This is a genomic window from Pseudoxanthomonas winnipegensis (genome assembly GCF_004283755.1).
Taxonomy (GTDB): Bacteria; Pseudomonadota; Gammaproteobacteria; order Xanthomonadales; family Xanthomonadaceae; genus Pseudoxanthomonas_A; species Pseudoxanthomonas_A winnipegensis.
The window spans coordinates 1-57671 of sequence record NZ_SHMH01000004.1 but is presented as its reverse complement, the minus strand read 5'-3'; the positions used below and the strand labels follow the sequence as shown (position 1 = coordinate 57671).

General features: G+C 70.8%; 44 protein-coding genes and 1 pseudogene (1 of these 45 running past the window's edge). 26 read left to right on the top strand and 19 right to left on the bottom strand.

Annotated features, from left to right (window positions below; genetic code table 11):
• A protein-coding gene (locus EAT51_RS08800) for a SirB1 family protein (RefSeq protein WP_130517055.1) crosses the window boundary here: on the top strand, positions 1–556 show its 3' portion. The gene continues 290 nt to the left of window position 1, outside the view; 556 of the gene's 846 nt are visible here — the last part of the coding sequence; its start codon lies off the left edge, out of view; its stop codon occupies positions 554–556.
• 380 nt (positions 557–936) lie between these two features.
• Here the strand turns inward: EAT51_RS08800 and waaA are convergent, their stop codons facing one another.
• The gene (waaA, locus tag EAT51_RS08795) at positions 937–2229 is read right to left on the bottom strand and encodes a lipid IV(A) 3-deoxy-D-manno-octulosonic acid transferase (protein ID WP_130517053.1); all 1293 of its coding nucleotides are present in this window, start codon (positions 2227–2229) and stop codon (positions 937–939) included.
• Positions 2230–2296: 67 nt separating this feature from the next.
• On the opposite strand from waaA, the gene lpxL reads away from it, so the two are divergent.
• Positions 2297–3247 (top strand): LpxL/LpxP family Kdo(2)-lipid IV(A) lauroyl/palmitoleoyl acyltransferase, encoded by a 951-nt coding sequence (gene lpxL / locus EAT51_RS08790; RefSeq protein ID WP_130517051.1) that lies wholly within the window; start codon positions 2297–2299, stop codon positions 3245–3247.
• Between the two features lie 77 nt (positions 3248–3324).
• Here lpxL and EAT51_RS08785 read toward each other — a convergent pair whose 3' ends face one another.
• The 9 genes from EAT51_RS08785 to EAT51_RS08745 all read right to left on the bottom strand — a co-directional run bounded on the left by EAT51_RS08785 (position 3325) and on the right by EAT51_RS08745 (position 14825).
• Positions 3325–5451 carry an MGH1-like glycoside hydrolase domain-containing protein gene (locus EAT51_RS08785; RefSeq protein WP_130517049.1) on the bottom strand — a complete coding sequence of 709 codons (2127 nt, stop codon included), beginning with the start codon at positions 5449–5451 and terminating at the stop codon, positions 3325–3327.
• A gap of 251 nt (positions 5452–5702) precedes the next feature.
• A complete protein-coding gene (locus tag EAT51_RS08780) occupies positions 5703–6599 on the bottom strand; it encodes a lysophospholipid acyltransferase family protein (protein ID WP_130517047.1) in 897 nt (298 codons plus the stop codon).
• Complete coding sequence (locus EAT51_RS08775; RefSeq protein ID WP_130561524.1) at positions 6583–7905, bottom strand: O-antigen ligase family protein; 1323 nt, start codon at positions 7903–7905, stop codon at positions 6583–6585. The genes EAT51_RS08780 and EAT51_RS08775 overlap by 17 nt, the downstream gene beginning before the upstream one ends.
• A complete protein-coding gene (locus EAT51_RS08770; RefSeq protein ID WP_130517043.1) occupies positions 7902–9035 on the bottom strand; it encodes a glycosyltransferase family 4 protein in 1134 nt (377 codons plus the stop codon). The genes EAT51_RS08775 and EAT51_RS08770 overlap by 4 nt, the downstream gene beginning before the upstream one ends.
• On the bottom strand, positions 9025–9222 hold the full coding sequence (locus tag EAT51_RS08765; RefSeq protein WP_130517041.1) for a zinc-finger domain-containing protein: 198 nt from the start codon (positions 9220–9222) through the stop codon (positions 9025–9027). The genes EAT51_RS08770 and EAT51_RS08765 overlap by 11 nt, the downstream gene beginning before the upstream one ends.
• A 280-nt stretch (positions 9223–9502) precedes the next feature.
• Entirely contained in the window at positions 9503–10729 is a 1227-nt protein-coding gene (locus tag EAT51_RS08760) for an acetylornithine transaminase (protein ID WP_130517039.1), read from the bottom strand.
• A 287-nt stretch (positions 10730–11016) separates the two neighbouring features.
• Positions 11017–12891 (bottom strand): glycosyltransferase family 39 protein, encoded by a 1875-nt coding sequence (locus EAT51_RS08755; protein ID WP_130517037.1) that lies wholly within the window; start codon positions 12889–12891, stop codon positions 11017–11019.
• 626 nt (positions 12892–13517) lie between these two features.
• The gene (locus EAT51_RS08750) at positions 13518–13952 is read right to left on the bottom strand and encodes a VOC family protein (protein WP_130517035.1); all 435 of its coding nucleotides are present in this window, start codon (positions 13950–13952) and stop codon (positions 13518–13520) included.
• Between the two features lie 54 nt (positions 13953–14006).
• Positions 14007–14825: an SDR family oxidoreductase gene (locus EAT51_RS08745; RefSeq protein WP_130517033.1), complete on the bottom strand. Its 819-nt coding sequence runs from the start codon at positions 14823–14825 to the stop codon at positions 14007–14009.
• A 160-nt stretch (positions 14826–14985) separates the two neighbouring features.
• Here EAT51_RS08745 and EAT51_RS08740 point away from each other — a divergent pair, with 160 nt between their 5' ends.
• Positions 14986–17025, top strand: coding sequence for a bifunctional DedA family/phosphatase PAP2 family protein (locus EAT51_RS08740; RefSeq protein ID WP_130561523.1), 2040 nt, complete (start codon positions 14986–14988; stop codon positions 17023–17025).
• A gap of 230 nt (positions 17026–17255) precedes the next feature.
• Here the strand turns inward: EAT51_RS08740 and EAT51_RS08735 are convergent, their stop codons facing one another.
• From EAT51_RS08735 to EAT51_RS08725, 3 genes are all read right to left on the bottom strand, one after another.
• On the bottom strand, positions 17256–17852 hold the full coding sequence (locus EAT51_RS08735; protein WP_379655694.1) for an LON peptidase substrate-binding domain-containing protein: 597 nt from the start codon (positions 17850–17852) through the stop codon (positions 17256–17258).
• A 68-nt stretch (positions 17853–17920) separates the two neighbouring features.
• Complete coding sequence (gene mpl, locus EAT51_RS08730; protein ID WP_130517027.1) at positions 17921–19348, bottom strand: UDP-N-acetylmuramate:L-alanyl-gamma-D-glutamyl-meso-diaminopimelate ligase; 1428 nt, start codon at positions 19346–19348, stop codon at positions 17921–17923.
• Between the two features lie 127 nt (positions 19349–19475).
• On the bottom strand, positions 19476–20042 hold the full coding sequence (locus tag EAT51_RS08725; RefSeq protein WP_130517025.1) for an adenylate kinase: 567 nt from the start codon (positions 20040–20042) through the stop codon (positions 19476–19478).
• Positions 20043–20173: 131 nt separating this feature from the next.
• Here EAT51_RS08725 and EAT51_RS08720 point away from each other — a divergent pair, with 131 nt between their 5' ends.
• The gene (locus EAT51_RS08720) at positions 20174–21430 is read left to right on the top strand and encodes a 6-phosphofructokinase (RefSeq protein ID WP_130561522.1); all 1257 of its coding nucleotides are present in this window, start codon (positions 20174–20176) and stop codon (positions 21428–21430) included.
• Positions 21431–21467: 37 nt separating this feature from the next.
• Here the strand turns inward: EAT51_RS08720 and EAT51_RS08715 are convergent, their stop codons facing one another.
• Complete coding sequence (locus EAT51_RS08715) at positions 21468–21980, bottom strand: hypothetical protein (protein ID WP_130517021.1); 513 nt, start codon at positions 21978–21980, stop codon at positions 21468–21470.
• Between the two features lie 252 nt (positions 21981–22232).
• Here EAT51_RS08715 and EAT51_RS08710 point away from each other — a divergent pair, with 252 nt between their 5' ends.
• The 3 genes from EAT51_RS08710 (at position 22233) to ppa (ending at position 26239) form a co-directional block, all read left to right on the top strand.
• Positions 22233–23390, top strand: a complete 1158-nt coding sequence (locus tag EAT51_RS08710) for a GumK N-terminal domain-containing glycosyltransferase (protein ID WP_130517019.1) — start codon at positions 22233–22235, stop codon at positions 23388–23390.
• A gap of 154 nt (positions 23391–23544) precedes the next feature.
• On the top strand, positions 23545–25578 hold the full coding sequence (locus EAT51_RS08705; RefSeq protein ID WP_130517017.1) for a sodium-translocating pyrophosphatase: 2034 nt from the start codon (positions 23545–23547) through the stop codon (positions 25576–25578).
• Positions 25579–25699: 121 nt separating this feature from the next.
• Complete coding sequence (gene ppa, locus EAT51_RS08700) at positions 25700–26239, top strand: inorganic diphosphatase (RefSeq protein WP_130517015.1); 540 nt, start codon at positions 25700–25702, stop codon at positions 26237–26239.
• A gap of 472 nt (positions 26240–26711) precedes the next feature.
• On the opposite strand, the gene EAT51_RS20770 is transcribed toward ppa, so the two are convergent.
• Together EAT51_RS20770 and EAT51_RS08690 are read right to left on the bottom strand one after the other, a co-directional pair.
• Positions 26712–28559 (bottom strand): sulfotransferase, encoded by a 1848-nt coding sequence (locus tag EAT51_RS20770; RefSeq protein WP_165421942.1) that lies wholly within the window; start codon positions 28557–28559, stop codon positions 26712–26714.
• 49 nt (positions 28560–28608) lie between these two features.
• A complete protein-coding gene (locus EAT51_RS08690; protein WP_130517010.1) occupies positions 28609–29295 on the bottom strand; it encodes an ion channel in 687 nt (228 codons plus the stop codon).
• Between the two features lie 348 nt (positions 29296–29643).
• Here EAT51_RS08690 and EAT51_RS08685 point away from each other — a divergent pair, with 348 nt between their 5' ends.
• The 15 genes and pseudogenes from EAT51_RS08685 (at position 29644) to EAT51_RS08615 (ending at position 49374) form a co-directional block, all read left to right on the top strand.
• Complete coding sequence (locus tag EAT51_RS08685) at positions 29644–32691, top strand: TonB-dependent receptor (RefSeq protein WP_130517008.1); 3048 nt, start codon at positions 29644–29646, stop codon at positions 32689–32691.
• Positions 32692–33217: 526 nt separating this feature from the next.
• Positions 33218–35161 (top strand): alpha/beta hydrolase family protein, encoded by a 1944-nt coding sequence (locus EAT51_RS08680; RefSeq protein WP_130517006.1) that lies wholly within the window; start codon positions 33218–33220, stop codon positions 35159–35161.
• A gap of 579 nt (positions 35162–35740) precedes the next feature.
• Positions 35741–37272, top strand: a pseudogene (locus EAT51_RS20865) (BCCT family transporter).
• 314 nt (positions 37273–37586) lie between these two features.
• Complete coding sequence (gene ilvC, locus EAT51_RS08670; protein ID WP_130554008.1) at positions 37587–38600, top strand: ketol-acid reductoisomerase; 1014 nt, start codon at positions 37587–37589, stop codon at positions 38598–38600.
• Positions 38597–40321 (top strand): acetolactate synthase 2 catalytic subunit, encoded by a 1725-nt coding sequence (gene ilvG / locus EAT51_RS08665; protein ID WP_130554007.1) that lies wholly within the window; start codon positions 38597–38599, stop codon positions 40319–40321. Before ilvC ends, ilvG begins: the two co-directional genes overlap by 4 nt.
• On the top strand, positions 40305–40568 hold the full coding sequence (locus EAT51_RS08660; RefSeq protein WP_130516998.1) for an ACT domain-containing protein: 264 nt from the start codon (positions 40305–40307) through the stop codon (positions 40566–40568). Before ilvG ends, EAT51_RS08660 begins: the two co-directional genes overlap by 17 nt.
• Before the next feature lie 130 nt (positions 40569–40698).
• Positions 40699–42261 (top strand): 2-isopropylmalate synthase, encoded by a 1563-nt coding sequence (locus EAT51_RS08655; protein WP_130554006.1) that lies wholly within the window; start codon positions 40699–40701, stop codon positions 42259–42261.
• The gene (locus EAT51_RS08650) at positions 42258–43067 is read left to right on the top strand and encodes a class I SAM-dependent methyltransferase (protein ID WP_130554005.1); all 810 of its coding nucleotides are present in this window, start codon (positions 42258–42260) and stop codon (positions 43065–43067) included. The genes EAT51_RS08655 and EAT51_RS08650 overlap by 4 nt, the downstream gene beginning before the upstream one ends.
• Complete coding sequence (leuC, locus tag EAT51_RS08645; protein ID WP_130561521.1) at positions 43064–44494, top strand: 3-isopropylmalate dehydratase large subunit; 1431 nt, start codon at positions 43064–43066, stop codon at positions 44492–44494. Before EAT51_RS08650 ends, leuC begins: the two co-directional genes overlap by 4 nt.
• Positions 44494–44688 (top strand): hypothetical protein, encoded by a 195-nt coding sequence (locus EAT51_RS08640; protein WP_130528374.1) that lies wholly within the window; start codon positions 44494–44496, stop codon positions 44686–44688. Before leuC ends, EAT51_RS08640 begins: the two co-directional genes overlap by 1 nt.
• Entirely contained in the window at positions 44688–45266 is a 579-nt protein-coding gene (gene leuD / locus EAT51_RS08635; RefSeq protein ID WP_130554003.1) for a 3-isopropylmalate dehydratase small subunit, read from the top strand. The genes EAT51_RS08640 and leuD overlap by 1 nt, the downstream gene beginning before the upstream one ends.
• Positions 45256–46338 carry a 3-isopropylmalate dehydrogenase gene (gene leuB, locus EAT51_RS08630; protein WP_130554002.1) on the top strand — a complete coding sequence of 361 codons (1083 nt, stop codon included), beginning with the start codon at positions 45256–45258 and terminating at the stop codon, positions 46336–46338. The genes leuD and leuB overlap by 11 nt, the downstream gene beginning before the upstream one ends.
• 128 nt (positions 46339–46466) lie before the next feature.
• Entirely contained in the window at positions 46467–47138 is a 672-nt protein-coding gene (locus tag EAT51_RS08625) for a TetR/AcrR family transcriptional regulator (RefSeq protein ID WP_130561520.1), read from the top strand.
• 154 nt (positions 47139–47292) lie between these two features.
• Positions 47293–47952, top strand: coding sequence for a protein-L-isoaspartate O-methyltransferase family protein (locus EAT51_RS08620; RefSeq protein ID WP_130554000.1), 660 nt, complete (start codon positions 47293–47295; stop codon positions 47950–47952).
• Positions 47953–47985: 33 nt separating this feature from the next.
• The gene (locus tag EAT51_RS08615; RefSeq protein WP_130516981.1) at positions 47986–49374 is read left to right on the top strand and encodes a TolC family outer membrane protein; all 1389 of its coding nucleotides are present in this window, start codon (positions 47986–47988) and stop codon (positions 49372–49374) included.
• Between the two features lie 64 nt (positions 49375–49438).
• Here EAT51_RS08615 and EAT51_RS08610 read toward each other — a convergent pair whose 3' ends face one another.
• Positions 49439–50797, bottom strand: coding sequence for a PAS domain-containing sensor histidine kinase (locus EAT51_RS08610; RefSeq protein ID WP_130516979.1), 1359 nt, complete (start codon positions 50795–50797; stop codon positions 49439–49441).
• Positions 50798–50927: 130 nt separating this feature from the next.
• Here EAT51_RS08610 and EAT51_RS08605 point away from each other — a divergent pair, with 130 nt between their 5' ends.
• The 4 genes from EAT51_RS08605 (at position 50928) to EAT51_RS08590 (ending at position 54855) form a co-directional block, all read left to right on the top strand.
• Complete coding sequence (locus tag EAT51_RS08605; RefSeq protein ID WP_130561519.1) at positions 50928–51293, top strand: response regulator; 366 nt, start codon at positions 50928–50930, stop codon at positions 51291–51293.
• Between the two features lie 134 nt (positions 51294–51427).
• Positions 51428–52912 carry a GGDEF domain-containing protein gene (locus tag EAT51_RS08600; protein WP_165394634.1) on the top strand — a complete coding sequence of 495 codons (1485 nt, stop codon included), beginning with the start codon at positions 51428–51430 and terminating at the stop codon, positions 52910–52912.
• A gap of 79 nt (positions 52913–52991) precedes the next feature.
• Positions 52992–53612, top strand: a complete 621-nt coding sequence (locus EAT51_RS08595) for an NTP transferase domain-containing protein (RefSeq protein ID WP_130516973.1) — start codon at positions 52992–52994, stop codon at positions 53610–53612.
• A complete protein-coding gene (locus EAT51_RS08590; protein ID WP_228257863.1) occupies positions 53605–54855 on the top strand; it encodes a molybdopterin molybdotransferase MoeA in 1251 nt (416 codons plus the stop codon). The genes EAT51_RS08595 and EAT51_RS08590 overlap by 8 nt, the downstream gene beginning before the upstream one ends.
• 31 nt (positions 54856–54886) lie before the next feature.
• Here EAT51_RS08590 and EAT51_RS08585 read toward each other — a convergent pair whose 3' ends face one another.
• Together EAT51_RS08585 and EAT51_RS08580 are read right to left on the bottom strand one after the other, a co-directional pair.
• Positions 54887–57184, bottom strand: coding sequence for an FdhF/YdeP family oxidoreductase (locus EAT51_RS08585; RefSeq protein ID WP_130516971.1), 2298 nt, complete (start codon positions 57182–57184; stop codon positions 54887–54889).
• A gap of 80 nt (positions 57185–57264) precedes the next feature.
• Positions 57265–57671 (bottom strand): tryptophan 7-halogenase (locus tag EAT51_RS08580; RefSeq protein ID WP_205965167.1); only part of this gene is annotated, 407 nt, incomplete at its 5' end.

Sequence of the window (57671 nt, the reverse complement as noted above, 5' to 3'; positions counted from 1 at the left end):
CGAGGTGTTCGAGCGGCGCCTGGGCAATCCGATCTCGCTGGCGGTGGTGCAGATCGAGGTGGCGCGCCGGCTGGGCGTGCCGCTGGACGGGGTGTCCTTCCCCGGGCATTTCCTGGTGCGCCTGCCGGTGGACGACGGCATCCTGGTGATGGACCCGTTCAACGGCGGCCGGCCGCTGGGCGCCGACGAGCTGCGCGAGCGCGCCAAGCCGCACCTGGGCGGCGATGTGCCCGACGACAATGCGCTGCTGCAGATCCTGGACCCGGCCTCGCACCGGGCGATCCTGGTACGTGTGCTGCGCAACCTGCACGGGGTCTACGCCGAGCGCGACGAATGGGACCGCGCCGCGCGCAGCGCCGACCGCGTGCTCAAGCTGGTGCCCGACCAGCCCGACGCCCTGCGCGATCGCGGCCTGGCCTATCTCAAGCTCGACTACGCCCGCGGCGCGCAGGCAGACCTGTCGCGCTATCTGCAGGTGGCTCCGAAGGCCCAGGATGCCGATGCGATCCGCGAGCGGCTGATCGAGCTCAATGCCGGGCGTTCGCGGACGCATTGAGGCTTGGGGCTGCCGGTTCGAGGCGAGCCGGATCTGGCCTCGCCCCGAGCGCCGGCAGCCATGGGATGGCGCTGCCGGAGTCGCGGTCTCCTCCGCTCACGCCGCGCCCTCCTTGTAGAGCGGAGCTTGCTCCGCTGCGCTTGGCCGGATCATTGGCAAGCCCCGTAGAGCGGAGCTTGCTCCGCTGCGCTTGGCCGGATCATTGGCAAGCCCCGTAGAGCGGAGCTTGCTCCGCTGCGCTTGGTCGGATCATTGGCAAGCCACCCCGTAGAGCGGAGCTTGCTCCGCTGCGCTTCGGTTGGTTCGTGGGTAAGGCCCCAGCGGAGCAAGCTCCGCTCTACAGGGAGGCCGCCGAAGGCGGCTGATGTCTTCTGGCGCGGCTAGCGCGGGCGCAGGTCCGGGGCGACCATCGCCATGGTGCGGGCCAGGGCGCCGCGGCCGCGTTCGACCAGCAGGCGGCCGGCCTGGGCCATCTGCGCGCGCCGCGGCGCGTCGGCCAGCAGGGCCTCCAGCAGCGTGCCGACCTCCTCGGCATTGCGGCCGATTTCCAGCGCACCGGCCTCCTGCAGGCGGCGCGAGATCTCCACGAAGTTGTGCAGATGCGGGCCAGTGACCATCGCGGTGCCGACCGCGGCCGGCTCGAGCAGGTTGTGGCCGCCGATGGCCTGCAGGCTGCCGCCGACGAAGGCCACCTGCGCGCAGGCGTAGAAGCCCATCAGCTCGCCCAGCGTGTCGAGCACGAACACCGCATCGCCCGCACGCGGCCAGCCGGCGGCGCTGCGCCGGCCGACCCGCCAGCCGGCGGCCTGGGCCAGCTCGGCCACGCGCCCGAAGCGTTCGGGATGGCGCGGCGCCCACAGCAGCAGCAGCTCGGGGAAGCGCGCCAGCAGCCGGCGGTGGATGGCCACCACCTGGGCCTCCTCGTCCGGATGGGTGCTGGCGGCGATCCACACCGGCCGCGCGCCGACCTGGCGGCCGAACTGCGTCACCAGCGCGTCCAGGCCCTGCGGCACGGCGATATCGAACTTGAGGTTGCCGGTGTCGACGATGGCCTCGGGCGAGGCGCCCAGGCGCACGAAGCGCTTGCCGTCGGCGACGGACTGGGCGCCGATGCGGTGCACGCTGGCCACCACGCGGCGGATCAGCGGCGCCAGCACGCGGTAGCCGCGCAGCGAGCGCGCCGACAGCCGCGCGTTGAGGATGTAGCTGCGGATGCCGCGGTCGCGGCAGCCCAGCAGCAGGTTGGGCCACAGTTCGGTTTCCATCACCAGGGCCACGCCGGGCTGGAAGTGCGCCAGGAAGCGGCCGACCGCGCCGGGCAGGTCGTAGGGCGCGTAGACGTGCAGCACCGCATCGCCCCACAGCGCGCGCACGCGGTCCGAGCCGGTCGGGGTGATGGTGGTGATCAGCAGCTTCAGGTGCGGATGGTCGCGGCGCAGGGCATCGACCACCGGCGCGGCGGCGTTGACCTCGCCCACCGAGACCGCGTGCACCCACACGTCCACGTCGTGCGGCGCCCCGCTCCAGGCGGCATAGCGTTCGCCCCAGCGCTGGAAATAGCCCGGAACGCGGAACCCGCGCCAGATCAGGTGGTAGACCGTGGCCGGCGTCAGCACGTAGAGCACGGCCGAATACAGGGCACGCAACCATGTTTCGGTCAGGTCACGACGCATCGGGCGCAAGGATACGAGAAAGGACGCGGCACAGGGATCCAGCGCCGCCCGGCCTACAATGGCGGCCATGACCGACCGTTCCGCGCAGGCCGCACCGCGCCAGGCCACGCCCTTCGATCCCGGCCCGGCGCCGCTGGCGCCCTCCACCTGGCCCACCTGGCTGGGGATCGGCCTGGCCGCGCTCGCCGCGCGCCTGCCCTGGGGCCTGCAGCGCAGGCTGGGCAAGCCGCTGGGGCGGCTGCTCAAAGTCGTCCTGGGCGCGCGCCGCAAGGTCGCCGCGCGCAACCTGGAGCTGTGCTTCCCCGAGCTGGACGCGGCCGCGCGCGCGCGGCTGCTGGACGAGGTGTTCACCGCGCTGGGCGTGGGGCTGTTCGAGTTCGCGCGCGCCTGGTGGGGCGATGTGGCGCCGATGCGCCGCGACCTGCGCGTGGAAGGCCTGGAGCATCTGCAGGCCGCGCAGGCCGGCGGGCGCGGGGTGATCGTGATCTCCGGCCACTTCACCACGCTGGAGCTCTCCGCGCGGCTGATGTGCGACTACGCGCCGCTGGCCGGCATGTACCGTCCGCACGCCACCGGGGCGATGGAATGGGCGGTCAAGCGCGGCCGGCTGCGCTATGCCACGGCGATGTTCGGCCGCGAGGAGCTGCGCCCGGCGCTCAAGCACCTCAAGCAGGGCGGGCTGCTGTGGTTCGCACCGGACCAGGACACGCGCCGGGGCGAGAGCGTGTTCGTGCCGTTCTTCGGCCGGCCGGCCTACAGCCTGACCTCGACGCATCAGCTGGCGCGGCTGTCGGGCGCGGCGGTGATCGCCTTCGCCCATGAGCGCCGGCCCGATGGCGGCTATACGCTGCGGCTGTCGCCGGCGTTCGAGGACTTCCCGTCCAAGGACGCCACCGCCGACACGGCGCGGGTGATGGCGGCGATCGAGGCGATGATCCGCGTGGTGCCGGCGCAGTACCTGTGGATCCACCGGCGCTTCAAGCGCCAGCCTGAGGGGCGCGGCGCGCTGTATCGGTGAGGCGGGAGTGAGTGGAGAGGCGTGAGACATGAGCGAAAGCCGCTCTTGCTCACGCCTCATGCCTCACGCCTCTGCGCTCACTCCTCGCTCCAAGGCAGGACCAGGCGCGTGCGCCCGGGGCCGATGCGGCGTTCGAGCGTGGGCGGCGCGGCATTGCCGCCCAACTGGCGCCAGGTCAGGTCGAAGGCCTGGCCATGGTTGTCCAGCTCCAGCACGGCCCGGTGCGCTTCGCGCCGCCAGGCCAGGTCGACCGTGCCGCCGTCGGCGCCCACGCGCACGCCCTGCACGCGCAGCCAGTCCCATTCGGCCGGCGGCTGCGGCGCGAAGGCGAGCCGCCGCCGCGCGCCGTCCACTTCCAGTCCGAGTAATCCGCCGATGGCGGCCGACAGGAAGGAGGCCGAGGACCAGGTCTGCTCGGGTACGGACTCGCGCTGCGGCACGAAGGCCGCGCCCGACTGCACCTCGTGCATGTGCCCGGGCGCGTCCTGCGCGGCCCAGGGCACCAGCCGCTGCCACAGGTCCGCCGCCTGCGCGCCGCGGCCGGCGCGCCACATCGCCTCGGCCGCGCCCGCGCTGCCCAGGCCCCAGACGCTGCCGCGCGAATAGGCTTGCGGCTCGTAATCCGGCGCACTCGCCGGCTTGCTGCGCAGGCCCCAGTCGGTGAGCACGTCCGGCGAGGCCAGCTGCGCGAAGATGGCCGCGGCCTCCTGTGGGGTGGCCGCGCCGCTGCCGATGGCGGCCAGGTCCGCGCCGCTGAAGCGCTCGCCCGGGCGCCCGTCGCGGTGGAAGCCGCTGATCCACTGCCCCGCCGGATCGCGATAGCGCGCGCGGATGGCGGCGCGGGCGCGCACGGCGTCGGCGCGCGCCTGCGCGGCCAGGGCCGCATCGCCCTGCGTGTCGGCCATCGCCGCCATCGCCTGCGCCGCGTCGACCCAGGCCGCCGACAGGGTCAGCTCGTCGGTCAGCGCGTCCTGCTCGTTGCCGCTCATCTTGCCCGCCGGCACACGCGGCAGGCCGTCGCCGGCGTCGATCAGCCCCCGGCAGTAGCGCCAGGCCGCCAGCAGCTGCGGCCAGTGCGCGCGCAGGAAGGCGTCATCGCCGCTGGCCCGCGCGTACTCGGCGGTGACGCTCAGGAAATCGAAGGCGATGTCCACGTGCGCGTACATGTGCGGGTAGTCGCGCACCCACTGCAGGAAGCCGGCGCTCTGCGACAGCTCGTGCCACAGCATGCCGTTGTCCGGATGCTGGTAGCGCAGCTCGAACGCCAGCTGCGCCGCCGCGCGCTCGAACTGCCCGCTGGCGATCAGGGCGCGCGTGGTCACCAGCCCGTCGCCGCCGAAGTACCAGGCGTACTGCGGCCGCCGCGCGCCGTGCGAGGGCCCGTAGCCGGCGACCAGGCCGCAGCCCAGCCGCGGGTTGCACGACCAGGCCTGTTCCAGCGCCACCTGCGCCCAGCGCAGCGCGCGGTCGGCCTGGGCATCGGGCGTGGCGATGCGCAGGCGCGTGGCCTGCGCGTAGCGCGCCGCATCCGCCGCGGCCGGCGCCTCGGGCGCCTCGAGCAGCGCGGCCACCGTGTCGTGCACGTCTTCGTCGCGCTCGCTCTGCGCGGCGAACGCCAGCGTGGCGCAGCGGTCGCGACCGCAGGCGGTCGGCCCCAGGTCCAGGAACAGCGGTTGGCCGAAGGCGCTGCCGCGGCGGTCGTTGTTGGGCACGCTGTGCGCGCCGGCCTGCGGCGAGGCCACCAGGGCGCGGAAGGCGCCGCTGGGCTCCTGCAGGAGCAGCCCCTTGGCGGCATCGTCCCAGCCGAATTCCTGCCCGCCGATGCCCGCCGGCCACATCAGGTTGAGCGAGGGCACCAGGTGCACGCGGATGCGCAGCGTGGGTGGCGCCTGCTCCACCCGCAGCCGCACGCGCACGCCGGGCAGCGTGTCGCGCGCCTCGATCCGCTCGGACACGCGCAGCCCCGGCGCCGCGTAGACGCGGGTCAGGCCGAAGGGATCGACCGTGGCCGCGGCCGGCGCGTCGGCCGCCTCCCAGCGCGTGCCATCGCCGCGCAGGAATTCCAGCCGATAGCCCGATGCGATCTGCACCGGGAAGCTCCACACCTCCAGCCCATCGCTGCCGTAGCCGCCGGCGAAGCCGCGCAGGCCGTGCGCGGCCAGGTAGCGCTCCTGCACGGGCGCCGTGACGGTCCAGGACGGCACGCCTGCGTCGTCGCGCGGTGCCGCGGCGTCTGCCTGCGTCGCCGCCCTGCTCCCCTCTGCCAGCAGGCAGACCGTCGCGGCCATGCTCAACACAACCGCGGACACGCTGCGCAGCGCCATGCTCGAACCCCGGGAGCGACGCGCGATTGTGGCCCGCCCGCCAGGTGTGACGCCCGCCGCGCCGCATCATTGGGCAGGAGCGAGCGCAGAGGAGTGAGGAGTGAGTAAAGGCGGCGCTCGCTCACTCCTCGTCAGTAAGGCGAAGCCTCCCCCGCCGGGCGCGTCTTGAAGCGCCGGTGCCACCACAGATACTGCGCCGGATGCGCGCGGATCACCGCTTCCAGCTCGCGCATGTAGCGCGCGGCGAAGGCGCTCGGGTCGGATGCGTCGGCCTGCGGCCAGGGCGCGTCCACGCGCACGCGGTAGCGGCCATCAGCCAGGCGCTGGCACCAGTACGGCACGATCGCCACACCGGCGCGGCGCGCCAGCTCGGGCGTGGTGGTCAGCGTGGCGGCCTGCACGCCGAAGAACGGCACGAAGGCGCTGTTGTAGGTGAAGTTCTGGTCGGCCAGGTAGACCATGCGCGCGCCGCCGGACAGCGCACGCAGCAGACCGCGCACGTCCTTCTTGCCGACCACATGGGCGAACACCCGCCGGCGCCCGTCCTGCATCAGCCGCTCGCCGCAGGAGCCGCCGGTGCGCCGGACCATGCACGACATCGGCGCGCCCAGCGCCTCGCCCAGCAGGCGCGCGCCCAGGTCGACATTGGGGAAGTGCGCGGTCAGCAGCAGCACGCCGCGGCCCTGCGCCTGCGCGGCGCGCAGGTGCTCCAGGCCCTCGACCTCGAACAGCCCGGCCAAGGCGCTGGAGGGCGCGTACCAGGCGCGGATCATCTCCAGCAGGCCGATCACGCTGTCGCGCGTATTGGTGCGCACCAGCGCCTCGCGCGCGTCCGCGTCCAGCTGCGGGAAACACAGCGCCAGATTGATCCGCGCGATGCGCCGGCGCGAGGCCAGCAGCGGCGTCAGCAGCCAGGCCAGCGCGCGGCCCAGCGCCAGCACGCGCCGCTGCGGCCAGGCCGCCACGCCCCGGCACAGCCAGCGCAGCGGACCCAGGCCGGCGCAGCGCGGCTCAGGCCGCGGCGGCATCGTGGCGCGCCAGCAGGCTGCCGGCGTACAGCGCGGCCAGCAGCAGCGTCAGCCCGCCCCAGAAGGTCGAGTAGAAGGCCAGGTGCGTGTTCAACGGGAACACCGTCACCGCCAGCGCCAGCATCGCCGGCCGCGCGCGATCGCGCGCTTCCGGCGTGGCGAAGCGCCAGGCGCGCCAGGCCAGCGCCGCGCCGGACAGCCACAGCAGCAGGCCGATCACGCCGGTCTCGGCCAGGATCTCCAGCACGATCTGGTGCGCGTGCAGTGCCGGGCCGTGGCCCCAGGCCGGCGCCACGCTCGGCGTGGGATCGCAGGCCGGGAAGACATCGCGGAAGTTGCGCACGCCCACGCCATTGATCGGGTGCTCGCCGATCATGCAGCCGGCGGCCTGCCAGATGCGCCCGCGCCCGGACAGCGCGGTGTCCACGCCGGCCTCGTCGCCGGCGAAAGCCGCGGTGGTCAGCTGCACGCGCTTGGCCAGCTTGGGCGAGGCCACCGCCATCACCGCCAGCAGCACCGCGGCGGTGGCGAACACGCCCAGCAGCGGCTTCCAGCCCAGCAGCCGCCAGCCGGAGAACACCAGCACCAGCGCATAGGTGATCCAGGCCGCGCGCGCGCCGGCCAGCAGGACCACCACGCCGATCGCCGCCGCGGCCAGCAGCCAGCCGCCCATGCCGAAGCGGCGCCCGGCCGCGAACAGGCCGAACGGCGACAGGCTGGCCAGCACCAGGCCGAGCTTGAGGTTGCACGGCCCCAGGAACCCGCTGAGCCGGTCCACCGCCTCGACCTCGGCCGCCGAACACATCGGATGTCCGCTGAAGGCCTGCTTGAGCGCGTCGATGCCGAAGAACAGCGGGCTGGTGCCCACCGCCACCTGGACCAGCGCATCCAGCGTCCAGATCGCCACGATGATGGCCAGCCCGCCGAAGGTGATGCGCCGGCCGCGCTCGTTGGCCACCGCCGAGGCCACCAGCCACAGGAAGGGCAGATAGCGCAGGTCGGTGGCGGCCTCGCCCCAGGCGCGGCCATGGTCGACCGCGTCGAAGGCGGAGATGAATTCCGGCACCCAGTAGGCGCAGAACATCACGCTGGTCAGCGCCCAGGCCTCGTTGCTGAGCAGGCGATCGCCGCCGCGGAAGCGGTGCAGGGCCAGCTGCACCAGTGCGGCCAGCGCGCCCAGCGCCAGCACCGCTTCGGCATAGCCCGGCGCCGGCCACAGCGCGACGAACAGCAGGATCCAGGCCGGCGCCCAGCGCCAGCCGTCCGCGCGCGGAGCAAGTCGGAGCGTCGAAGCGGGCGTGGTCATGGGGCGGTGAGTTCCTGGTAGAGCGCCAGCGTGGCGCGCTGCATCGCGGCCAGCGTGTAGGGCATGGTAGCCGTCGGCGCCGGCGGTGCGGCCAGCAGCGCGCGCGCGGCGGCGGCCAGCGCCTGCGCATCGAACGGCGCCACGGCGCCGGAGGGCTGCAGTTCGCCCAGCAGTTCGCCCACCCCGCCGTGCGCCCAGCCCAGCACCGGGCGCCCGACCGAGAGGGCCTCGATCACGGTGCGGCCGAACGACTCGGGCTTGCGCGAGAGCTGCAGCACCAGGTCGCTGGCGGCATAGGCGTCGGCGATGCGCGCGGTGACCTCGGTGAAGGCGACCGCCTGGGCGATGCCCAGCTGCGCCGCCAGGGCTTCCAGCTCGGCCACATAGTCCTCGCGGCCGGGCTCGCGCGCGCCGGGCAGCCACAGGCGCGCGTCCAGGCCATCGGCGCGCAGCGCGGCCAGCAGCTGCAGGCCGTCGCCATGGCCCTTGAGCCGCGTGCCGCGCCCGGGCAGCAGCAGCAGCGGGCCGTCGCCGGCCAGCTGCGGGAATTGCTCGGCGGCCCAGGCGCGCATCGGCGCATCAGGCCACGGCGCGCGTGGGAATTGCGTCGGATCCAGGCCGCGCGGGATCACCCGCAGGCGCGCCGGATCGGTCCTGGGGTAGTGCTGCAGGACGTAGCGGCGCACGGTGTCGGACACGCAGATCACGCGCTCGCCGCGGGTCATGATGGCGCTGTAGGCGCCGGGCGAATTGAGCCCGTGCACCGTGGTGACCAGGTGCGGGCGTGCGGCGCGCGGCATGCCGCGCAGCGCGCCCCAGCCGATCCAGGCCGGCAGACGCGAGCGCGCGTGGACGATGTCGGGACGCTCGCGCTCGAACAGCGCGCGCAGCGTGCGCACATGGCGCAGCGTGCCCAGCGCCTTGCGGCCGATGTCGAGCGTGAGATGGGTGGCGCCGCTGGCTTCCAGCGCCGGCACCAGGCGCCCGCCGGCGGAGACCACGAGGGCGCGATGGCCGGCCGCGACCAGCGCGGCGGCGATTTCCAGGGTGGAGCGCTCGACGCCGCCGGCGTGCAGTGCCGGCAGCAGCTGCACCACCGTCAGCCGGCGCGTGCCCGGCTCAGTCGGCAAGGACGAAGTGCGAACCGCAGTACGGGCAGTCGGCCTCGCGGTTGGGCGCGTCCTCGATGGGCAGGTAGACGCGCGGATGCGAGTTCCACAGCGCCATCGACGGCAGCGGGCAGCTCAGCGGCAGGTCGGCGCGGGTGACGGTGTAGCGCTTTTCGGCATTGGCCGGCGCGGTGGCGGGTTGGCTCATGGCGGGGTACTCGAACGCAGACCGTGAAGGGCGAGGATTCTAGCAGGGGGCTTGCCCCGTCTTTGTGGGAGCTGCCTAGGCGGCGATGGGTTTCGCTTGCACACCTTCGCCGCCGTAGGCCAAAAAGGCCACAGGGCCCGCTCCCCCCTGTAGAGCGGAGCTTGCTCCGCTGGGGCTTTCCCTATGATCCGGCCGAAATGCAGCGGAGCAAGCTCCGCTCTACAGGGCGGTGGCGACTTGATCGGAAAAGCGCGTTGTTCCCACAGGCTTGGCCGGCCTCTCAGCGCGCGGCCAGCCAATCGCGCAGGGCGGCTTCCAGGCGGGTGAGGCCTTCGGCCAGTTCCTCGTCGGTGAGGTTGAGCGCCGGCACGAAGCGCAGCACGTCCGAGCCGGCCTGCAGCAGCAGCAGGCCGTGCGCGGCGCAGGCGTCGAGGATGGCCGCGGCCTGGCCGGCGTACTGCGGGCGCAGCACCGCGCCCAGCATCAGCCCGCGGCCGCGCACCTCGGCGAACAGCTGCAGCTCGCCGTCCAGGCGGGCCAGCGCCGCCTGCAGCGCCTGCGACTGGCGCACTACATTGGCCGCGATCTGCGGCGAGCCCAGCTTGGCCAACGCCACGCGCGCCACCGCCGCGCCCAGCGGATTGCCGCCGAAGGTGGTGCCGTGCGCGCCGAACTGCATCACCTCGGCCACCTTCGGCCCCACCAGCATCGCGCCGATCGGGAAGCCGCCGCCCAGGGCCTTGGCCAGGGTCACGATGTCCGGCGTCACCCCGTCCTGCCAGTGCGCGAACAACTCACCGGTGCGGCCCATGCCGCACTGGATCTCGTCCAGCACCAGCAGGGCGTCGTGCTGGCGGCACAGCGCCTCGACGCCCTTCAGATAGCCCGGCGCGGCCGGCAGCACGCCGCCCTCGCCCTGTACCGGCTCGAGCATCACCGCGGCCACGTCGCCGCCGGCCATCGCCGCTTCCAGCTGGGCCAGGTCGTTGAAGTCCACGTAGCGGAAGCCGCCGGGTAGCGGCTCGTAGCCTTCCTGGTACTTGGGCTGGGCGGTGGCGGTGACCGTGGCCAGCGTGCGGCCGTGGAAGCTGCCGCGGAAGGTGACGATCACGCGCCGCTCGGGCGCGCGCCCCTGCCCGGCCGCCCACTTGCGCACCAGCTTGATCGCCGCCTCGTTGGCCTCGGCGCCGGAGTTGCACAGGAAGGCCCGGGTGGCGAAGCGCGAGGCCTCCACCAGCTCCTGCGCCAGGCGCAGCGGCGGCTCGCTGTAGAAGATGTTGCTGGTGTGCCAGAGCTTGCCGGCCTGTTCGATCAGCGCGGCGGTGAGGTCCGGGTCGTGGTGGCCCAGGCCGCACACGGCGATGCCGGCCGACAGGTCGATGTACTCGCGGCCTTCGGTGTCCCACACGTGGGCGCCCTGGCCTCGCTCCAGCACCAGTTCGCGCTGGCGGTACACGCTGAGCGTGTACTGCTTGGCGGAGGCGATGAGGTCGGAAGCGGCGGTCATGGCGATCGGTCCTGCGTGCGGAGGGGATAAGCGGGGCATTGTCGCCCATCGCCTGGTGGTGTGTGTGGGGTCACTGCGATGACTGGCGTTGCATCGGTAAAGCCCATCGCCGCCATTGGCCGAAAAGGCCCCAGGGGCGCACTGTAGAGCGGAGCTTGTGGCAATCCCCTTTTGGGGACTCCGCTGCCTTTCGTTCGGTTCGTCGGGACGGCCCCAGCGGAGCAAGCTCCGCTCTACAGGTGAGGAGCCGCCCTTGTGGCCTTTTCGGCCAATGGCGGCGAGCGGTTTTACCGGGAAGCGCCCACCGGCGCCGCACAGCCAGGCCGCTTGGCATTGGGCCGGATCTCGCTGTCCGCGCGCATCGGCGGATCGCAGAACAGCTGCGGCGTGCTGACCGTGTCCTGGCGCTGCAGCGTCCCGTCGCGCCAGTCCTGGACGCCGAAGCGGTCCACCGTGCCCTGCCCAGGCGCGGGCGGCAGCAGCGTCACCACCTCGCGCTTGCCCAGCGTGCCCGCGGGCATCGCCACCAGCGGCCCGGGGTCGGCCGGCGCGGCGCCGGGCGCGGCCGCCGGCACCACGTAGAAGACGAAGCCATCCTCCACCGGCGCCCAGCCGGTCGAGCGACGCCGCGCGCGCTCGAAGGTCTGCATCACCACCCGCGCCGGCGCGATGCCTGGCGCACGCGCCAGGTCCTGCGCCAGCAGCGGTGCGGACTTCTTGTCCAGGTCGTGCACTGCCCAGGCCAGCAGCGGGCAGGCGCCGCTGCCGGCCTGCTGCGCGCGCACCGCCAGCAACGCCGTCAGCTCCGGCACGCGGTGGCGGCCGACCAGCTCGTTGGGCATCCACGCGCGCAGCTGCATCCCGGCCGGTGCGTAGTGGCCGAAGAACTGGCGCTCGGCGAAGGCCCGGTACTGTGGCGTGGGCGGACCGAACTTGTAGGGATGCATCACCGGGATCTGCTGCCCCGCGCAGCCGGGCATGCGCGCGACGAACTGCGCGCCGCTGCGCCAGGGCTCGTTGCGTTCGACGAAGCGCCCGCTGCACATCCACAGCCCGCTGGCCACGGCCACCACCAGCAGCGCCGCGGCGAACTGGCCGCCGCGCCCGGACAGACGCGGGCCGGCCGCCTCGTACAGCCAGGCCAGCAGCGCGCACAGGAACGGCAGGGTGATCAGCACATTGCGCGCCGAGTACGACGGGGCGACCAGACAGCTGACCAGCACGCCGCTGGCGATCACGCCGAGCAGCACGAACAGCGCCAGCCGCGCCGCGTGGCGGCCTCCTTCCGGCACGCGCGCGCCCAGGCTGCCGCGGCCGCCGCGCCAGCGCCGCCACAGCGCGGCCACGATCAGCGCGGTCAGCGCCCAGCTCGCGCCGGCCGCGGCCAGGTGCTTGCGCGCGGTGCGCGTCTGCGACCAGAAGAAGTGCACGTCGGCGCGGTACCAGGTCTTGTCCACGTCCTGCTGCGTGGCATGCAGCAGCAGCCAGGTGTAGCCGCCGACCACGGCCAGGATCAGCAGCCCGGCCAGGATCACCGGCAGGCGCAGGCGCGGCACCGGCAGCAGCCAGGCCAGCACCATGCCGGTGAGCAGCAGCAGGTAGAAGTGCATCAGGCTGCCGGCCAGCCCCAGCGCGAACAGCGCGGCGAACGCGCCCCACGGGAAGGCCCCGGTCGCCGGCGTGCGTTCGCGCAGGCGCAGCGTCAGGCCCATCAGCGCCGCGGCGATCAGGATCGCCGCGCCATAGCTGCGTGCGTTCTGCGACTGTTCGAACCAGAACGTGGACACCGCCACCAGCGCCAGGGCGAAACCCAGCGCCGCCGGGCTGAAGCGCCGCCACAGCACGCGCGCGGTCAGCGCCAGCGCCAGCACCGCGCACACCGCGCTGGACAGGCGCAGCCAGACCTCCGACAGCCCGCCCAGCCGGCTCCAGCCATACAGCAGCATGTAGTACAGCGGCGGATGCACGTCGGTCAGCGCGCGCCGCCAGACGCCGGCCAGGCCGTCGCCTCCGCCGATCACGTAGACGGTGAACAGCTCATCGGCCCAGTAGTTGCTGCGGGCCAGCCCGACGAAGGCGAACGCGCAGGCCACCAGCGCGATGGCGGCATAGGCCGGTGCCGGCCAGCGCAGGCGGCGCTGCGCCACGGAAGAAGACATCATTCGACAATACCGGCAAAGGACGAAAGACACGGCCCGCCCGCGCCCTCGACCCGGGCCAGCGCGCGTCGGCCGGCGGCGATGATACGGCCAGCCCGGCGCGGCGCCGAGCCCCGCGCGGCACGGCGCGCGGAACAGCCCGGCGACCTCCACAAGGACACGCCAAGGCACCAGGTTCCCGCTTTCGCGGGGCCTTTGAAAAACATTGCTGATTGCCGCGTTGGACTGATAAGGGCGCCTTGGAGGTCACGACGATTGCGCCTTGGTGGCTGCCAGTTGATCGGGAAAGCCCCGACCCCTCCCCAGCCCTCCCCTGCGCTGCGCGCAAGGGAGGGGGCAGTAGGTTGCTTGCTGTGCCACCGCCTACTGGTCTTGGCCCCCTCCCTTTCGCCGAAGGCGAAGGGGAGGGTTGGGGTGGGGTGCTTTTGCTTTTGGCTTTGCCCTAGATCGGTGCGTTCAGCCGATGAAAGCAACTCGAACGCAGTCGAGGGGAGTTCTGCAAAGGTCCCCTTTCGCGGCAACGGCGGATCTGTGCCTCCAACTGGACGGCGCGCGTCCTGCCAGCGCACACCGGCGCAGGCAGTGCGGGCCGAAGCCGCGACGCCATCCGGCGCCGCGGGGAAGGCGGCTTACCAGGTGCCGGTATTGGCCATCGAGGCCCAGGGCTCGGCCGGGGCCAGCGGCTTGCCCTTCTGCAGCAGCTCGATGGAGATCAGGTCCGGGCTGCGCACGAAGGCCATGTAGCCATCGCGCGGCGGGCGGTTGATGGTGACGCCCAGTGACTGCAGGTGGGCGCAGGCGGCGTAGATGTCGTCCACCTCGAAGGCCAGGTGGCCGAAATTGCGGGCGCTGCCGTAGTCCTCGACGCTGCCATCCTCGGCCGGCCAGTTGTAGGTCAGCTCGACCTCGGCCTCGGGGTTCTCCGGGGCGCCGAAGTAGACCAGCGTGTAGCGGCCTTCGGGGCTGTCCTTGCGGCGGGTCTCGCGCAGGCCCAGCCCTTCGGTGAAAAACTTGGCGGTGGCGTCCAGGTCGCGGACGCGGAGCATGGCGTGCAGGTATTTCATGGTGTTGAACAACTCGAGAGGGGGGAAAGAGGCGCCAGCGGGCCTGAGGGCCGGTCAGTCCAGGAACAGGTCCGGCAGCAACGGCTGGGTGGGGTCGATGGCGTAGCCGGACAAGTCGTGGACGCCGGCCTGGGCCAGCACCTGATCGTCGATCAGGAACTGGCCGGTGCAATCCGTCGCACGGCGGGTCAGCACGGCATGGGCGGCGTCGCCCATGATCGCAGGCGAGCGCCCGTTGGCCAGCGACACGCCGGGGATCATGTTCAGCGCGTCGGTGGCGATCAGCGTGCGCGGCCACAGGCCGTTGACCGCCACGCCCTGCGGGCCGAACTCGGCCGCCAGGCCCAGCGTGACCAGGCTCATGCCCATCTTGGCCAGCGTGTAGCCGGTGTGCGGACCCCACCACTTGGGATCCAGCGACGGCGGCGGGCACAAGGTCAGGATGTGCGGATTGGGCGCCTGCAGTAGGTGCGGCAGGCAGGCCTGCGCGCACAGGAAGCTGCCGCGCGCGTTGACCTGCTGCATCAGGTCGAAACGCTTCATCGGCGTGTCCAGCGTGCCGCGCAGCCAGATCGCGCTGGCGTTGTTGATGAGGATGTCGATGCCGCCGAAGGTGTCGACCGTGGCCGCCACCGCCGCGCGCACCTGATCCTCATCGCGGATGTCGCACTGCAGGGCCAGGCCGCTGCCGCCGGCCTCGTTCACCGCCTGGGCCGCGCTGTGGATGGTGCCGGGCAGCTTGGGATTGGGCACCGAGGACTTGGCGGCGATGGCCACGTTGGCGCCGTCGCGCGCGGCGCGCAGCGCGATGGCCAGGCCGATGCCGCGCGAGCCGCCGGTGATGAAGAGAGTCTTGCCTGACAGAGTCGTCATGCGCGAGCGCCAATGGCGCGACCGGGCCGGTCGCCGCGCAAGTTTAAGTGCCAGGCCCACGCAGGGCGGCATGCGCGGCAGGCAAGGACCGGGCGCCGCGCGCGGGCGCCGTTCACTTCGCGCTCCTGCGCGCCCGCGCCGGGCACCTATAATTTCGCCGATGGACTCCTGGTTCGACGGCCTGCTCGACTGGATCGCCGCGCATCCGGTCGCCGCCGGCGCGGTGGTCTTCCTCATTGCCCTGTGCGATTCGCTGATCGTGCTGGGCGCGATCGTGCCCGCGCTGCCGCTGCTGATCGGCGTGGGCGTGGTGATCGGGCTGGGAGAACTGTCCGGCCCCTATGCGGTGGTGTGCGCGGCGCTGGGCGCCTTCGTCGGCGACGGGGTGAGCTTCTGGGTGGGCCGGCGCTGGGGCACGCAGCTGCGCGCGCACTGGCCCTTCAGTAAGTATCCGCAGCTGCTCGAACGCGGCGAGCGCCTGTTCCACCGCAACAGCCTCAAGGCGATCTTCATCGCGCGCTATGTCGGGCCGATCCGGCCGTTCGTGCCGGCGGTGGCCGGCATGCTGCACATGCCGCTCAAGCGCTATCTGCCGGCCAGCGCGGCGGCCGGCCTGTCCTGGGCGGTGCTGTTCCTGCTGCCGGGCTGGATGCTGGGCCAGGCCTACGACGCGGTCGCCGCGGTCGCCGGGCGCCTGGCGGTGGTGGTGGGCCTGCTGCTGGTGGTGCTGGGCGTGATCTGGGCGGCGGTGCTGTACAGCTACCGCTGGTTCGCCGCGCATGCCGATGCGCTGCTCGCGCGCGGCCTGGCCTGGTCGCGCGCGCATCCGGTGCTGGGGCGCCATTCGGTGGCGCTGTTCGACCCCCGGCGCCGCGAGACGGTGTCGCTCGCGGTGCTGGCCGTGGCGCTGCTGGCCCTGGCCTGGGTGCTGTTCGCCTTCCTGGTGGTGGTGCTGGGCCATGGCGAGCCGCTGGGCGTGGACCTGGCGCTGTACGAACTCATGCACAGCCTGCGCAATCCGCTGGCCGACCGCCCGCTGGCGGCGATCGCGGCGATCGGCGATGCCGACGTGCTGGCGCCGGCCTGGCTGGCCGTGCTGGGCTACCTGGCCTGGCGCAAGCGCTGGCTGGCGGTGGGCCACTGGGTGGCGGCGATCGTCTTCGGCGTGGCCCTGACCGGTTGGCTGGGCGTGGTGGTGGACATTCCCAAGCCGCCGGTGGTGGCGGGGGGCTTCGGCTTCCCGTCCAAGGCGGTGACCATGAGCACGATCATCTTCGGCTTCTTCGCCGTGCTGATCTCGCGCGAGCTGCCGGGCCGCGACCGCGCCTGGCCGTACGTGGTCGCCGGTGTGGTGGTCAGCACGATCGGCTTCGCCCGCATCTACCTGGGCGCGCACTGGCTCAGCGATGTGGTCGGCGGCACCCTGCTGGGCGTGGTGTGGGTGCTGATCCTGGGCGTGGCCTACCGCAGCCGGGTGCGGCGCTCGCTGTGGGTCAAGCCGCTGGCCTGGCTGTTCTACGGCGTGTTCGTGCTGGCCGCGCTGTGGCACGGGCCGCGCGCGGTGGATCGCATGCTGGCGCTGTTCGATGCGCCCATCGCCTCGATCGCCCGGCCCTTGCCGGACTGGTGGAAGGACGACTGGCGCAAGTTGCCGGCCACGCGCAACGAGTTCGACGACGCCCAGCGCTGGCCGCTGGACGTGCAGATCGCCGGCCCGCTGCAGCCGCTGGTGCGCCATCTGGAAGACCAGGGCTGGCGCCTGCAGCCGCAGGCCGGCTGGGAGCGCGCGCTGCAGCTGCTGGACAGCGACCTGCCGCGGGAACGGCATCCGGTGCTGCCGGCGACGCTGGACACGCGCGCCGAGAGCCTGCTGATGCTCAAGCCCGGCCCGCGCGCCGACCAGCAGTACGCGCTGCGCCTGTGGGCCAGCCCGATCGCGCTGCAGCCTGGCCAGGTGCCGCTGTGGATCGGCGGCGCGCAGACGCTGCGCCACCAGACCCTGTTCGGGCTGGTCGGCATGTGGCGGCCGCTGCCCGACGCCGACGCCTCGCTGGACCAGGTGCGCGATTCGGTGCGCGGCCTGCCGCAGGCGCTGGCGCCGCATCCATCCTCCGGCCTGCCGGTGCTGCGCCTGCGCACCGATCAGCTGCCGCTGGAACACGCCCCGCCCGCGCAGCTGCCGCCGGTGCGGGCGCGCTGAGGCCTGCGGCGCGGGTGCGATGCCCGCCGCGGGTGACCGGCCGTTCGGACGGTCGCCGTCCATCAACGCCGATCAAGCGCCCGTCGTTCCCGCGAAAGGGGGATGCGGTGGCTTGGCTGTCGTCGGGAAAGCCACTGGGTTCCCGCCTTCGCGGGAACGACGGTAGAGAATTTGTCGCGGCTAACGACGATGGAAAGCGAGTCCGTCGCAGCTTCAGGCCAGCGAAGGCGCTAGGCCATCAGCGCCAGCAGATGATCCAGGCGCGCATGCGGATCGTCTTCCTGCAGCACGGCCAGGCGCTGGGCGTCGCTGAGCGGCAGCAGTTCGGCCAGGCGCCAGCCCACCCAGGCGGCGCTGTCCAGGTCGGCGGCGGTCATGCCGGGCGGGGTCGCGCCGGCCTTCTCGAAGATCTTCTCCAGCACCGTGGCCAGCAGGCCGTGCTCGGGGCGCAGTTCGTCGTCGTCCTCGGGCGGGCACCAGTCCACCTCGCCCACCACCAGCCCGTTGTCGCGCACCCGCGTGCGCTGCACGTGGAAGCGCCGGCCGCCGCGCAGGCGCAGGGTCAGCAGGCCGTCGCTGCCGGTGCCGAAGTCCTCGATCGTCGCCTCGGTGCCATAGGCCGCCGGCGTCGCGGGGGCGCCGGCCTCGCCGCCCTGCAGGATCAGGCACACGCCGAAGCCGCGCCCGCTGCGCCCGCATTCCCGGATCAGGTCCAGGTAGCGACGCTCGAACACCCGCAGCCCCAGCCCCGCCCCGGGCAGCAGCACGGTGTTGAGCGGGAACAGGGGAAGCGTCTCGGTCGCGGGCATGGCCGGGAGTGTAGGCAGAGCGGAGGTGAAGAGGGGTGAGCGAAGCGAAGTGGGCAACGACCAGGGCGCACAGGCCCGGCTTTCGCTCACTCCTGCTGCAAGGACGCCAGGAAGCGCCGCGGCGCCCCGTCGAAGCCGCCGTTGGACATGAACACCACATGGTCGCCCTCGCGCACCAGCGTGCCCAGCGCGGCGATCAGCGCATCGCTGTCGGGCACCGCACGCGCCTGGCCGCGGACGGCGGCGATCACCTTGCCGGCGTCCCAGGCCAGCTCGGGCCGGTGCAGGAACACCACCGCATCGGCGCCATCCAGCGACGGCGCCAGCGCCTGCGCATGCGCGCCCAGCCGCATCGAATTGCTGCGCGGCTCCATCGCCACCACGATGCGCGCCGCGCCGACCTTCGCACGCAGGCCCTCGAGCGTGGTGGCGATGGCCGTGGGGTGATGGGCGAAGTCGTCGTACACGGTGACGCCGCGCGCCTGGCCGATCACCTCCAGCCGGCGCTTGACGCTGCGGAACGCGGCCAGTGCCGGCATCACGCCGGCGATGTCCACGCCCACCGCGCTGGCCGCCGCCAGCGCCGCCAGGCCGTTGAGCACGTTGTGCCGGCCGACCAGCGGCCACTGCACCTGGCCCACTTCCACCCCACGCCGCAGCACGGCGAAGGCGCTGCCGTCGGCCTCGATCAGGCGCGCACTCCAGTCCAACGCCGGATCGAAGCCGAAGCGCTCCACCGGCGTCCAGCAGCCCATCGCCAGCACCTCGTCCAGGCGCGCATCGGCGCCGTTGACGATCAGCCGGCCGTTGCCCGGCACGGTGCGCACCAGATGATGGAACTGGCGCTGGATCGCGGCCACGTCGGGGAAGATGTCGGCGTGGTCGTACTCGAGGTTGTTGAGGATCGCCACGCGCGGCCGGTAATGCACGAACTTGCTGCGCTTGTCGAAGAAGGCGGTGTCGTACTCGTCGGCTTCGACCACGAAGAGCGGCGCGTCGGCGTCCGGCGCCGGATCGCCCTGGTCCGGCGCAGCGCCGGATGCGGCCGCGGCGGGCGAGCCTCCCAGCCGCGCCGACACGCCGAAGTCCTCGGCCACCCCGCCGATCAGGAAGCCCGGCGCGCGCCCGGCCGCCTCCAGCAGATAGGCCAGGATGGTGGTGGTGGTGGTCTTGCCGTGCGTGCCGGCCACGGCCAGCGTGGTGCGCCCGGGCAGCACCGCCTCGCTCAGCCACTGCGCGCCGGAGGTGTAGGCGCGGCCGGCATCGAGCACCGCCTCCACCGCGGCGTTGCCGCGCGACAGCGCGTTGCCGATGATCACCGCATCGCAGTCCGGCGAGATGTTGTCAGGCGCATAGCCCTGCGCCAGCGCGATGCCCAGCCGCTCCAGCTGCGTGGACATGGGCGGATAGATCGCCTGGTCGCTGCCTTCGACGGTGTGGCCCAGCTCGCGCGCCAGCGCCGCCACGCCGCCCATGAAGGTGCCGGCGATGCCGAGGATGTGCAGTTTGCTCATCGTTGCAGCAGGAGTGAGGGGAAGAGCGAGGAGTGAGCGGGAGGAGCGAGAAGCGAGGAGCGAGCCAATCGGGCAGCGGTTGCCTTTGCTCGGTCCTCACTCCTGCGCGCTCACTCCCGGCTTTCGACTAGCGCTTGGCCAGCGCCTCGGTCAGCCGCTGGGTGACTTCGTCCAGCTCGCCCACGCCGTCGACCACGGTCAGGCGGCCCTGCTGCTTGTAGAAGTCGATCACCGGCGCGGTGCTGTCCGCGTAGACCTGCAGGCGCTTGCGCACCGACTCGGGGTTGTCGTCGGCGCGGCCCTCGGCCTGGGCGCGGCCGGCGATGCGCTCGACCAGCAGCTCGGTCGGCACGTCCAGCTGCACGGCCGCATCCATCGGCTGGCCGATGCGGGCCAGCAGCTGGTTCAGCGCGTCGGCCTGGGCCAGGTTGCGCGGATAACCGTCCAGGATGAAACCGTTGGCGACGTCGGGCTGGGACAGGCGCGATTCGAGCATGCCCAGCAGGATCTCGTCGGAGACCAGGTTGCCGGCATCCATCACCGCCTTGGCCTGCTTGCCGAGCTCGGTGCCGGCCGCCACCTCGGCACGCAGCAGGTCGCCGGTGGAGATGTGCGGGACCTTGAAGTGGTCCTTCAGGCGCGTGGCCTGCGTGCCCTTGCCCGAACCGGGCGGTCCCAGAAGAACCAGTCGCATCGTGTCACTCCAGCATTCAATGAGGAAACCTGTGAGGCCGGAGCGGGCAGCCAGCACGGCGGCGGCGCCGACGCGACCGGCGCATCGATATGGGAAGCTTACCCCATCCGGTCCAGACCCCAGGAAAGACGATGGCGGCTTCCACCCTGTTGTACGCGCAGTCCGGCGGCGTCACTGCCGTCATCAATGCCACCGCCGCCGGCGTCATCGGCGAGGCCAGGCGGCACAAGGTCAAGGTCCTGGCGGCGCGCAACGGCATCCTCGGCGCCCTGCGCGAGGAGCTGATCGATACCTCCAAGGAATCGGCCGCGGCGATCGCCGCGCTGGCGCATACGCCGGGCGGCGCGTTCGGCTCGTGCCGGGTCAAGCTCAAGTCGCTGGAGGCCGACCGCGCCCGATACGAGCGTCTGCTGGAGGTGCTCAAGGCCCACGGCGTGCGCTGGTTCCTCTACAACGGCGGCAACGACTCGGCCGATACCGCGTGGAAGGTCTCCCAGCTGGCCCAGGCCTTCGGCTATCCGCTGACCTGCGTGGGCGTGCCCAAGACCATCGACAACGACCTGGCGGTCACCGACACCTGCCCCGGCTTCGGCTCGGCGGCCAAGTACACCGCCGTGTCGGTACGCGAATGCGCGCTGGACGTGGCGGCGATGGCCGAGACCTCGACCAAGGTCTTCGTCTACGAGGCCATGGGCCGCCATGCCGGCTGGCTGGCCGCGGCCGCGGGCCTGGCCGGCACCGGCCCGGACCAGGCGCCGCACCTGATCCTGTTCCCCGAGCGCGCTTACGACGAGGCCGCCTTCCTGGCCCAGGTGGACAAGGTGGTCAAGCGGGTCGGCTATTGCGTGGTCGTGGCCAGCGAAGGCATCCGCAGCGCCGACGGCCGTTTCGTCGCCGACGCCGGCGGCGGCACCGATGCCTTCGGCCATGCCCAGCTGGGCGGCGTGGCTTCGTACCTGGCCGGCAAGGTCAAGGCCGCGCTGGGCTACAAGGTGCACTGGGCGCTACCGGACTACCTGCAGCGCTCGGCTCGCCACATCGCCTCCAAGACCGACTGGGATCAGGCCCAGGCCGTGGGCAAGGCGGCCGTGCAGTACGCCCTGGCCGGGCACAACGCGGTCATGCCGGTGATCGTGCGCGGCGCCGATGCGCCCTACCGCTGGAAGATCGCCCCGGCGCCGCTGTCCAAGGTCGCCAACCACGAGAAGACCATGCCGGCCGGCTTCATCCGCAAGGACGGCTTCGGCATCACCGAGCGCGCTCGCCGCTACCTCTCGCCGCTGATCCAGGGCGAGGCGCCGCTGCCCTATGGCCGCGACGGCCTGCCCAAGTACGTGGAACTCAAGAACGTGGCGGTGAAGCAGAAACTGCCTGCCTGGGAAGGCTGAGGCCGCGCATTCCCGGGCGGAGGCCAGAGCACCATGTTTACCGGCAGGGCTTGCCCTCGACCTCCAGCTTGGCCGCGTAGGCCGGCAGCGCGGCCAGCTTGCCGGCCTGGGCCTGGGCCTTGGCGTCCTGCAGGTACAGGCGGGCGCGTTCCTGGCCATCGAGCTTGAGCGCCTGCCCGGCCGGCTTGCGCCACACCTGCACCACCGCCTGCTGGCCGGCGCAGCTGGCCGAGGGCACCTTGATGATGTCGTTGAGCTTCCAGCCCTTGGCCTCGCTGGGCTGGACCTTGTCGTAGTCCATGAACATTGCGCGCGCCTGGCAGACGCTGCTGGTGCGCACCAGGTTCATCGCATAGGGCTGGGCGGCCTCGCCGGTAAAGCGGCCTTCGATGCGGGTGCAGGCCTCGGGGATCTGGCGCAGCGTATGCAGCACGCCGTTGGCCTGGGGGGTGCCAACCGGGCGCTGGATTTCGGGCGACTGCTGGGCCAGCGCCGCCAAAGGCAGGCACAGCAGCCCGGCCAGGACCAGGCGGGAAGCGGATGCGGACATGGGCAGGTCCTTTCTAAGGGAAGGGAAACGGCCGGCAGGCTGGCACGCGCTGGCTGAACACCGGATCGCTTCGCCCGTTCACCGTGTCCACACCGCGCTGAACCGAATGCGCCAAGGCGTGACCTGTGTCGTGGCGGGCTCGCGTTCCACTAGGCGCGCGGACTCCGTCACGTCATGTCATCCCGGCGAGATGGAGGACGCGCAAGGTTCCCGCCGTGCGTGTTTGAGGACATTTGCGTTTTGAAGATTGTGATGCTGACCGTCCACGAGGCCACTTCGGCGCGCAAGGTGGACTTTCACTTCTGGACCGAGTCGCTGGCGCGGCAGGGGCACGCGGTGGACTTCGTGACCGTGGGCCTGAGCCCGCTGACCCGGCTCAAGCCGCAGGCGCGCCGGTTCCAGGGGCCGTTCAACGCCTGGCGCGAGGTCGGGCCCGGCCTGCGCAAGTACCTGTGGCGGCCGGCGCTGCATCCACTGTCACTGGGGCGCCCGACGCTGGACGCGATCACCCGGCCGCTGTTCTCGCTGTATCCGGCGATGCTCACGCGCACGCTGTTGCAGGGCATCGCCGATGCCGATGTGTTCGTCGTGGAGAACGGCGCCGGCCTGTGCCTGGTGCCGGCCCTGGCAAGGCGGTTCCCGCAGGCGCGCTTCATCTACAGCGTGTGCGACCGCATCGCCACGCTCAAGTACCACCCGCTGATCCTGGATGCCGAGCGCGAGGCGCTGCCGCACTTCAGCCTGGTGCGCGTGCCGGCCGAGGTGATGGTGGCCGACTACCCGCACGTGCCCCACGTGCACTACATCCCGCACGGCATCGACAAGGCGCTGTTCGACACCCCGCGGCCCTCGCCCTACCCGGCCGGCACGCGCAACGTGGTCAGCGTGGGCGACATGCTGTTCGACGACCACGCCGTGGACTGCATGGCGCGCGCCGAGCCGCAGGTGCGCTTCCACCTGTTCGGCAAGGGCGCGCGGCTGCAGGCGCCGCCGCCCAACGTGGTCGAGCACGGCGAGCAGCCCTTCGATGCGATCGTGCCCTACCTGCAGCATGCCGATGCGGGACTGGCGCCGTACCGGCCGGCGCTCAATGCCGACTACCTGAGCCAGTCGAGCATGAAGATGCTGCAGTACACCTATTGCCGGGTGCCGATCGTGGCGCCGGACTTCGCCGCGCGCGGCGTGCACACCTCGGCCTACACGCCCGGCGTGGAGGGCAGCATCGTGGCGGCGCTGCGCCGCGCCCTGGCCTACGACCGCGCCGGCATCGACAACAGCGGCGTGCTGGACTGGGACGGGGTGACCGGACGCATGCTGGCCCTGGGCCTGGCATCGACCGCCGAGACCGGCGCCACGCCGCCGGCACCGGCCCGACCGCACCCCACCGCCCAGCAGCGCGCCGACGCCTGAGCGCGCCGTCACGCATCGCGCGGCACTGCATCATCGCGCCGAGCGCGCGCAGGCCTACACTGCCCCACAACGGGCACCGGTCGATCGACGCCCGTCTTCGGCGCCGGGCGTGTCGATGCGCGCGGCGAACCGTCCATCTGCCTTGGGAGGGGTCATGTTGGAACACTACGGTCTTGCGCTGGCGCTGGCATGCGCGGCAATCGCCATCCTGTACGGAATCGTCTCGTCGCGCTGGGTGCTCTCGCGCCCGGCCGGCAACGCGCGCATGCAGCAGATCGCTGCGGCCGTGCAGGAGGGCGCGCGCGCCTATCTCAACCGCCAGTACCTGACGATCGCCATCGCCGGCGCGGTCCTGTTCGTGCTGGTCGGCGTCTTCCTCAGCTGGCCGACCGCGATCGGCTTCGCCCTGGGCGCGGTGCTGTCGGGCGCGGCCGGCTACATCGGCATGAATGTCTCGGTGCGGGCCAACGTGCGCACCGCCGAGGCTGCGCGCCACGGCATGGGGCCGGCGATGGACGTGGCCTTCCGCGGCGGGGCGATCACCGGGATGCTGGTGGTGGGGCTGGGCCTGCTGGGCGTGGCCGGCTACTGGGCGCTGCTGACCCATGTGCTGCGGGTGCCGACCGAGCAGGCGCTGCATGCGCTGGTCGGGCTGGCCTTCGGCTCGTCGCTGATCTCGATCTTCGCGCGCCTGGGCGGCGGCATCTTCACCAAGGGCGCGGACGTGGGCGCCGACCTGGTGGGCAAGGTCGAGGCCGGCATCCCCGAGGACGATCCGCGCAACCCGGCGGTGATCGCCGACAACGTCGGCGACAACGTGGGCGACTGCGCCGGCATGGCCGCCGACCTGTTCGAGACCTACGCGGTCACGGTGATCGCGACCATGCTGCTGGGCGGGCTGATGGCCGCGCAGGCCGGCGCGAACGCGATCCTCTACCCGCTGGTGCTGGGCGGGGTGTCGATCATCGCCTCGATCATCGGCGCGCTGTTCGTGCGCGTGAAGGCCGGCGGCTCGATCATGGGCGCGCTGTACAAGGGCGTGATCGTCTCGGCGGTGCTGGCGGCGATCGCCTTCTACCCCATCACCACCGCCCTGATGCGCGACTCGGCCATCGGCGCCATGCCGCTCTACGGCTGCGCCCTGATCGGTCTGGTCCTGACCGGCGTGATCGTGTGGATCACCGAGTACTACACCGGCACCCAGTACAAGCCGGTGCAGCACGTCGCGCAGGCCTCCACCACCGGGCATGGCACCAACATCATCGCCGGCCTGGGCGTGTCGATGAAATCCACCGCCCTGCCCGTGGTCGCCGTGTGCCTGGCGATCTGGGGCGCGCACGCGCTCGGCGGCCTGTACGGCATCGCCATCGCCGCCACGGCCATGCTGTCGATGGCCGGCATGATCGTCGCCCTCGACGCCTACGGCCCGATCACCGACAACGCCGGCGGCATCGCCGAGATGGCCGAGCTGCCGGCCGAGGTCCGTGCGGTCACCGACCCGCTCGACGCGGTCGGCAACACCACCAAGGCGGTGACCAAGGGCTATGCGATCGGCTCGGCGGCGCTGGCCGCGCTGGTGCTGTTCGCCGACTACACCCATAACCTGGCCGCCGCGCACCCCGGATCGGCCTACAGCTTCGACCTCTCCGATCACCGCGTGATCATCGGCCTGCTGATCGGCGGCCTGATTCCCTATCTGTTCGGCGCCATGGCCATGGAAGCGGTGGGCCGCGCCGCCGGCAGCGTGGTGGAGGAAGTGCGGCGCCAGTTCCGCGAGATCCCCGGGATCATGGACGGCAGCGGCAAGCCGCAGTACCACGCCGCGGTCGACCTGCTCACCCGCGCGGCCATCCGCGAGATGATCGTGCCCTCGCTGCTGCCGGTGGTGGTGCCGATCATCGTCGGCCTGGTGCTGGGCGCGCAGGCGCTGGGCGGCCTGCTGATCGGCACCATCGTCACCGGCCTGTTCGTGGCCATCTCGATGACCACCGGCGGCGGCGCCTGGGACAACGCCAAGAAGTACATCGAGGACGGGCACTTCGGCGGCAAGGGCAGCGAGGCGCACAAGGCCGCGGTCACCGGCGACACCGTCGGCGACCCCTACAAGGACACCGCGGGCCCGGCGATCAATCCGCTGATCAAGATCATCAACATCGTCGCGCTGCTGATCATCCCGCTGCTGGGCTGAGCCCGCTTCCCGGCGGCGCCGACGCCTTGGCAGCCCCTTGCCGGGCGTTGGCGCTGCGTTGCAGCACCGCTGCGCTAGAATGCGGCCCACTTTCGATCACCTCAAAGCATTGGAGCAGCGCATGGGCCTGGGCAGCGTCCCCACCGGCAAGAATCCGCCGGACGAGATCAACGTCATCATCGAGATCCCCAAGGATTCCGAGCCGGTGAAGTACGAAGTGGACAAGGAATCCGGCGCGATCTTCGTCGACCGCATCCTGTCCACCCCGATGCGCTACCCCTGCAACTACGGCTACGTGCCGCACACCCTGTGCGGCGACGGCGACCCGGCCGACGTGCTGGTAGTGCTGCCGCTGCCGCTGGTGCCCGGCTCGGTCATCCGCTGCCGCCCGGTCGGCGTGCTGCGCATGAGCGACGAGGCCGGCAGCGACGAGAAGCTGCTGGCCGTGCCGGTGGAGAAGGTCTTCAGCGGCTACTCGCACATCAACGACATCGCCCAGGTCAGCGGCCACTGGCTGGAGCGCATCGGCCACTTCTTCGAGCACTACAAGGACCTGGAGAAGGGCAAGTGGGTCAAGATCGACGGGTGGGGCGGCGCCGACGAGGCCAAGAAGATCCTGCTGGACGCCATCGCGCGCGACGCAGGCCACGACAAGGCCTGATCCAGGCCAGCCGTCGTCACGAAAGGCGCCCGCTAGGGCGCCTTTTTTGTGTGCCCTTGCCCTACTGCGAGGTCGTCGGGTGGACTTCGCCAACCCACCTCGCCCCCTCCCTTTCGCCGCAGGCGAAGGGGAACTCGAAGTCGCGAACCAGCGACTGAGGGGGTGGGGTGCTTTTGCTCTTGCTTCGGTGGCTTGACCAGGAACGCCCGACCCCTCCCCATCCCTCCCCTGCGCTGCGCACAAGGGAGGGGGCACAAACCGAAGCCCTATTACCTGACGCGCGATGCAGCGGTCCGGCGGGCGGGGGCCGCGCCTAGCGAGGCAGGAAGCCGAGCGCCCGAATCAGGGCAGGATGCCCTGATTGAGGGAAAAACGGCCCCCGCCCGCCGGACCGCTGCCCTTCCGAAGCCGGAAGCACTGCTCTGCCGAAGCCGCGACGCGCACCCGCCGCAACCTAGAACGGAAGAACGGCTCAGCCGTGGAAGGAAGCTTCCAGCGCGCGCTGCGGAACGTCGCCCAGGACGGGCTGCAGGCGTGCGGCATGCGGACGCCAGCGCTCCGCCGAGGACGGGCTGGCCGGCGGCTGCGCGCGCGGCAGGGTCTGGCCCAGTTCGAGGTGCCATTCCAACCCGGCGAAGCCCGCCACGCGCTGCATCTCCCCGTCCGGATCGGCCAGCAGCCGGTCCAGGTCCAGCCCCAGCCAACGCTCGGGCGGCAGCTGCGCCAGATCGTCGAGCAGCACCCGCATGATCCCCGACCACTGACCCGCGACCACAGCCTCCAACGGCAGACCTGACAGCGCCTGCCAGCCCGGCGGCCGCGCCAGCGTCCACGCCGGCCCCTCCCAGCCCGGCAGCACGCCCGCGTCCTGCATGCGGCCCTCCTCCCAGGCGCGCAACAGACTGCCCAGCGCGTCATGCGGCTCGCGATGGACGAAGACGAAGCGCGCATCGGGGAACGCCTGCGCCAGGAACGGCACCCGCAGCGCATCGCGCGCGTCCGCACGCAGCAGGCGCACCGTGCCGCCGGCGGCCGGCACCGGCTTGCCATCGTGACCGCGCAAGCCGCGCGCCAGACGCTCGCGCACCCGGCGCACCGTGTCCTCGACCGCATCGCCCGCCAGCAGGCGATGACTGAAGTCGGCCCGCTGCGGCGCCGCCAGGCGCTGGATGCCGTCGATCGCCCGACGCGCCTCCTCGCCAGCGGCATACAGGCCCGGCGCCCGCGCCAGCGTGCGCGCCACCAGACCCGCACCCGAACACGGCGCCGCCACCATGAACAACGGCTGCCGCAGGCGCGTGGGCGGCGAGCGCGGCTTCGGCGTGGCGACCGTGGGCGCCCCAGGCGGCGGCGCCTCGGATTTCCGCGCGCCTCCCCGGCGCAGCCCGTCCTCTTCGGCCACGGCCACGTCCAGCACCTGCGCCTGCAGCGCCGGCCACAGGCCGATGCCGTTGCGCAGCACCAACTGTTCGACGCCCAGCTGCTGGCAGGCCTGCGCGGTGGAGGCCAGCAGCGCCCGATACGCCGGCCTGCCGGCCGCCTCGGCCCCATGCCGCGCCCACAGCGCATGCCAGTGTCGCGACAGGCGCAGCAGCAAGGCCTGCAGGCCGGCCAGACGCGGATGCGGCACGGCCTCGTTCAACAGGAACATCAGATGCTCGCGCAGCTCCCAGGGCGTCATCACCTGGGGCGCGCCATGCGCCTCCAGCGCCAGCGCCACGCGCTGATCGGACGCCAGGGTCAGCTGCAGCGGCTGCCAGGGCTCGCGCTCGGCGCGGCCCGGCGTGCGGCCGCGGGTCAACAGCTCCCAGAAGCGCTCGCCGCCGACGGTGTCGGCTACCAGATGCAGGCACGGCCCCTGCGCCGGGCCGGCGAAGCGATGCGGACGCCAGGTATCGAACACCCAGGCCGTGCCCGGCGCCAGGTGCGCGACCTCGTCGCCGCACTCGAGCAGCACGTCCGGCGGACTCTCCAGCGGCAGGTGGAGGCGCAGGCGCTCGCGGTGGTAGTAGTCCACCGCCACCTCGGCCGCGTACTGCCGCCCGACCGCGATGCGCTGCAGGAACACCTGGCCCCAGGTCGCGCCCAGCCCGGCCAGCGCCTGCTGCAGCAGCGGCATCTGCCGCAGCAACGGCGTGGCACGCATCGGGCCGGACAGGGCCGCGCTGGCCGGATCGCCCCCGCAGCTGACCAGCCGCAGCCGTTGGCCGCCGTCGGCGCACCGCTGCCAGCGCTTGTCCGCCACGGCCGTCGCCTCGTGCAGCAGCGGACCGGGATCGAACTGGACCGGGAGCTGGATCAAAGGAACCTGCAATTTCATGCGGTGCGCGACTGAGGCGTGGACAAAGCCGCGCATCGTAGCGCGCGCGTCAACCGTCTGACCGGTCGCCACGTTGCGCGCGCACGCGCAAGGTGGTCAGCGCGATCAGGCGCGAGACCACCAGCGCGATGTACATCACCCCGGCGAACTGCTCGAGCATGACCAGCGCGCGCGCCTGCGGCAGCACCGGCACGATGTCGCTCAGGCCCACCGCCGAGAGCACACTGAAGCTCAGATACAGCAGCTCCATCCAGCTGCGCGCGCCGCTGGTCACGCCGTTGGCGCTGAAGCTGCCCGGGTACCACTGCTGGCACACCGAGAAGGCGAAGGCGAATGCCCACGCCAGCAGGGTGAAGGTGGCGCCGGCGGCGAACAGCTCGTCGCTGGTGACGCGGTGGTCGTCCAGCATGTAGCCGATCAGGCTGGCGGCCGTATAGAAGTACAGCAGGCATTCCATGGCCTGGGCGAAGGTCACCAGGCCCGGCAGCTGCCGGGTCACCCCGAGCAGCGAGCAGGCCACCGAGGGCAGCGCCAGCAGCCAGGCGATCCAGTTCACCGCCGGACTGCGATTGACCACCCACAGCGCCAGGGCCAGCACCAGAATGCCGAACGCCCCCAGCAGCGCCTGGCCGGTGCGGGTGTCGTTCATGGCGGGGTAGAGCAGCACCCCGGCCAGTTGGACGACCAGCAGCATGGCCGAGGGGTGTCGACGCAGGGGATGGAGATCCAGGCGCATGGGGCGATCTTGCAGTGCGGGATCGCATCGTAATCACGCGCCTGTGGGGAGCGTCACAAAAGTGAAGGAACCTTTAACAGAACAGGAAAGTAACAAACGCGTCACTAATTAACTCGCTCTTAGTTTCAATAAAATTTATTTTTGTCACATGTCGACAAATTGTCGGCATGTCGACACAAGGTGCCACGCATGCGACGAAGTAACTCGTTAAGTTCCCGTTCGCGCGCCGTTGGGCGTCCGTTACGCGGCCGCGCACCTTGCCTGTGCCCTCCTACTAGTCACGCATCCCGCGGGCGAGTTTGGAAGGGCGCTCTTGCCTTGCTGTATTTATTGGGAAGCCACATTCACATGAGCCACAGAAATCGTCACCACGGCTTGCGCCGCACCGCCCTGGCCCTCGTGCTCGGCGCCGCGCTGGCGCAGGGCGCTGCCTACGCGCAGAGCACCGCCGGCAACATCGCCGGTACCGCGCCGGCCGTCGCCGGCCAGACCGTGCAGATCACCAGTTCCGCCTCCGGCGTGTCGCGTCAGGTGCCGGTCGATGCCAACGGCCGCTTCCGCATCCCCGCCCTGCCCACCGGCACCTACACGGTCACCCTGACCGGCGCCGACGGCACCGCCTCCAGCCAGACCGTCACCGTCGTGGCCGGCCAGACGGTCAACGCCGAGTTCGCCGATGCGAGCGGCGGCGGCGCGGCCAAGAGCCTGGACACGGTCGTCGTGCGCGGCATGAAGAACGTGAACGGCATCGACCTGTCCAGCGTCGAGTCGCGCACCACCTTCACCGCCGAGCAGCTCAACGCGCTGCCGGTGCCGCGTGACATCACCAGCGTCTCGCTGCTGACTCCGGGCACGGTCAAGAGCTCGGGCTACTTCGGCAACGCCTCCTTCGGCGGCGCCTCGGCAGCCGAGAACAGCTACTACGTCAACGGCTTCAACATCACCAACCTCTACGACAGCCTGTCCTTCTCGGAAGTCCCCTTCCAGGCGATCGACCAGTTGGACGTGCAGACCGGCGGCTACGGCGCGCAGTACGGCTTCTCCACCGGCGGCGTGACCAGCGTCAACGTCAAGCGCGGCACCAACGAATGGCACGGCGGCCTGAGTTGGACCAGCGTGCCGGACAGCCTGCGCGCCAGCGTGCCCAACGTCTATCGCAACAGCGACGACCAGATCTTCCGCAGCTACCACAACAACTACAACGCCTCCAACACCTACACCGGCTGGATCGGCGGTCCTCTGATCAAGGACAAGCTGTTCGTGTTCGCGCTGGCCGAGTTCGACAAGAGCAACACCACCTCCTACGGTGCGCGCTCGGACGTGCAGACAGTCACCAATGCCGCGGGAGACTCCGTCTTGTCGCCGGCCATCGGGTCTCGCTCGACCACCGCGCAGGACTACGAAAGCAAGACCCCGTACTGGCTGGTCAAGCTGGACTGGTACCTCAACGACGCCAACCACCTGGAGTACACCGGCTTCGACAACGGCAGCCGCTACACCTACGACTACTACAACGCGGTTTATCAGGCTGACGATCACCCCGAGAAGACCCAATACAACGGCCAGTTGGTCGGCAAGAGCGGCGGCCAGACCGACATCTTCAAGTGGACCAGCTACCTGACCGACAATCTGACCATGGCGCTGCAGTACGGTCAGATGCGCAACAAGGACTCGCAGTTCACCATTGCACCGGACGGAACGCACAGCTACTACGACGGCAATATCTTCGGCGACACGGGCGCCTGTCCATATGTCATCGACCAGACGGGCACCAAGATTGGCTGCGCGGTTGCCAGTCAGGTGGGCATCCATGGTGGTCGCAATGAACGCGACAGCTATAAGGGAGACTTCGAGTGGCAGCTGGGCGACCACAAGGTGGCATTCGGCTACAGCGATGAACAGTGGAAGTCCAAGGCCGGAAGCTCTTACTCGGCTGGTGCTTACTGGCGCCTTTATGGCGATTACGCGCGGCTGATCAACTTCCGTACCGGCGGCGGCGTGAAGATCGACCAGAAGTCCTGGTATCTGCAGGACAACTGGCAGATCACTGACAACTTCATGCTCTATGGCGGCATCCGTAACGACTCGTTCGACAACAAGAACGGCGCTGGCGCGAGCTTCGTCAAGCAGGACGACATCTGGCAGCCCCGTCTTGGCTTCTCCTGGGACCTGATGGGTGATGGCAACAGCAAGCTGTTCGGCTCGCTGGGCCGCTACTCGCTTCCGATCGCCGCCAACGTGGCGCTGCGTGCCGCGACGGCTTCGCTCTACACCTACACGTACTATACGTACGACGGGATCAACCCGGTCACCGGTGTTCCCAATGTCACCGGCTCGCTGGACAACGGTGCGAACGACCAGGTCATCAACGGCGAAGACGGTTCCACCCCCGATCCCAAAGCGGTCGCCAGCCGTGGGCTCAAGCCGTATACCCAGGACGAGGCTATCCTCGGCTATCAGCAGACTCTTGTCTCAGACAACAGCTTCGTGGACGGCTGGACGCTGGGCGCCAAGGCGACCTACCGTCGCATGAATAATGTGATCGATGACACCTGCGATACCCGAAAGATCTATCAGGCCGCATCGGCCGCCGGGTATAACATGGCGCACTGGGATGAGGCCGGCGGTGAATGGGGCCTGCCCTCAGGGCTTCCCGGTTGCTATCTCTATAATCCGGGCGAGTCGCTGAACATCGCTTTGGACGTCGATGGCGACGGCGTTGCCGACGATATCCACGTTGACAGCAAGGCGCTCGGTCCGAAGGCAAAGCGTTACTACAAGGCGGTGACCCTCAGCGCAGAGAAGGCTACCGACAAGTGGTACGCCAGCCTCAACTACACGTGGGCCAAGCTCAACGGCAACTACGAAGGCCTGGTCAAAAGCACCAACGGTCAGGATGACACCGGCACGACCTCGGACTTCGACTTCGCCGAGATCATGTACGGCGCCGATGGCTATCTGTTCAACGACCATCGCCACACGCTGAAGGCGTACGGTGCGTACAACTTTACCGACGAGTGGTCGATGGGTGTTGATCTGCAGGTCCAGTCTGGCGCGCCGATCAGCTGCCTGGGCGGCGGTACCGGCACCTTCGGGACCGAGTACGGTTACGGTGGCGTGTTCCACTACTGCAACGGCAACATCGCGAAGCTGGGGACCGCCGGCCGCACGCCGTGGACCTGGGCCGTCAATCCGAACGTGGTCTACAAGCCGCAGTGGGCTAACGGCCTGAGCCTGCAGATGTCGGTGTTGAACCTGTTCAACTCCGTCAAGCCACTGCAGGTATATGAAGAGCGCGAAGACACCCAGCGTGGCGAGACCTACAACAGCTACAAGCTGGGCAAGTACTACACCACCCCGCGCTATGTGCGCTTCCAGGTGCAGTACGACTTCTAAGTGGTTTGATCGGGCGTCGGTCTGAGCCCGTCTAGAAGTTGCGACACAGACCCCGCCGGGCGACCGGCGGGGTCTTTTGTTTTGTACTTTCTTCAAGTGCCCGAGTGGGACGCCTTGCGGCTTCGGAGGGGTATCGGTCCGGCGGGCGGGGGGCCGCTTTCCCCTCAATCAGGGCATCCCGGCCTGATTCGGGCGCTCGGCTTCCTGCCTCGCTGGGCGCGGCCCCCACCCGCCGGCCCGCTGCCTCACACCTCACGCGCTTGCAGCGCCTCGACGCGGCCGGGCGCGCGGGGAGGGAGCAGGGGTGGCCCGCGGCAGCGAGTCTGCCATGGATGGCGAACCTAACCGAGAAGCCGCGCCCGGCCGAGTCGAGGCTGGTTGGCGAAGTCGAGTTCCCCGGCCTGGTACGCCGACGACAACACCCTGCCCGAGCGGGCGCCGCCGCATTCACGCGCCTGCGGCTTTGCGCTATCGTTTTGGCGGGGATAGACGCCCGGCATGGGCGACAACACGACAAGGGGCGACGATGAAGGCATGGAAGCGGGCCATGGTGGCCGCGGTGGTGGCCTGTGCGTGTGCGCAGGCCGGGGCGGAGGTGCCGGTGCCGGTGCCGGTGGAGGCGTTCGCGCAGGCGAGCAAGCTGTCCGGCCCGATGCTATCGCCGGACGGCAAGTATCTGGCGGCCTCGGTCGATCTGGACCATGGCATGTCGGCGCTGGCGGTGTACCGGCTGTCGGACATGGTGCAGACGGCGCTGCTGAAGTTCCCGCGCTATGAGCTGGCCACCCAGGTGCAATGGGTCAGTAACACGCGGCTGGTGATCGCCAAGGGCCGCAAGGTCGGCACCCTGGAGAAGCCGCGGCCCAACGGCGAGGTCATCGCCAGCAATTTCGACGGCAGCGGGCAGAAGTACATCTACGGCTACGAGCAGCGCGCGGCCAGGTCGACGCTGGACCGCGGCTTCGGCTACATCGAGGGCGTGCCGGAGATCCCCAACGGCCATTTCTACCTGCGCCAACTCTCGCTCGAAGCGCGGCGCTCGATGCTCTACGACGTGGACACCGAGAAGGTCACCTTCCGCCTGATCGCCGACATCGGCGTGCCGGACCTGGACTTCGTGCTCGACCACACCGGCAAGCCGCGCTTCGCCATCGGCACCGACGATGACGACAAGCCGCTGCTGTATCGCGCCGGCGACGACGGCGCGTGGCTGCCCATGCCCACCAGCGAGGCCGAGCTGTGGCAGCCGTTCGCCTTCAGCCCCGACGATCGTCAGCTCTATGCCTTGCGCAGCCGCAAGGGCGGACCGGCCGAACTGGTGCGCAGCGACGCCCAGGGCGGCAACCTGCAGGTCCGGGCGCGCGACAGCTTCGCCAGCGTCAGCGATCTGCAGTGGACCCATGCGCCATCGGTGCCGTTCGCCGCGCAGGCCGGGCGCGGGCCGAGCCGCTTCATCTATTTCGACACCGACTCGCCCGACGCGCAGCTGCATCAGGCGCTGACCACGGCGCTGCCGGGCAAGCATGTGGACTTCATCAACCAGAGCCAGGACGGCCAGGTCGTGCTGCTGTTCATCGACAGCGACCGCGACCCGGGCGCGTGGTATCTGCTCAACCGCAGCGACAACAAGCTGCGCCGCCTGCTGACCCCGCGCGAGGGCATCGACCCGGCGCGGATGGGCGAGCGGCGCGTGCAGCGCTTCACCGCCAGCGACGGCCTGTCCCTGGAGGCGATCGTCACCGTGCCCGCGGGCGTGCGCGATCCCAAGGCGCTGCCGATGGTGCTGCTGCCGCACGGCGGCCCGCACGGCATCCGCGACGACTGGGAGTTCGATACCCACGCGCAGTTCCTGGCCAGCCGCGGCTACCTGGTGCTGCAGGTCAACTATCGCGGCAGCGGCGGGCGCGGCGCGGCCTTCATGGAGGCCGGTTATCTGAAGTGGGGCACGCGCATCCAGGACGATCTGCTCGACGGCGTGCGCTGGGCCATCGCCCAGGGCATGGCCGATCCCAAGCGCGTATGCGTCTACGGCGGCAGCTTCGGCGGCTACTCGGCGATGATGACGGTGGCGCGCGCGCCCGGGATGTTCCAGTGCGCGGTCGGCCTGGCCGGCATCTACGACCTGGACATGATGTACAGCAAGGGCGACATCAAGCGCACCGATTCGGGCCGTCACTACCTGCAGCGGGTGATCGGGCGCGATGCGGCCGAGCTGGCCTCCAACTCGCCGGTCACCCTGGCCGGCAAGATCACCGTGCCGGTGCTGCTGGCGCATGGCGAGGACGACGAGCGTGCGCCCTTCGCCCAGGCCAAGGCGATGCGCGCCGCGCTCACCGCCGCCGGCCATCCGCCGCAGTGGATGGCGGTGCCCAACGAGGGCCATGGCTTCTACAACGAGGCCAATTCGATCGCCTTCTTCAATCAGCTGCAGGCCTTCCTGGATGCGCATATCGGGGATGGGGCGCGCTAAGCGACGCTGGGAGAAGGCTTTCGTCGTGGTTTAGAGGGCGCGAGGTGGCTGGCGCCCATGCGAGGGCGCGACGTCCATGGATTCCCGCTTTCGCGGGACCTTTGCAAAACATCGCTGATCGGGAACGACGATTGCGCCTTGGTGGCTGGCCAATTGATCGGGAAAGCCCCGACCCCTCCCCAGCCCTCCCCTGCGCTGCGCGCAAGGGAGGGGGCAGTAGGTTGCTTGCTGTGCCACCGCCTACTGGGCTTGGCCCCCTCCCTTTCGCCGAAGGCGAAGGGGAGGGTTGGGGTGGGGTGCTTTTGCTTTTGGCTTTGACCTAGATCGGCGCAGTCAGCCGATGAGTACCACCCGAACGCAGCCGAGGGGAGTTTTGCAAAGGTCCCGCTTTCGCGGGAATGACGGAGGGGGGTTGCCTGCGCTGAGGCCTGTGCTTGAGCGTGAGACGCGCCAATCGGGCCGATGCGGCGCCTGCGATGCACGGTGCAGTGCGTCGCCACGTGCCGATCACCGCCGCGGCTGTACCGTGCACCGCTTTTAGCGGCGACCGCTGGGCGCGCCGCAAGAACGGAGCTGGCCGTGGTCTACAGGATTTCGCTGTTCATCGTCATCGCGCTGGTGCTCGCCGCCGGCGTCGCGCCCGATGCGTTCAATGCGGTGATGCAGGCGGCGCTGAAGCAGACCATCGGCGCGGCCGGCTCGCTGTATCTGCTGGTGGTGTTCGCCGCGCTGGTGTTCCTGCTGTTCCTGTGCGTAGGCCGCTTCGCCGACCTGCGCATCGGCGGCGAGGATGCGCAGCCGCAGTTCTCCAACGCCAGCTGGCTGTCGATGCTGTTCGCCGCGGGCATGGGCATCGGCCTGGTGTTCTGGGGCGCGGCCGAGCCGCTGTCGCATTTCATCACCCCGCCCGAGGGGCTGCAGCCGCGCAGCATGGACGCCGCGCGCGCGGCGATGCGCTACGCCTTCTTCCACTGGGGCCTGCATCCGTGGTCGGTGTACGCGCTGATCGGCCTGGCGATGGCCTGGTTCCAGTTCAACCGCGGCGGACGTGGGCTGATCAGCGACCTGCTCGAACCGGTGCTCGGCCGCCGGCATGAGGGCTGGATCGGCCACGCGGTCAATATCGCCGCGGTGGTGGCCACCACCATCGGCGTGGCCACCACGCTGGGCTTCGGCACCATCCAGATCGCCGCGGGCCTGGAGCGGGTGTTCGGCATCCACGCCTCCGCGCCGGTGCAGCTAACCGTCATCGCGGTGTCCTTCGTGCTGTACATGGCCTCCAGCGTCACCGGTGTGGAGCGCGGCATCAAATGGCTGTCCAACTTCAACGTCGGCCTGGCCGCGCTGCTGCTGGCCTTCGTGCTGGTGCTGGGGCCGACCAGCTTCATCTTCGACACCTTCACCACCACCCTGGGCAGCTATCTCAAAGCCTGGTCAACATGAGCCTGCGCATGTCGCCTTTCTCGCGTTCGACCTGGGTGGCGACCTGGACGATCTTCTACTGGGCCTGGTGGATCGCCTGGGCGCCGTTCGTGGGCGCGTTCATCGCGCGGGTGTCCTACGGCCGGCGCATCCGCGAGTTCGTGTTCGGCGTGGTGCTGGCGCCGAGCCTGCTGGGCTTCCTGTGGTTCTCCACCTTCGGCGGCGCGGCGCTGTGGGCGCAGCTGTTCGGCCATGTCGATCTGGCCGCGGCGCTGGCGCAGGGCTACGAGACGGTCCTGTTCGCGATGTTCGACAGCCTGCCGCTGTCCTGGCTGCTGTCCGGCCTAGCGCTGCTGCTGCTGTCGATCTTCTTCGTCACCTCGGCCGATTCGGCCGTACTGGTGCTGGCCAGCATGTCCTACGACAAGGCGCAGGACCCGCCGCTGTCGCGCAAGATCGTCTGGGGCTCGGCCATCGCCCTGATCGCCGCGACCTTGCTGCTGGTCGGCGGCCTGGAGGCGCTGCAGGCGATGATCACCGTGGCCGCCCTGCCCTTCGCCCTGCTGATGGTGCTGGTGATCGTCGCGCTGTACCGGGCGTTGGACCAGGAGTACCAGGACCAGCAGCGCCGCCTGCAGCGCGACCGCCGGGCCATCGCGCAGTGGCTGGAGCGCGAGCGGGAGCGGTAAGGCCCGCCGGTGCTGCGGCACGGTTTCTAGCGCAACGAAATCCGCGCTTGACAGCCCCGCGCCGGGCGTGGTTTTCTGCCGGCCTGATGAACGCCTTCCGTCCGATCACGACCGCCCAGCAGACCGCGCACGCCGCGGCCTCGCTCCTCGTGCTCGTACTTATTCACTCGCCTCACGGTGCGGGACGGACGGTCGTGTAAGCAGCAAGCACACGAAACCCTGACGAAACCCCGCACTGCGAAGTGCGGGGTTTCGTGCTTTCAGCCCCTTCAAAAGTTTCAACCCCAACTTTCAGCCAGACAGGAACGCCGCCCATGACCGCTTCGACCTCCAACCTCCCCCAGCCCACCATCGCCATCGTCGGCTACGGCAGCCAGGGCCGCGCCCATGCGATGAACCTGCGCGAGTCGGGCTTCGATGTGACGGTCGGCCTGCGCCCGGGCGGCCCGACGGAAGGCCGGGCCAAGGCCGACGGCTTCCTGGTCAAGTCGCCGGCCGAGGCGGTCAAGGACGCCGACCTGGTCGCCGTGCTGACCCCGGACATGGTGCAGAAGCAGCTGTACAACGAGGTGCTGGCGCCGAACATGAAGCAAGGCGCGGTGCTGCTGTTCGCCCACGGCCTGAACGTGCACTTCGGCATGATCGCCCCGCGCGAGGACCTGGACGTGGTCCTGGTCGCGCCCAAGGGCCCGGGCGCGCTGGTGCGCCGCGAATACGAGATCGGCCGCGGCGTACCGTGCATCTACGCGGTTTACCAGGATAAGTCGGGCAAGGCCGAGCAGTACGCGCTGGCCTACGCCGCCGGCCTGGGCGGCGCGCGCGCCAACATCATCAAGACCACCTTCAAGGAAGAGACCGAGACCGATCTGTTCGGCGAGCAGGCCGTGCTGTGCGGCGGCGCGTCCTCGCTGGTGCAGGCCGGCTTCGAGACGCTGGTGGAAGCCGGCTACCAGCCCGAGATCGCCTACTACGAAGTGCTGCACGAGCTGAAGCTGATCGTGGACCTGTTCTACGAAGGCGGCATTACCCGCATGCTGGAGTTCATTTCCGAGACCGCGCAGTACGGCGACTACGTCAGCGGCCCGCGCGTGATCGATGCCTCGACCAAGGCGCGCATGAAGGAGGTCCTGACCGACATCCAGGACGGCACCTTCACCAAGAACTGGGTAGCCGAGTACGAAGCGGGCCTGCCGAACTACAAGAAGTTCAAGCAGGCCGATCTGGAGCACCCGATCGAAGTGGTCGGCAAGCAGCTGCGCGCCAAGATGGTGTGGCTGGCTGACAACGCCCCCAAGCCCGCAGCGCAACCACAGGCCGCCGCCGCATGAACGCACCGACCGCCACTGCCCCACGCAATGGCGCCCGCTGGATCGCCCACGCCCTGGAAACCGAGGGCGTGGACACGATCTTCGGCTATCCCGGCGGGACCATCATGCCGTTCTACGACGCGCTGGTGGACTCGGCGCTCAAGCACATCCTGGTGCGCCACGAGCAGGGCGCGGCGCTAGCGGCCAACGGCTACGCACGCGCCTCCGGCAAGGTCGGCGTGTGCGTGGCCACCTCCGGCCCGGGCGCGTCGAACCTGATCACCGGCATCGCCGATGCGATGCTCGATTCGGTGCCGATGGTGTGCCTGACCGGCCAGGTCGCCACGCCGTTGATCGGCACCGATGCCTTCCAGGAGCTGGACGTGTTCGGCATGACCATGCCGATCGTCAAGCACAGCTTCCTGGTGCGTCGGGTCGAGGATCTGCCGCGGGTGTTCGCCGAGGCCTTCCGCATCGCCCGTGAGGGCCGCCCTGGTCCGGTCCTGATCGACCTGCCCAAGGACGTGCAGATCAACGACGCCTCGCACCTGCCCGATCACGTGCCGGCGGCGGTCGCGCCGGCCCCGGCGCCGGCCGAAGCGGCCATCGCCGAGGCGCTGGCGGCCATCGCCGACGCCGAGAAGCCGGTGGTCTACGGCGGTGGTGGCATCGCGCTGGGCAATGCGGTCGAGGCGTTCCGCCAGTTCGTCGAGGCCAGCGGCATCCCGACCGTGCTGACCCTGCGCGGCCTGGGCGCACTGCCGGCCAACCACGGCAACTACCTGGGCATGCTGGGCATGCACGGCACCCGCGCGGCCAACATGGCCGTGCAGGAAAGCGATCTGCTGATCGTGGTCGGCGCGCGCTTCGATGACCGTGCCACCGGCAAGCTGGCCGAGTTCGCCCCGTTCGCCCGCGTCATCCACCTGGACGCCGACGCCTACGAGATCTCCAAGCTGCGCACGGCCGACATCGCCATCCCCGGCGATCTGGCCAGCGGCCTGCGCGCGCTGAGCGGCGCGCGCAGCGCCTGCTACGCGTGGAAGGCCAAGTGCGCGGCCAACCGCGAGCGCTTCGGCTTCCGCTACGACGCCCCGGGCACGGACATCTACGCCCCGGCGCTGCTGAAGCGGCTGAGCGAGGTCGCCCCGGCCGACGCGATCATCACCAGCGATGTCGGCCAGCACCAGATGTGGGTGGCGCAGCACTGCAAGTTCAACCATCCGCGCCACCATCTGACCAGCGGCGCGCTGGGCACGATGGGCTTCGGCCTGCCGGCGGCGATGGGCGCGCAGTTCGCCTGCCCGGAGCGGACCGTCGTGCTGGTCAACGGCGACGGCGGCTTCATGATGAACGTGCAGGAGCTGGTCACCATCGCGCGCTGCAAGCTGCCGGTGAAGATCGTGCTGCTGGACAACTCCGCGCTGGGCATGGTGCGCCAGTGGCAGGAGCTGTTCTTCGCCGAGCGCTATAGCGAGATCGACCTGTCCGACAATCCGGACTTCGCGGCACTGGCCCGCGTGTTCGGCATCCCGGCCAGGCACATCGCCGCGCGCGAGCAGGTCGACGACGCCCTGGCCGAGCTGCTGGCCACGCCCGGCCCGGCGCTGCTGCACGTGAGCATCGACATCAAGGCCAACGTCTGGCCGCTGGTGCCGCCGAACCACGCCAACAGCTCGATGCTGGAATCCAACCCTGCCAAAGCCGCACCGGAGCCCAAGTCCCATGCAATACCGGCTTGATCTGATCGTGAGCCCGGCCGAGGGCGCCCTGGTGCGCGTGATCGGCATGGTCGAGCGCCGCGGCTTCGCCCCGCGCGCGGTGCATGCCGTGCCGCGCGCCGATGGCCGCTGGGAGCTGGGCATGCACATCGAGGGCACCCGTCCGATGGAGACGCTGCGCCATCAGTTGGAGAAGGTGTACGACTGCGAGTCGGTCGCCATCTGCATCGACCCGCCGGCCGCGGCCGTGACCGGGGTGGCGGCATGATCCTCGCCCTCGCCCTTTCCGTCCCGTTGGCGCCGCGCCCCGCGCGCCGCGCCGCACGCCGCATTGCCTTCCAGACCCCGCGCCGTCCCACGGCCATCCGCACGGCCGTCGCCGTAGAGGATCCCTTCGTATGAACACCGCCGTATCCACCGACACCGTCCGAATTTTCGACACCACCCTGCGCGATGGCGAGCAGTCCCCGGGCTGCAGCATGTCCCCGCAGCAGAAGGTGGTCATGGCCCGCGCCCTGGCCGAGCTGGGCGTGGACATCATCGAGACCGGCTTCCCGGCCAGCTCCGAATCCGACCGCCAGGCCATGGCCCTGATCGGCCGCGAAGTGCGCACGCCGACCCTGGCGGTGCTGTCGCGCTGCCTGGCCGGCGACATCGAGATTTCCGCCCGCGCGCTGGAAGCGGCCGCCAACCCGCGCCTGCACGTCTTTTTGTCCACCAGCCCGCTGCACCGCGAGCACAAGCTGCGCATGAGCAAGGAGCAGGTGCTCGAGTCGGTGCACCGGCACGTGACCCTGGCGCGCGGCTATGTCGATGACGTGGAGTTCTCCGCCGAGGATGCCACCCGCACCGAGATCGACTACCTGATCGAGGTCGCCCGCACCGCCATCGCCGCCGGCGCGCGGACCATCAACCTGCCCGATACCGTCGGCTTCACCACCCCGGAGGAGATCGGCGACATGTTCCGCCGGGTGATCGCCGGCGCGGCCGACATCAACGGTGCCGACAAGGTGATCTTCAGCGCGCACTGCCACAACGACCTGGGCCTGGCGGTGGCCAACTCGCTGGCCGCCGCCGAGGCCGGCGCGCGCCAGATCGAGGGCAGCATCAACGGCATCGGCGAGCGCGCGGGCAACTGCGCCATCGAGGAGATCGCCATGGCGCTGAAGGTCCGCAACGCCTTCTACGGCTTGGACACCGGCATCCAGACCCCGCGCATCGTGCCGACCTCGCAGTTGCTGCAGCGCCTGATCGGCATGCCGGTCCAGCGCAACAAGGCGGTGGTCGGCACCAATGCCTTCGCCCACGAGTCGGGCATCCACCAGCACGGCATGCTGCGCCACCGCGGCACCTACGAGATCATGCGGCCGCAGGACGTGGGCTGGCCGGACACGCAGATGGTGCTGGGCCGCCACAGCGGCCGCGCCGCGGTCGATGCGCGCCTGCGCGCGCTGGGCTATCTGCTGGAAGAGGACGAGCTGAAGCTGGTGTTCGAGCAGTTCAAGGGCCTGTGCGAGCGCCAGCGCGTGGTCGGCGATGCCGACCTGCAGATGCTGATGCAGGACGCCGCGGTCAGCGACGGCTATCGCCTGGCCTCGATGACCATCTCCGATGTCGGCGGCCGCGCCAACGCGCTGGTCGAACTGTCCGATCCGGAAGGCAACCGCGTGGCCGAGACCGCGCAGGGCAATGGCCCGGTCGACGCGCTGTTCGGCGCGCTCTCGGCCGCCACCGGCGTCAAGCTGGAGCTGGACAGCTACCAGGTGCACAGCGTGGGCATCGGTGCCGACGCGCGCGGCGAGGCCAGCCTGTCGGTCCGCGCCGACGGCCTGGAATACGAAGGCACCGGCACGTCCAAGGACATCATCGAGGCCAGCGCGCTGGCCTGGCTGGACGTGGCCAACCGCCTGCTGCGCCAGCGCCAGCACGCCCCGGCGCCGAGCGAAGCCGCCGCGGCATGAACCCGGCGACGCACCCCGCCGCTGCCGCGGCAGGCCAGGCCTGGGATGCGGCCCGCTACGCGCGCAACGCAGGCTTCGTCCCGGCGCTGGGCGCCTCGGTGTCGGCGCTGCTCGATGCCCGGCCCGGCGAGCGCATCCTCGATCTGGGCTGCGGCGACGGCGTACTGACCGCGCAGCTGGTCCAGGCCGGTGCGGACGTGGTGGGTGTGGATGCCTCGCCCGAGCTGGTCGCCGCTGCGGTCGAACGCGGCATCGATGCGCGCGTGATGGACGGGCACGCCCTGACCTTCGAGGGCGACTTCGATGCGGTCTTCAGCAACGCCGCGCTGCACTGGATGCGCCAGCCCGACGCGGTGCTGGCCGGCGTGCGGCGCGCGCTCAAGCCCGGCGGGCGCTTCGTCGCCGAGTTCGGCGGCCATGGCAACGTGGCGGCGATCACCACCGCGCTGCGCGCGGCGCTGCAGGCCAACGGCGCCGGCGCGCCGGCCTTCGCCTGGTTCTTCCCCACGGCCGAGGAATACGCCGCGCGGCTGGCGCAGCATGGCTTCGAGGTCGTGCAGATCGCGCTGATCCCGCGCCCGACGCCGCTGCCCACCGGCATCACCGGCTGGCTGCAGACCTTCGCCGATCCCTTCCTGAGCGGCCTTAACGCCGACACCCGCAGCCGCGTGCTGGCCGACACCGAGGCGCTGCTGCGCCCGGCGCTGTGCGATGCCGCCGGCCAGTGGCATGCCGATTACGTGCGCCTGCGCTTCAGCGCGCGCCGCTCCCCGACCCCGCATTCAACGCAAGGCCATCCGCAATGAGTTCCGCCCCCCGTACGTTGTTCGACAAGCTGTGGGACGCGCATGTCGTGGTCCCCGAAAGCGACACCGCCCCGGCGGTGCTGTACATCGACCTGCACCTGATCCACGAGGTCACCTCGCCGCAGGCCTTCACCGAGCTGCGCGCGCGCGGCCTGGCGCCGCGTCGCCCGGACCGGACCAAGGCCACGATGGACCATTCCACGCCGACCCTGCCGGCCGGCGCCGATGGTCGGCTGCCCTACTACACCGCCGCGGCCGAGAAGCAGGTGCAGACGCTGGAAGCCAACTGCGCGCAGTACGGCATCGAGCTGTTCGACATGGCCTCGGCCAACCGCGGCATCGTCCACGTCATCGCCCCCGAGCAGGGCTTCACCCAGCCCGGCATGACCATCGTCTGCGGCGACAGCCACACCTCCACGCACGGCGCCTTCGGCGCGCTGGCCTTCGGCATCGGCACCAGCGAGGTCGGCCACGTGCTGGCCACCCAGTGCCTGCTGCAGCGCAAGCCGCGGACCATGTCGATCACGGTCTACGGGCCGCTGGCCCCGGGCGTGGGCGCCAAGGATGTGGTGCTGCACATCATCGGGGTGATCGGGGTCAACGGCGGCACCGGCCATGTGCTGGAGTTCCGCGGCTCGACCATCGAGGCGATGGACATGGAGCAGCGCATGACCCTGTGCAACATGTCCATCGAGGCCGGCGCGCGCGCCGGCATGGTCGCGCCCGACCAGATCACCTTCGACTATGTCGCGGAGACCACGCGTGGGCCCAAGGGCGCCGACTTCGACGCCGCGGTCGCCTACTGGAAGACCCTGCGCAGCGATGCGGGCGCGCGTTTCGATGCCGAAGTGGTGATCGACGCGGCCGACATCCGCCCGACCCTGACCTGGGGCACGCACCCGGGCACTGCGATCGCGGTCGATGCGGCCATCCCCGCCGCCAACGACGCGGCCGCGCAGAAGGGCCTGGACTACATGGGCTTCCATGCGGGCGAGCGCGTGGAAGGCGCCAAGGTCGACGTGGTGTTCGTCGGCTCGTGCACCAACGGCCGCCTGCGCGACATGCGCGAGGTCGCCCGCGTGCTGGCCGGGCGCAAGGTCGCCGAGGGCGTGCGCATGCTGGTGGTGCCGGGCTCGGAGATCGTCAAGCGCCAGGCCGAGGCCGAGGGCATCGACGCCATCGTGCGCGCCGCCGGCGCGCAGTGGCGCGAGCCGGGCTGCTCGATGTGCATCGCCATGAACGGCGATCTGGTGGCGCCGGGCGAGCTGGCCGTGTCCACCTCCAACCGCAATTTCGAGGGCCGCCAGGGCCCCGGCTCGCGTACCCTGCTCGCCTCGCCGCTGAGCGCGGCCTGGGCCGCGGTCAACGGCCGCGTCAGCGATGTGCGTGATCTGTTCGCAGCAACCGAATCCAAGGAAGTGGCCTGATGCCCAGTCCCGAATCCAACCAGGCCGCGCACGTGGCCTTCACCGCCACGGTGGCCAGCGCGCTGGCCCGCAGCGTGCGCGACACGCCGCTGCGCCCGCGCCAGGACGCGCCCGCGCCCGAGGCGCTGCCCGCCGCCGAGGTCACCGACGTGCCGGCCGATTTCGCGCTGGGCGGCAGCGAGGAGGCCGCGTGATGGCAGGTATCCGCACCATCACCTCCAGGGCCGTCGTGCTGCGTTCGACCAACATCGACACCGACCAGATCATTCCGGCGCGCTTCTTGTCCACCACCGAGCGCGCCGGCCTGGGTCGCAACGCCTTCAACGACTGGCGCTGGAAGGCCGACGGCACGCCCAACCCGGACTTCGCCTTCAACCAGCCGCACAACGCCGGGCGTTCGATCCTGCTGGCCGGGCGCAACTTCGGCTGCGGCTCCTCGCGCGAGCACGCGCCCTGGGCGCTGACCGACTTAGGCCTGCAGGCCGTGGTGTCCAGCGAGATCGCCGACATCTTCCGCGGCAACAGCCTCAAGAACGGCCTGCTGCCGGTGGTACTGGCCGAGGCCGACGTGCAGACGCTGATGGAGCGTCCCGACGACGAGCTGACCATCGATGTGGCCGCGCGCGAGCTGCGCACGCCGGACGGGCGCGTCTATGCGTTCCCGCTGGACGGCTTCTCGCAGACCTGCCTGCTCGAAGGCGTCGACCAGCTGGGCTATCTGCTGGCCCGCGTCCCCGACATCGCCCGCTACGAGGCCGCCCATGCACGCTGACATCGTCGTCCTGCCCGGCGACGGCATCGGCCCGGAAGTGGCCGCCGCGGCCGTCGCCGTCCTCAAGGCCGTGGCCCAACAGCACGGCCATGACTTCAGCTTCGCCGAGCACGACATCGGCGGGATCGCCATCGACCGCCACGGGGTGCCGCTGCCCGAGGCCACCACCCTCGCCTGCCAGCAGGCCGACGCGGTGCTGCTGGGCGCGGTCGGCGGGCCCAAGTGGTCCGACCCCAACGCCAAGATCCGGCCCGAGCAGGGCCTGCTGGCGATCCGCAAGGCGCTAGGCCTGTTCGCCAACCTGCGCCCGGTGCGGCCGCACCCGGCCGCGCTGGACGCCTCGCCGATCAAGCCGCACCTGCTGGCCGGCGTGGACATCGTGGTGGTGCGCGAGCTGACCGGCGGCATCTATTTCGGCGACAAGACCCGCACCGCCGAAGCGGCCAGCGATCTGTGCAGCTATTCGGTGGCCGAGGTGGAGCGGGTGCTGCGCAGCGCCTTCGGCCTGGCCCGCGCGCGCCGCGGCAAGGTCACCTCGGTGGACAAGGCCAACGTGCTGGAGACCTCGCGCCTGTGGCGCGAGGTGGCCGCGCGGGTCGGCCGCGAGGAGTTCCCGGACATCGCCCTGGAGCACCAGCTGGTCGATTCGATGGCCATGCACCTGCTGTCCAAGCCGCGCGAGTACGACGTGATCGTCACCGAGAACATGTTCGGCGACATCCTCACAGACGAGGCCTCGATGCTGGCCGGCTCGCTGGGCCTGCTGCCGTCGGCCTCGCTCGGCCAGAGCCGGGTCGGCCTGTACGAGCCGATCCATGGCTCGGCCCCGGACATCGCCGGCAAGGGCATCGCCAACCCCTACGCCACCATCCTCTCGGCCGCACTGCTGCTGCGCCATTCGCTCGGGCTGGAAGCCGAGGCCCAGCGCATCGAGCAGGCCGTGGACGCCGCCCTGGACGCGCGCGCCTTCACCGCCGACCTGGCCGGCCCCGGCCAGGCGCTGAGCACCGCGCAGGCGACCGAGGCCGTGCTGGCCCAGCTCGAACGCCAGCCGGCCGGCCTGCGCGCCTGATCCCCGTCCCGGGGGCCGGTCCCGCCGGCCCCCGGGGCAGTCGGGCAAGCTGACGCAACGATGACGGGCGCGCCCGCAACGGCGCGCCCGGACTGTAAATATCGAACCGTCTAGTCTAGTATTGCGCGATGGTCCCGCAGGCTCCGCTCCCCGTGTCTTCCGACTCCTCCCGCAGCACGACGCCGTCAGGCCCGGGCCGTCCCAAGGACCTGGCCAAGCGCGCGGCGATCCTCGAGGCGGCCAAGGCGCTGTTCGCGCGCGAGGGCTTCGCCGGCGTCAGCATGGATCGCATCGCGGCCGAGGCCGGCGTGTCCAAGCTGACCGTCTACAGCCATTTCGGCGACAAGGAGTCGCTGTTCTCCGAGGCGATCCGCAACCTGTGCGAAGAGCTGCTGCCCGATGCCACTTTCAAGGTGCAGGGCGATGTCGGTGTGCGCGCGCAGCTGCGGCAGATCGCCGAAGGCTTCTTCGCCATGGTCACCAGTGAGCAGGCGATCAATACCCACCGCATGCTGCTGGCCAGCACCCAGGCCGACGAGCACCTGCGCCAGATCTTCTGGGAGTCCGGCCCCAAGCGCACCCACGACATCTTCGCCGGGCTGCTGCGCGAACAGGTCGCGCAGGGGTACCTGGACATCGAGGACATCGACGTGGCCGCCCGCCAGTTCTTCACCCTGCTCATGGGCGAAATCTACGGCCGCATGATGTGCGGCCTGCTGGGTCGGCTGGAAGCGGGCGAGATCGACCGTCACCTGGATAACACGGTGGACATGTTCCTGCGCGCCTATGCCCGCCGCTGAACCCGAGCCGCCACGGCCCGGCCATGACTTCCGGTCCGGTGACTTCCGGCACTGCGTCCACCCCGGGTGCGGCGGCGATGCTCAGCACGCCTGCCGTGCCGCGCGCCGCTAGAATGCCCGCCCCGGTACACCGACACGCCCCCCGAGCACGCCCATGACGATCAACTACGCCCAAGCCCGCGAAAACATGGTGGAACAGCAGATCCGTCCCTGGGACGTGCTGGAACCCCGCGTCCTGGACACGCTGGCCACCCTGCCGCGCGAGGCCTTCGTGCCGCCGGCGCACCGCGCGGTGGCCTATGCCGATCTGGAACTGCCGCTGGGCCACGGCCAGCGCATGATGAAGCCGGTGGTCGAAGGCCGCGTCCTGCAGGCGCTGGACGTGCAGCCCGGCGAGGATGTGCTGGAAATCGGCACCGGCAGCGGCTTTCTCACCGCCTGCCTGGCCGCGCTGGGCCGCGAAGTGGTCAGCCTGGAGCTGCACCCCGAGCTGGCCGCCTTCGCCCAGGCCAACCTGCAGGCCGCGGGGCTGGGCAGCAACGTGCGCATCGAGACCGCCGACGCGCTGGCCTGGGCCACCGACCGCAAGTTCGACGCGGTCTGCATCACCGCCGCGGTGGACACCCTGCCGCTGGGCTTCATGGAACTGGTGCGTCCGGGTGGATGCCTGTTCGTGGTGCGCGGCCGCTCGCCGGCCATGGAAGCGGTGCTGGTGCACAACGACACCAGCGGCGCGCGCATCGAATCGTTGTTCGAGACCGATGCGCTGGGTTATCTGGTCGGCGCCGCGCCGGTCCCTGCGTTCGTCTTCTAAGCGCTTGGCACAAACTTTCAAGGAACTCCCACGATGAGCCGTCTCCCCCTCGTTCTCGCCGTCGCGCTGGCGCTGCCCTCGGCCGCCTCGGCCACCGACCTGATGCAGACCTATGAAATGGCCCGCAACGGCGACCCGACCCTGGCCCAGGCCGAAGCCGCGCGCCTGTCGCAGAAGGAAGGGGTGGTCCAGGCCCGCGCGACGCTGCTGCCGCAGGTCAACGGCACCGCCTCGCTCGGGCGCTCCAGCTCCAAGGTCACCCATGGCGGCGAGTGGATCGACAGCCCGCGCTCGCGCGACTACGCCGTGACGGTGAACCAGAGCCTGATCAACTTCGGCGACTACGCCCGGGTCAACTCGCAGCGCGCGCTGAGCCAGGCGGCGGATTTCGACCTGGATTCGGCCAACGACTCGCTGATCACGCGCACCTCGGCGGCCTACTTCAACGTGCTGATCGCGATCGAGACGCTGGCCTCGGCCGAGGCCGCGCAGGCCGCGTTCCAGAAGCAGTTCGACTACGCGCAGAAGCGTCTGGACGTGGGCCTGGCCCCGATCACCGACGTGCACGAAGCCCGCGCCTCCTACGACAGCGCGCGCGCCACGGTCATCACCCAGCGCAACGCGCTCAAGGACGCCTACGAGGCCCTGACCGAGATCACCGGCCAGCCGGTGACCAACCTGCGCGGCCTGCCGGACGACTTCAAGCCGCAGCTGCCCTCGCAGTACAGCGCCGATGGCTGGGTCGACACCGCGCTGGCGCAGAATCCGCAGCTGAAGTCGCTGCAGCTGCAGGTGCAGTCGGCCGACTCCGGCATCAGCGCCGCGCGCGCCGGCCACCTGCCGACCCTGAGCCTGAGCGGCAGCTACGGCCGCAGCGCCAACTGGGGCGGCGACTCGGACACCGGCACGGACGGTTCGCGCCGTGGCGAGTACGACTCGCGCTCGATCGGTCTGACCCTGAACGTGCCGATCTTCTCCGGCGGCGCCACGCAATCGCAGGTGCGCCAGGCCGTCGCCCAGCGCGATTCGGCCCAGGATGCCTTCGAACAGCAGCGCCGCGCGGTGGTGCGCAACACGCGCAACGCCTACCAGGTGCTGGAGGCCGGCATCAGCGAGATCGAGGCCCGCCGTTCGGCGGTGGTCTCCGCGCGCAGCGCCTACGACGCCTCGCAGGTCGGCCTGGAAGTGGGCACGCGCACCGTGCTGGACGTGCTGACCAACCAGAACAACCTGGTCTCGGCGCAGGAGCAGTACTCGCTGGCCAAGTACAACTTCCTGCAGAACCGCCTGCTGCTGGAGGCCGCCGCCGGCACGCTGGACGCGGCCGACCTGCAGGACGTCAACGCCCTGCTCAGCGCCGATGCCAATACCCGCCTGAGCGACGACGACGTCAAGGCGATCGGCGTGCCCAAGGCGCAGTAAGGGTCCCGCCTCCTTTGCAAGCAACGACGGCCGCGCAAGCGGCCGTCGTGCTTTACAGGCCCGCTCAGGCCGCGTGGATCGCGACCGGCGCGTGCGCGCTGGCGCTCTCGGCCTGCGGAAACCACAGGCTCATCACCGTGCCGCGGCCCAGCGCGGTGTCCACGTCGATGAAGCCGCCGCTGTGGCGCATCAGCGCATAGACCTGCGCCAGGCCCAGGCCGGTGCCCTGCCCCTCGGGCTTGGTGGTGAAGTAGGGCTCGAACAGCCGCGACAGCGTGGCCTGGTCCATGCCCGTGCCGGTGTCGGCCACCGACAGCACCACGTACTGGCCGCTGGCGCGCGAGGGCGTGGCGCCATCGCTGGCGATGGACTGGTGCGAGAACGACACGGTGATCTGGCCGCGGTTCTGGCAGGCGTCGCGGGCGTTGATGCACAGGTTCATCACCGCCTGGCCGATGGCGTGCGGATCGCCCTGGGTGATCAACGCCTGCGGCGCGGGCTCGACCACCAGCACCATGTCCGGGCCCAGCGACTGGCGCATCAGCTCGGCCATGGACGTGGCCACCTCGCGCAGGTCCAGCGCCTCGAAGCGCGGCGGATGCCGGCGCGAGAACGCCAGCAGCCGGCGCGCCAGCATCGAGGCATGGTGCAGCGCCTCCTGCCCGCGCCCCAGCAGCTTGCGCTGCAGCGGGGTGAGCTGCTCGGGCGTGTCGGTGACCACGCTGATGGCCGCCACCGCGGTCTGCAGCATGTTGTTGAAGTCGTGGGCGATGCCGGCCACCAGCTGGCCGACCGCCTCGCCCTTCTGCGCCTGCAGCGAGGCCAGCTCGGCCGAATCGCGCGCGCGCTCGGCCAGGCTGCGCGCGGCCTCGGCGATGTCCACCTGCCCGCGCAGCGCCTCGGCGGCATGGCGCTCGGCCTCGGCCTGCTCCTGGGTCTGGGTGAGCGAGGATTCCAGGAAGTCGGCGTGGCGCGCGGTCACCAGCTCGCGCAGCTCGGCGCCCTGCAGCTGCGAGGTCAGGCTCTCGTTGATCAGGCGCAGCGCGTGTTCGGAGCGCAGGCGATCGGTGACGTCGCGGCACATGGCCAGCAGCAGCACCGGCTGGCCGCGGTCCAGGGCCAGCGGGCTGACGATCACCGACCAGATCCGCTCCTGGTCGCGCAGGGTCTGGACGGCGCCCTGGAACTCGTTGCGCTGGCCCACGCAGGCCAGGCGCACGGCCTCGCGGGCGATCGCCCGCATCGCCGGCGTCCACAGGTCGTGCCAGTGCCGGCCGACCACGTCGTGACGACCGTAGGCCTCCAGCAGCTCCAGCCCGCGCTGGTTGACTGACACCACGCGGCCGCCGCCATCGAGTTCGAAAATGCTGTCGCCGGACAGCTCGACGAACTGACGGTAGTGGTCTCGCGAAAAGGCTGGCATGGGAACTCCGCAACGCTTCCCGCCGTAACTGCTGCGGCGGGCACGACCCCAGCCTAGCCGAGGTCACCCCCCTTTCACAGCGCTGTGACGATGATTCGGTCTACTCGGGTCTTCAGGTTTTCCGCGTCACATGGCTCCTATCCCAATGATCCTCATCGTCGAGGATGACGCGGGGGCGCGCGAGATCGCGGCCCTGATCCTCGAAGCCGAGGGCTATCAGGTCAAGCAGGCCAACGGCGGCAACCAGGCGCTGCAGCTGCTGGAGAGCGGCGCCGCCTTCGATCTGGTCTTCAGCGACATCAACATGCCCGGCGGCATGGACGGCATCCAGCTGGCCCGGCGCGTGGCCGACCTGGATGCGCAGATCCCGGTGGTGCTGACCTCCGGCCATGCCGAGGGCTCGTTCCGCGACTTCCCGACCAACGCCCGGTTCCTGCCCAAGCCATACAACCGGCAGGCCTTGCTGGGCATGCTGCGCCAGCAGCTGGCGCGCTAGAGGGTCGGGCGCCCTTCATCCCATCTCGGCCGGGTCTGGGGCAAGATTCGTGGTGGAAGATGTTGGCGCCGGGACGGCGTGAGTCGCAGTCACACCACCGCGCGCGCCCGGGAGGGAGGCCACCGGGAATGAGCATGTCCGACCCACCACGCCGGCGATGGCTGCCCGAGTTGCTGCGCGGATTCGTGCTGGCCGTCTGCCTGTTGTTCGCCGGGGCCGAGTACTGGCATGGGCTGGAGACCCGGCGCGAGGCGACCGAACAGATCTATTCGGACGCGGGCAACCTGGCGCGTTCGGTCAGCCAGCACGCCGGGGATTCGATGCTGGTGGCCGACGGCGTGCTGTCCGGCATCGTCGAGAACCTGCGCATCGAGGGGGCCACGCCGCGCGACCTGGCCCGGCTGGACGACTATCTGCGCGACGAGGCGCGGCGCTCGGGCCGCATCCATGGCCTGTTCGTCTACGACGCGCAGGGCCGCTGGATCGCCTCGTCGCTAGACCACCTGCCGCCCAACATGAACAACTCCGACCGGGCCTACTTCAAGCATCACCAGGCGGTGGACGACACCTTGCCGTGGGTGGGCCCGCCGGTGCGCAGCCGCTCGGACAACCAGTGGATCCTCACCGTCAGCCGCCGCTACAACGATGCGCGCGGGCAGTTCGCCGGCGTGGTGCTGGCGAGCATCCGCTCGGCGTATTTCGCCGAGCACTACCGCGGCTTCGACGTCGGCCGACATGGCGCCATCACCCTGCTCGACGATGCGGGGCTGGTCTGCGCGCGCTCGCCCGAACTCAATGCCGTCGGTCAGGACTTCTCGCACAGCGACCTGTTCGCGCGGCTGCGCGGCGCGCCGGCCGGTTCGCTGGCCTACGTGTCGCCGTTGGACCACACCCGGCGGATCAGCGGCTTCCAGCACGTCGAGGGCTTCCCGCTGATCGCCGTGGCGGCGCTGTCCGAGGACGAGGCCCTGGCCGCCTGGCGCGGCTCGGTGCGCACCCACGCGCTGCTGACGCTGTTCACCGTGGTGCTGCTGGCCGGCCTGGGCGAGTGGCTGCGTCGCCAGCTGCTGGCGCGCCAGGCGGCGCAGGACCAGCTCGAGACGCTGGTGCGCACCGACGCCCTGACCGGCCTGGCCAACCGCCGCGCCCTGGACGAGACGCTGGCCGACGCATGGGCCCGCGCGCGCCGCGAGGGCACGCCGCTGGGGCTGCTGCTGGCCGATCTGGACCACTTCAAGAACTTCAACGACACCTATGGCCACCAGGCCGGCGACGTCTGCCTCACGCGGGTGGCGCAGGTGCTCAAGCAGAGCGCGCGGCGACAGGGCGATCTGGCCGCGCGCTATGGCGGCGAGGAGCTGGCCCTGGTCCTGCCCGGCTGCGATGCCGACGCCCTGCGCGCGATGGGCGAGGCCGTGTGCCGCAACGTGCGCGCGCTGAAGATTCCCCACGCCGAGAGCTACAGCGCCAGCGTGGTCACCATCAGCGTCGGCGCGGTGGCGCTGTGGCCGAGCCGCATGGGCGAGGACGAAGGCCCGGCCACCTTGATCCATCTGGCCGACCTGGCCCTGTACGACGCCAAGGCCGGCGGCCGCAATCGCATGGTGATGCGCTCATGAGCCGGCGCGTGGAAGCGACATCGCGAACACAAGCACGGGCCACAGGCGCGCCGGGCGGCCGGCGCTAACATCGGTCGCGATGACCACGCCTCGGCCTGCCTCGACCGACGCCCCCCTCGCACTGCACGGCCTGGTCCTGGCCGGCGGCGCGAGCCGGCGTATGGGCCGCGACAAGGCGGCCCTGGCCTACGAGACGCGGCCACAGCTTGAGGTCGCCTTCTCCCTGCTGCAGGCGCAGGTACAGCGCTGTCTGGTGTCGGTGCGCGCCGACCAGCAGGACGACCCGCTTCGGGCGCGCTTCCCGCAGCTGCTCGATCGGCATCACGACATCGGCCCGGCCGCCGGCCTGCTCGCCGCGCATGCGTCCGCGCCCCAGGCCGCGTGGCTGGTCATCGCCTGCGACCTGCCGGGGCTCGAGGCGGCCACGCTGCGGCGGCTGACCGCGGCCTTCGTCCCGGGCGACAGTGCGGTGGCCTTCCGCAGCGCCGGCGACGGCCTGCCCGAGCCGCTGTGCGCGCTCTGGGCCCCGCCCGCGCTGCAGCGCCTGCGCCGCCAGATCGAGGGCGGACACTTCGGTCTGCGCCGCGCACTGGACGCCGATGACGTGCGCCTGCTCGCGCCGCAGGCGGCGCAGGTGCTGGACAACGCCAACACGCCCGAGGACCTGGCGCGGTGGCGCGGCGAGGTGCGGCATGGCTGATCCCTGCGCGGGCCAAGGCCTGCTGTCCTACGAAGCCGCGCTGGCCCGGCTGATCGCCTCGGCCGGCGCGCTGCCGGCCGAAGCCTGCGCCACCGACCAGGCGGCCGGGCGCGTGCTGGCCGAAGCGGTGCGCGCGCAGGCGGCGCTGCCGCCGTTCGACAACGCCGCCATGGACGGTTACGCGCTGCGCAGCGATGGCCGGGCCATCGTCGCCGGCAGCGTGTGGCCGATCGCCGGACGCGTGGTCGCCGGCGACGCGCCGCCGCAGGCGCCGGCCGCGGCCTGGGAGATCATGACCGGCGCGGCGCTACCGCCCGGCGCGGACAGCGTGGTGCCCTACGAGCGCACCGAACGCCTGGACGCGGCGCGCATGCGCGTCCTGGAAGACCTGGAGCCGGCGCGTCACATCCGCCGCGCCGGCAGCGACCTGCAGCCCGGCGACCCGATCGCCACGGCCGGCACGCCGGTCGATGCCACGCTGCGGATGCTGCTGGCCGCGGCGGGGATCGGGCAGGTCCAGGTCGGGCGCGCGCCGCGCGTGGCGATCCTGTCCACGGGCGACGAACTCGTCGCCGATGCCGACGCGCCGCTGCGGCAGGGCCAGATCCGCGCCAGCAACGGCCCCTTCCTGCAGACCGCGCTGGCCGAGCTCGGCGCGCGCGTGCTGGCCTGCCGCACCCTGGGCGACGACCCGGCGCAGTTCGCCGCCGCGCTGGCCGAGGGCGCGGTCGAGGCCGATCTGGTGCTGACCACCGGCGCGGTCTCGGCCGGCGTACACGACTTCGTTCCGGCCGCGCTGGGCAAGGCCGGTGCGCAGCTGCTGTTCCAGGGCGTGGCCATCCGCCCGGGCAAACCGCTGCTGGCCGCGCGCCTGGCGCAGGGGCCGCTGCTGCTGGGGCTGCCGGGCAATCCGGTCGCCACCGTGCTGGGATTTCGCTTCTTCGCCGTGCCCCTGCTGCGGCACTGGCTGGGTAGACCGCCCGAACGGCCGTTGCTGGCCCGCCTTGCCGAACCGGTGCGCGGGCGCGGGGCGTTGCGTGGCTTTCTCAAGGCGCGCGTCAGCCACGACGGGGACGGCACGCTGCGCGTGCGCGTCCTGGCCGGCCAGGAGTCCTTCCGCATCGCCTCGCTGCTGCAGGCCAACGCCTGGGCGACGCTGGCGCCCGACGCCGACGCGCTGCCCGCCGGCGCACGCGTGGAGGTGTATCCCCGCGATCCCGACGGCGGCTGGCGCTTCGACTGAGCGCCGCTCCGGCAGTGCGCAGCACCCGCCCTCAGGCCGCGGCGCTGACCTTGACCGGCACGGACTTGTAGGTCGGCGTGCCGGACTGCCGGTCGTAGCTCTCCAGCGGCACCAGGCAATTGCCTTCCGGGTAGTACATCGCCGCGCAGCCGCGCGGGATGTCGTAGGCCACCGCGGTGAAGCCGCGCACGGTGTGGTCCTCGTCGTTCGCGCCGGGCAGACGCGAGGCCACGTCGATCAGATCGCCCTGCTCCAGCCCCAGCATGGCCAGGTCTTCGGCGTTGAGGAACACCACGTCGCGCCGCCCGTGCACGCCGCGGTAGCGATCGCTCAGTCCGTAGAGCGTGGTGTTGTACTGGTCGTGCGCGCGCAGCGTCGTCAGGGTCAGCAGGCCTGGCTGCGTCACCGGCGCGTCCTCGGCCAGCCCTTCCACGACCAGGAACTGCGCCTTCCTGCCCGGCCCGCCCCAGTCACGCACCGAGGCGCCGACCGGCAGGCGGAACCCGCCCGGGGTGCGGATGCGCTGGGTGTAGTCGCGGAAGATCGGGAACACCGCCTCGATCCCGTCGCGGATGCGGTCGTAGTCCTGGACCAGCCACGCCCAGTCGACCTTGCTGTGCGGCAGCAGCGCACGGGCCATGCCGGCGATGATCGCCGGCTCCGAGCGCAGCTGCTCCGACGCCGGCGTCAGCGTGCCCTGCGAGGCATGCACCATCGACATCGAATCCTCCACCGTCACCGACTGCGGGCCGCCGGCCTGCTCGTCGCGCTCGGTGCGGCCCAGGCACGGCAGCAGGAAGGTCTCCCTGGCCGGGATCAGATGCGAGCGGTTGGGCTTGGTGGCGATATGCACGGCCAGGTCCAGCGTACGCATCGCGGCGAAGCAGGCCTGCGGATCGGGCATGGCCACGGCCAGGTTGCCGCCCAGCGCGACGAAGGCCTTGGAGCGGCCGTCGCGGATGGCCTTCATCGCCTCCACCGCATCGTTCCCATGGCTGAGTGGGAAAGAGAACCCGTACTTGGCCTGGATGCCGTCGAGCAGCGCCTGGGTGGGTTTCTCGGTGATGCCGACCGTGCGGTCGCCCTGCACGTTGGAATGGCCGCGGATCGGCGCGATGCCCGCGCCGGGCTTGCCCATGTTGCCGCGCAGGAGCAGCAGGTCGGCCATCAGATGCACGTTCTGCGTGCCGCGCAGGTGCTGGGTCATGCCCATGCCGTAGCACAGGATCACGCGCTCGGCCTTGGCATAGACCTGGGCCGCGGCCTCGATGTCGGCGCGGGCCAGGCCCGAGGCCTGCACGATATCCTCCCAGCGCGTGGCCTCGATGTCCGCGCGCAGCGCCTCGAAGCCCTCGGTGTGTTCGCCGATGAAGGCGCGGTCGAGCAGCCCCGTGCCGCCGGCCGCGATGTCGTCCGCATCGGCCTGCAGCAGCCACTTCATCATGCCCTTGAGCATGGCCGCGTCGCCGCCGACCTTGACCTGGTAGTAGGCCTGGGCGATCTGCGTGCCGTGGTTGGTCAGCATCTCGGTCGGATGCTGCGGCGAGACGAAGCGCTCCAGGCCGCGCTCCTTGAGCGGATTGACCGCGATGATCGGCACGCCGCGCTTGGCCAGCGCCCGCAGCGTGGTGAGCATGCGCGGATGATTGGTGCCCGGATTGTGGCCGAAGCTGAAGAGCGCGTCGCAGTGATCGAAATCTTCCAGCGTTACCGTGCCCTTGCCCACGCCGATGGCCTGCGGCAGGCCCACGCTGGTGGCCTCGTGGCACATGTTGGAGCAGTCGGGGAAGTTGTTGGTGCCGAACTCGCGCACCATCAGCTGGTACAGGAACGCGGCCTCGTTCGACGCGCGCCCCGAGGTATAGAACTCGGCCATGTCCGGCGAAGGCAGCGCACGCAGCGCGCGACCGATGCGCTCGAACGCCTCGTCCCAGCCGATCGGCACGTAGCGGTCGCTCTGGTGGTCGTAGACCATCGGCTCGGTCAGGCGACCGGCGTCCTCGAGCTGGTGGTCGTTCCACGCCCATAGCTCGCTGACACGGTGCCGGGCGAAGAACTCGGGGGTCGCGCGCTTGGCGGTGGCCTCCCAGCTGACCGCCTTGGCCCCGTTCTCACAGAACTCGAAGGACGAGGTGTGCGCCGGATCGGGCCAGGCGCAGCCCGGACAGTCGAAGCCATCGGGCTGGTTGACCCGCCGCAGCGCCGAGGTCTCGCGCGGCACATCCATCTGATCCTTCAGCGCCTTGGCCACCGCGCGCAGCGCGCCCCAGCCGCCGGCGGCGGCCTCGTAGTCCTCGACGCCGGGGACGTTCGGTTCATCGCTGGCCATGACGCACACCTGCCGCTTTGGGTCGGGCGCTCATGATGCCTGCCGCGCCCTGCGTGCTGCGTGCAGAAGCCCCGGCCGGTTCAGCTGACGCGCGGGGGCGGTGCGGCGCAGGTCCGCGCAATGAACTGCTCGTGCGGCGGCATCGCGGCCACGCAGTGGTCCAGGACCTGGGCGACGCGACCGACGAACTGCTGGATCTGCGGCGCGGGGACGGCCGCCAGCAGGGGATGTTCCCGCTGCGGCACGATGCCTTGTCCGAGCAGGACCTGGACCCAGCTGCTGGTGGAGAAGAACTCCTCGCCATTGCGGTGATAGCGCCCGCTGCCGGCGAACAGGTCGATCACCTGCTGCAGATTGAAGTGGACCGGCCAGCCTTTCGTAGACATCCGGTTGCCATAATTGATGGCAATGACCGAGGTGTTTATGGGCAACAGCAAGCAGTACACGGATGAGTTCCAGGCCGAAGCGGTGAAGCAGGTGATCGAGC

What these genes read in the sequence shown, in the direction of transcription:
- waaA (WP_130517053.1), bottom strand. Translation starts at nt 2,229, where the DNA reads ATGCGTCGTGACCTGACCGAAACATGGTTGCGTGCCCTGTATTCGGCC.
- lpxL (WP_130517051.1), top strand. Translation starts at nt 2,297, where the DNA reads ATGACCGACCGTTCCGCGCAGGCCGCACCGCGCCAGGCCACGCCCTTC.
- EAT51_RS08780 (WP_130517047.1), bottom strand. Translation starts at nt 6,599, where the DNA reads ATGCCGCCGCGGCCTGAGCCGCGCTGCGCCGGCCTGGGTCCGCTGCGC.
- EAT51_RS08775 (WP_130561524.1), bottom strand. Translation starts at nt 7,905, where the DNA reads ATGACCACGCCCGCTTCGACGCTCCGACTTGCTCCGCGCGCGGACGGC.
- EAT51_RS08765 (WP_130517041.1), bottom strand. Translation starts at nt 9,222, where the DNA reads ATGAGCCAACCCGCCACCGCGCCGGCCAATGCCGAAAAGCGCTACACC.
- EAT51_RS08760 (WP_130517039.1), bottom strand. Translation starts at nt 10,729, where the DNA reads ATGACCGCCGCTTCCGACCTCATCGCCTCCGCCAAGCAGTACACGCTC.
- EAT51_RS08755 (WP_130517037.1), bottom strand. Translation starts at nt 12,891, where the DNA reads ATGATGTCTTCTTCCGTGGCGCAGCGCCGCCTGCGCTGGCCGGCACCG.
- EAT51_RS08750 (WP_130517035.1), bottom strand. Translation starts at nt 13,952, where the DNA reads ATGAAATACCTGCACGCCATGCTCCGCGTCCGCGACCTGGACGCCACC.
- EAT51_RS08745 (WP_130517033.1), bottom strand. Translation starts at nt 14,825, where the DNA reads ATGACGACTCTGTCAGGCAAGACTCTCTTCATCACCGGCGGCTCGCGC.
- EAT51_RS08740 (WP_130561523.1), top strand. Translation starts at nt 14,986, where the DNA reads ATGGACTCCTGGTTCGACGGCCTGCTCGACTGGATCGCCGCGCATCCG.
- mpl (WP_130517027.1), bottom strand. Translation starts at nt 19,348, where the DNA reads ATGAGCAAACTGCACATCCTCGGCATCGCCGGCACCTTCATGGGCGGC.
- EAT51_RS08725 (WP_130517025.1), bottom strand. Translation starts at nt 20,042, where the DNA reads ATGCGACTGGTTCTTCTGGGACCGCCCGGTTCGGGCAAGGGCACGCAG.
- EAT51_RS08720 (WP_130561522.1), top strand. Translation starts at nt 20,174, where the DNA reads ATGGCGGCTTCCACCCTGTTGTACGCGCAGTCCGGCGGCGTCACTGCC.
- EAT51_RS08715 (WP_130517021.1), bottom strand. Translation starts at nt 21,980, where the DNA reads ATGTCCGCATCCGCTTCCCGCCTGGTCCTGGCCGGGCTGCTGTGCCTG.
- EAT51_RS08710 (WP_130517019.1), top strand. Translation starts at nt 22,233, where the DNA reads ATGCTGACCGTCCACGAGGCCACTTCGGCGCGCAAGGTGGACTTTCAC.
- EAT51_RS08705 (WP_130517017.1), top strand. Translation starts at nt 23,545, where the DNA reads ATGTTGGAACACTACGGTCTTGCGCTGGCGCTGGCATGCGCGGCAATC.
- ppa (WP_130517015.1), top strand. Translation starts at nt 25,700, where the DNA reads ATGGGCCTGGGCAGCGTCCCCACCGGCAAGAATCCGCCGGACGAGATC.
- EAT51_RS20770 (WP_165421942.1), bottom strand. Translation starts at nt 28,559, where the DNA reads ATGAAATTGCAGGTTCCTTTGATCCAGCTCCCGGTCCAGTTCGATCCC.
- EAT51_RS08690 (WP_130517010.1), bottom strand. Translation starts at nt 29,295, where the DNA reads ATGCGCCTGGATCTCCATCCCCTGCGTCGACACCCCTCGGCCATGCTG.
- EAT51_RS08685 (WP_130517008.1), top strand. Translation starts at nt 29,644, where the DNA reads ATGAGCCACAGAAATCGTCACCACGGCTTGCGCCGCACCGCCCTGGCC.
- EAT51_RS08680 (WP_130517006.1), top strand. Translation starts at nt 33,218, where the DNA reads ATGAAGGCATGGAAGCGGGCCATGGTGGCCGCGGTGGTGGCCTGTGCG.
- ilvC (WP_130554008.1), top strand. Translation starts at nt 37,587, where the DNA reads ATGACCGCTTCGACCTCCAACCTCCCCCAGCCCACCATCGCCATCGTC.
- ilvG (WP_130554007.1), top strand. Translation starts at nt 38,597, where the DNA reads ATGAACGCACCGACCGCCACTGCCCCACGCAATGGCGCCCGCTGGATC.
- EAT51_RS08660 (WP_130516998.1), top strand. Translation starts at nt 40,305, where the DNA reads ATGCAATACCGGCTTGATCTGATCGTGAGCCCGGCCGAGGGCGCCCTG.
- EAT51_RS08655 (WP_130554006.1), top strand. Translation starts at nt 40,699, where the DNA reads ATGAACACCGCCGTATCCACCGACACCGTCCGAATTTTCGACACCACC.
- EAT51_RS08650 (WP_130554005.1), top strand. Translation starts at nt 42,258, where the DNA reads ATGAACCCGGCGACGCACCCCGCCGCTGCCGCGGCAGGCCAGGCCTGG.
- leuC (WP_130561521.1), top strand. Translation starts at nt 43,064, where the DNA reads ATGAGTTCCGCCCCCCGTACGTTGTTCGACAAGCTGTGGGACGCGCAT.
- EAT51_RS08640 (WP_130528374.1), top strand. Translation starts at nt 44,494, where the DNA reads ATGCCCAGTCCCGAATCCAACCAGGCCGCGCACGTGGCCTTCACCGCC.
- leuD (WP_130554003.1), top strand. Translation starts at nt 44,688, where the DNA reads ATGGCAGGTATCCGCACCATCACCTCCAGGGCCGTCGTGCTGCGTTCG.
- leuB (WP_130554002.1), top strand. Translation starts at nt 45,256, where the DNA reads ATGCACGCTGACATCGTCGTCCTGCCCGGCGACGGCATCGGCCCGGAA.
- EAT51_RS08625 (WP_130561520.1), top strand. Translation starts at nt 46,467, where the DNA reads ATGGTCCCGCAGGCTCCGCTCCCCGTGTCTTCCGACTCCTCCCGCAGC.
- EAT51_RS08620 (WP_130554000.1), top strand. Translation starts at nt 47,293, where the DNA reads ATGACGATCAACTACGCCCAAGCCCGCGAAAACATGGTGGAACAGCAG.
- EAT51_RS08615 (WP_130516981.1), top strand. Translation starts at nt 47,986, where the DNA reads ATGAGCCGTCTCCCCCTCGTTCTCGCCGTCGCGCTGGCGCTGCCCTCG.
- EAT51_RS08610 (WP_130516979.1), bottom strand. Translation starts at nt 50,797, where the DNA reads ATGCCAGCCTTTTCGCGAGACCACTACCGTCAGTTCGTCGAGCTGTCC.
- EAT51_RS08605 (WP_130561519.1), top strand. Translation starts at nt 50,928, where the DNA reads ATGGCTCCTATCCCAATGATCCTCATCGTCGAGGATGACGCGGGGGCG.
- EAT51_RS08600 (WP_165394634.1), top strand. Translation starts at nt 51,428, where the DNA reads ATGTCCGACCCACCACGCCGGCGATGGCTGCCCGAGTTGCTGCGCGGA.
- EAT51_RS08595 (WP_130516973.1), top strand. Translation starts at nt 52,992, where the DNA reads ATGACCACGCCTCGGCCTGCCTCGACCGACGCCCCCCTCGCACTGCAC.
- EAT51_RS08590 (WP_228257863.1), top strand. Translation starts at nt 53,605, where the DNA reads ATGGCTGATCCCTGCGCGGGCCAAGGCCTGCTGTCCTACGAAGCCGCG.
- EAT51_RS08585 (WP_130516971.1), bottom strand. Translation starts at nt 57,184, where the DNA reads ATGGCCAGCGATGAACCGAACGTCCCCGGCGTCGAGGACTACGAGGCC.